The 51972-nt window shown below is 69.9% G+C and carries 53 protein-coding genes and 1 tRNA gene (1 of these 54 running past the window's edge); 32 read left to right on the forward strand and 22 right to left on the reverse strand.

The annotated features are described in order from the left end of the window. The 3 genes from ACWF62_RS03835 to ACWF62_RS03845 all read right to left on the reverse strand — a co-directional run. On the reverse strand, positions 1–550 hold the beginning of the coding sequence (locus ACWF62_RS03835; protein ID WP_452629449.1) for a MurT ligase domain-containing protein. It extends 707 nt beyond the left edge of the window; 550 of the gene's 1257 nt are visible here — the first part of the coding sequence; its start codon is at positions 548–550; its stop codon lies off the left edge, out of view. A gap of 110 nt (positions 551–660) precedes the next feature. Then, on the reverse strand, positions 661–1134 hold the full coding sequence (locus ACWF62_RS03840; RefSeq protein WP_378569845.1) for a hypothetical protein: 474 nt from the start codon (positions 1132–1134) through the stop codon (positions 661–663). A 144-nt stretch (positions 1135–1278) separates the two neighbouring features. After that, positions 1279–1668: an SHOCT domain-containing protein gene (locus ACWF62_RS03845; RefSeq protein WP_378507688.1), complete on the reverse strand. Its 390-nt coding sequence runs from the start codon at positions 1666–1668 to the stop codon at positions 1279–1281. Between the two features lie 146 nt (positions 1669–1814). Between ACWF62_RS03845 and ACWF62_RS03850 the strand changes: the two genes are divergently transcribed. Together ACWF62_RS03850 and ACWF62_RS03855 are read left to right on the forward strand one after the other, a co-directional pair. Further along, positions 1815–2240, forward strand: coding sequence for a DUF6325 family protein (locus tag ACWF62_RS03850; RefSeq protein ID WP_378507689.1), 426 nt, complete (start codon positions 1815–1817; stop codon positions 2238–2240). A gap of 14 nt (positions 2241–2254) precedes the next feature. Beyond that, positions 2255–2611, forward strand: a complete 357-nt coding sequence (locus ACWF62_RS03855; protein WP_378507690.1) for an SHOCT domain-containing protein — start codon at positions 2255–2257, stop codon at positions 2609–2611. A gap of 80 nt (positions 2612–2691) precedes the next feature. Here the strand turns inward: ACWF62_RS03855 and leuA are convergent, their stop codons facing one another. After that, on the reverse strand, positions 2692–4500 hold the full coding sequence (gene leuA, locus ACWF62_RS03860) for a 2-isopropylmalate synthase (protein WP_378507691.1): 1809 nt from the start codon (positions 4498–4500) through the stop codon (positions 2692–2694). Positions 4501–4825: 325 nt separating this feature from the next. Between leuA and ACWF62_RS03865 the strand changes: the two genes are divergently transcribed. Continuing rightward, positions 4826–5443 (forward strand): pentapeptide repeat-containing protein, encoded by a 618-nt coding sequence (locus ACWF62_RS03865; protein WP_452629450.1) that lies wholly within the window; start codon positions 4826–4828, stop codon positions 5441–5443. A 66-nt stretch (positions 5444–5509) separates the two neighbouring features. Here ACWF62_RS03865 and ACWF62_RS03870 read toward each other — a convergent pair whose 3' ends face one another. Next, positions 5510–5734: a hypothetical protein gene (locus tag ACWF62_RS03870; RefSeq protein ID WP_378507693.1), complete on the reverse strand. Its 225-nt coding sequence runs from the start codon at positions 5732–5734 to the stop codon at positions 5510–5512. Between the two features lie 106 nt (positions 5735–5840). Continuing rightward, on the reverse strand, positions 5841–8462 hold the full coding sequence (locus ACWF62_RS03875) for a LuxR C-terminal-related transcriptional regulator (protein ID WP_378507694.1): 2622 nt from the start codon (positions 8460–8462) through the stop codon (positions 5841–5843). A 428-nt stretch (positions 8463–8890) separates the two neighbouring features. Here ACWF62_RS03875 and ACWF62_RS03880 point away from each other — a divergent pair, with 428 nt between their 5' ends. From ACWF62_RS03880 to ACWF62_RS03905, 6 genes are all read left to right on the forward strand, one after another. After that, positions 8891–9865 (forward strand): pirin family protein, encoded by a 975-nt coding sequence (locus tag ACWF62_RS03880; RefSeq protein ID WP_452629451.1) that lies wholly within the window; start codon positions 8891–8893, stop codon positions 9863–9865. A 162-nt stretch (positions 9866–10027) separates the two neighbouring features. Continuing rightward, entirely contained in the window at positions 10028–11767 is a 1740-nt protein-coding gene (locus tag ACWF62_RS03885; RefSeq protein WP_378507696.1) for a SulP family inorganic anion transporter, read from the forward strand. Further along, on the forward strand, positions 11764–12177 hold the full coding sequence (locus ACWF62_RS03890) for a DUF7144 family membrane protein (RefSeq protein WP_452629452.1): 414 nt from the start codon (positions 11764–11766) through the stop codon (positions 12175–12177). The genes ACWF62_RS03885 and ACWF62_RS03890 overlap by 4 nt, the downstream gene beginning before the upstream one ends. Positions 12178–12413: 236 nt before the next feature. Then, positions 12414–14153: a SulP family inorganic anion transporter gene (locus ACWF62_RS03895; RefSeq protein WP_378569852.1), complete on the forward strand. Its 1740-nt coding sequence runs from the start codon at positions 12414–12416 to the stop codon at positions 14151–14153. 1 nt (position 14154) lies between these two features. Continuing rightward, positions 14155–14811: a GAP family protein gene (locus tag ACWF62_RS03900; RefSeq protein ID WP_378569853.1), complete on the forward strand. Its 657-nt coding sequence runs from the start codon at positions 14155–14157 to the stop codon at positions 14809–14811. 41 nt (positions 14812–14852) lie between these two features. Further along, entirely contained in the window at positions 14853–15857 is a 1005-nt protein-coding gene (locus ACWF62_RS03905; RefSeq protein ID WP_452629453.1) for a patatin-like phospholipase family protein, read from the forward strand. Positions 15858–15880: 23 nt separating this feature from the next. On the opposite strand, the gene ACWF62_RS03910 is transcribed toward ACWF62_RS03905, so the two are convergent. Further along, positions 15881–17416 carry a bifunctional 3'-5' exonuclease/DNA polymerase gene (locus ACWF62_RS03910; RefSeq protein ID WP_452629454.1) on the reverse strand — a complete coding sequence of 512 codons (1536 nt, stop codon included), beginning with the start codon at positions 17414–17416 and terminating at the stop codon, positions 15881–15883. A gap of 93 nt (positions 17417–17509) precedes the next feature. On the opposite strand from ACWF62_RS03910, the gene ACWF62_RS03915 reads away from it, so the two are divergent. From ACWF62_RS03915 to ACWF62_RS03940, 6 genes are all read left to right on the forward strand, one after another. Further along, positions 17510–17854: an ArsR/SmtB family transcription factor gene (locus ACWF62_RS03915; protein ID WP_378569856.1), complete on the forward strand. Its 345-nt coding sequence runs from the start codon at positions 17510–17512 to the stop codon at positions 17852–17854. Between the two features lie 25 nt (positions 17855–17879). Continuing rightward, complete coding sequence (locus tag ACWF62_RS03920) at positions 17880–18221, forward strand: DUF3703 domain-containing protein (protein WP_378507703.1); 342 nt, start codon at positions 17880–17882, stop codon at positions 18219–18221. Between the two features lie 294 nt (positions 18222–18515). Then, positions 18516–19781, forward strand: a complete 1266-nt coding sequence (locus ACWF62_RS03925) for an aspartate kinase (RefSeq protein WP_378507704.1) — start codon at positions 18516–18518, stop codon at positions 19779–19781. A 4-nt stretch (positions 19782–19785) separates the two neighbouring features. Continuing rightward, the gene (locus ACWF62_RS03930; protein ID WP_378507705.1) at positions 19786–20823 is read left to right on the forward strand and encodes an aspartate-semialdehyde dehydrogenase; all 1038 of its coding nucleotides are present in this window, start codon (positions 19786–19788) and stop codon (positions 20821–20823) included. A gap of 336 nt (positions 20824–21159) precedes the next feature. After that, entirely contained in the window at positions 21160–22998 is a 1839-nt protein-coding gene (locus tag ACWF62_RS03935; protein ID WP_378507706.1) for a hypothetical protein, read from the forward strand. Continuing rightward, complete coding sequence (locus ACWF62_RS03940; RefSeq protein ID WP_452629455.1) at positions 22979–23575, forward strand: class F sortase; 597 nt, start codon at positions 22979–22981, stop codon at positions 23573–23575. Before ACWF62_RS03935 ends, ACWF62_RS03940 begins: the two co-directional genes overlap by 20 nt. A gap of 7 nt (positions 23576–23582) precedes the next feature. On the opposite strand, the gene ACWF62_RS03945 is transcribed toward ACWF62_RS03940, so the two are convergent. Beyond that, the gene (locus ACWF62_RS03945) at positions 23583–23966 is read right to left on the reverse strand and encodes a DUF309 domain-containing protein (protein WP_378507708.1); all 384 of its coding nucleotides are present in this window, start codon (positions 23964–23966) and stop codon (positions 23583–23585) included. A 9-nt stretch (positions 23967–23975) separates the two neighbouring features. After that, on the reverse strand, positions 23976–24911 hold the full coding sequence (locus tag ACWF62_RS03950) for a hypothetical protein (protein ID WP_378507752.1): 936 nt from the start codon (positions 24909–24911) through the stop codon (positions 23976–23978). 466 nt (positions 24912–25377) lie between these two features. Here ACWF62_RS03950 and ACWF62_RS03955 point away from each other — a divergent pair, with 466 nt between their 5' ends. The 3 genes from ACWF62_RS03955 (at position 25378) to ACWF62_RS03965 (ending at position 28115) form a co-directional block, all read left to right on the forward strand. Then, positions 25378–26841 carry a catalase gene (locus ACWF62_RS03955; RefSeq protein WP_378507709.1) on the forward strand — a complete coding sequence of 488 codons (1464 nt, stop codon included), beginning with the start codon at positions 25378–25380 and terminating at the stop codon, positions 26839–26841. Positions 26842–26940: 99 nt separating this feature from the next. Then, positions 26941–27369 carry a Fur family transcriptional regulator gene (locus tag ACWF62_RS03960; protein ID WP_378507710.1) on the forward strand — a complete coding sequence of 143 codons (429 nt, stop codon included), beginning with the start codon at positions 26941–26943 and terminating at the stop codon, positions 27367–27369. A gap of 224 nt (positions 27370–27593) precedes the next feature. Beyond that, positions 27594–28115: a GyrI-like domain-containing protein gene (locus ACWF62_RS03965; RefSeq protein WP_452629457.1), complete on the forward strand. Its 522-nt coding sequence runs from the start codon at positions 27594–27596 to the stop codon at positions 28113–28115. A gap of 75 nt (positions 28116–28190) precedes the next feature. Here the strand turns inward: ACWF62_RS03965 and ACWF62_RS03970 are convergent, their stop codons facing one another. Beyond that, positions 28191–29918, reverse strand: coding sequence for an Ig-like domain repeat protein (locus ACWF62_RS03970; protein ID WP_452629458.1), 1728 nt, complete (start codon positions 29916–29918; stop codon positions 28191–28193). Between the two features lie 121 nt (positions 29919–30039). Then, positions 30040–30789 carry an HNH endonuclease family protein gene (locus tag ACWF62_RS03975; protein WP_452629459.1) on the reverse strand — a complete coding sequence of 250 codons (750 nt, stop codon included), beginning with the start codon at positions 30787–30789 and terminating at the stop codon, positions 30040–30042. A 99-nt stretch (positions 30790–30888) separates the two neighbouring features. On the opposite strand from ACWF62_RS03975, the gene ACWF62_RS03980 reads away from it, so the two are divergent. Continuing rightward, positions 30889–31266, forward strand: coding sequence for a VOC family protein (locus ACWF62_RS03980; protein ID WP_378507714.1), 378 nt, complete (start codon positions 30889–30891; stop codon positions 31264–31266). An 86-nt stretch (positions 31267–31352) separates the two neighbouring features. Continuing rightward, on the forward strand, positions 31353–32153 hold the full coding sequence (locus ACWF62_RS03985; RefSeq protein WP_378507753.1) for an ABC transporter ATP-binding protein: 801 nt from the start codon (positions 31353–31355) through the stop codon (positions 32151–32153). A 62-nt stretch (positions 32154–32215) separates the two neighbouring features. On the opposite strand, the gene ACWF62_RS03990 is transcribed toward ACWF62_RS03985, so the two are convergent. After that, positions 32216–32289: transfer RNA gene (locus tag ACWF62_RS03990), tRNA-Pro, on the reverse strand. A gap of 38 nt (positions 32290–32327) precedes the next feature. Beyond that, a complete protein-coding gene (locus ACWF62_RS03995) occupies positions 32328–33290 on the reverse strand; it encodes a metallophosphoesterase (RefSeq protein WP_452629460.1) in 963 nt (320 codons plus the stop codon). Positions 33291–33359: 69 nt separating this feature from the next. Here ACWF62_RS03995 and ACWF62_RS04000 point away from each other — a divergent pair, with 69 nt between their 5' ends. Then, the gene (locus tag ACWF62_RS04000; protein ID WP_378569863.1) at positions 33360–33836 is read left to right on the forward strand and encodes a GatB/YqeY domain-containing protein; all 477 of its coding nucleotides are present in this window, start codon (positions 33360–33362) and stop codon (positions 33834–33836) included. A 119-nt stretch (positions 33837–33955) separates the two neighbouring features. Here the strand turns inward: ACWF62_RS04000 and ACWF62_RS04005 are convergent, their stop codons facing one another. Then, a complete protein-coding gene (locus ACWF62_RS04005) occupies positions 33956–36346 on the reverse strand; it encodes a penicillin-binding protein (RefSeq protein ID WP_378507717.1) in 2391 nt (796 codons plus the stop codon). 251 nt (positions 36347–36597) lie between these two features. On the opposite strand from ACWF62_RS04005, the gene ACWF62_RS04010 reads away from it, so the two are divergent. The 3 genes from ACWF62_RS04010 (at position 36598) to ACWF62_RS04020 (ending at position 38762) form a co-directional block, all read left to right on the forward strand. Continuing rightward, positions 36598–36921 carry a WhiB family transcriptional regulator gene (locus tag ACWF62_RS04010; protein ID WP_378507718.1) on the forward strand — a complete coding sequence of 108 codons (324 nt, stop codon included), beginning with the start codon at positions 36598–36600 and terminating at the stop codon, positions 36919–36921. Positions 36922–37059: 138 nt separating this feature from the next. Continuing rightward, positions 37060–37506, forward strand: a complete 447-nt coding sequence (locus tag ACWF62_RS04015; protein ID WP_452629461.1) for a MarR family winged helix-turn-helix transcriptional regulator — start codon at positions 37060–37062, stop codon at positions 37504–37506. Beyond that, on the forward strand, positions 37503–38762 hold the full coding sequence (locus ACWF62_RS04020) for an MFS transporter (protein WP_452629462.1): 1260 nt from the start codon (positions 37503–37505) through the stop codon (positions 38760–38762). The genes ACWF62_RS04015 and ACWF62_RS04020 overlap by 4 nt, the downstream gene beginning before the upstream one ends. On the opposite strand, the gene ACWF62_RS04025 is transcribed toward ACWF62_RS04020, so the two are convergent. Continuing rightward, a complete protein-coding gene (locus ACWF62_RS04025) occupies positions 38746–39858 on the reverse strand; it encodes an ArsA family ATPase (RefSeq protein ID WP_452629463.1) in 1113 nt (370 codons plus the stop codon). The genes ACWF62_RS04020 and ACWF62_RS04025 overlap by 17 nt on opposite strands. Next, on the reverse strand, positions 39855–40871 hold the full coding sequence (locus ACWF62_RS04030) for an ArsA-related P-loop ATPase (RefSeq protein ID WP_378507722.1): 1017 nt from the start codon (positions 40869–40871) through the stop codon (positions 39855–39857). Before ACWF62_RS04030 ends, ACWF62_RS04025 begins: the two co-directional genes overlap by 4 nt. A 55-nt stretch (positions 40872–40926) precedes the next feature. Between ACWF62_RS04030 and ACWF62_RS04035 the strand changes: the two genes are divergently transcribed. The 4 genes from ACWF62_RS04035 (at position 40927) to ACWF62_RS04050 (ending at position 42836) form a co-directional block, all read left to right on the forward strand. Further along, the gene (locus ACWF62_RS04035; protein ID WP_085999530.1) at positions 40927–41091 is read left to right on the forward strand and encodes a DUF4177 domain-containing protein; all 165 of its coding nucleotides are present in this window, start codon (positions 40927–40929) and stop codon (positions 41089–41091) included. Positions 41092–41096: 5 nt separating this feature from the next. Continuing rightward, positions 41097–41561, forward strand: coding sequence for a RidA family protein (locus ACWF62_RS04040; protein ID WP_378507723.1), 465 nt, complete (start codon positions 41097–41099; stop codon positions 41559–41561). A gap of 146 nt (positions 41562–41707) precedes the next feature. Then, complete coding sequence (locus ACWF62_RS04045; RefSeq protein ID WP_378507724.1) at positions 41708–42493, forward strand: MBL fold metallo-hydrolase; 786 nt, start codon at positions 41708–41710, stop codon at positions 42491–42493. 211 nt (positions 42494–42704) lie between these two features. After that, the gene (locus ACWF62_RS04050) at positions 42705–42836 is read left to right on the forward strand and encodes a hypothetical protein (RefSeq protein WP_378507725.1); all 132 of its coding nucleotides are present in this window, start codon (positions 42705–42707) and stop codon (positions 42834–42836) included. A 402-nt stretch (positions 42837–43238) separates the two neighbouring features. Here the strand turns inward: ACWF62_RS04050 and ACWF62_RS04055 are convergent, their stop codons facing one another. Both ACWF62_RS04055 and ACWF62_RS04060 read right to left on the reverse strand, forming a co-directional pair. Next, a complete protein-coding gene (locus ACWF62_RS04055) occupies positions 43239–43913 on the reverse strand; it encodes a Crp/Fnr family transcriptional regulator (protein ID WP_378487218.1) in 675 nt (224 codons plus the stop codon). Positions 43914–44097: 184 nt separating this feature from the next. Then, on the reverse strand, positions 44098–44355 hold the full coding sequence (locus ACWF62_RS04060) for a hypothetical protein (RefSeq protein ID WP_378507726.1): 258 nt from the start codon (positions 44353–44355) through the stop codon (positions 44098–44100). A 21-nt stretch (positions 44356–44376) separates the two neighbouring features. Between ACWF62_RS04060 and nth the strand changes: the two genes are divergently transcribed. The 4 genes from nth to marP are packed head-to-tail and all read left to right on the forward strand — an operon-like array spanning position 44377 to position 47817. Continuing rightward, a complete protein-coding gene (nth, locus tag ACWF62_RS04065) occupies positions 44377–45225 on the forward strand; it encodes an endonuclease III (RefSeq protein WP_378507727.1) in 849 nt (282 codons plus the stop codon). A gap of 8 nt (positions 45226–45233) precedes the next feature. Next, positions 45234–45908, forward strand: a complete 675-nt coding sequence (locus ACWF62_RS04070; protein WP_378507728.1) for a TlpA family protein disulfide reductase — start codon at positions 45234–45236, stop codon at positions 45906–45908. Next, positions 45905–46630, forward strand: coding sequence for an NUDIX hydrolase (locus ACWF62_RS04075; protein WP_378507729.1), 726 nt, complete (start codon positions 45905–45907; stop codon positions 46628–46630). The genes ACWF62_RS04070 and ACWF62_RS04075 overlap by 4 nt, the downstream gene beginning before the upstream one ends. Then, positions 46627–47817 carry an acid resistance serine protease MarP gene (marP, locus tag ACWF62_RS04080; protein ID WP_452629464.1) on the forward strand — a complete coding sequence of 397 codons (1191 nt, stop codon included), beginning with the start codon at positions 46627–46629 and terminating at the stop codon, positions 47815–47817. Before ACWF62_RS04075 ends, marP begins: the two co-directional genes overlap by 4 nt. A 48-nt stretch (positions 47818–47865) precedes the next feature. Here the strand turns inward: marP and ACWF62_RS04085 are convergent, their stop codons facing one another. From ACWF62_RS04085 to ACWF62_RS04100, 4 genes are all read right to left on the reverse strand, one after another. Then, a complete protein-coding gene (locus ACWF62_RS04085) occupies positions 47866–48804 on the reverse strand; it encodes an alpha/beta fold hydrolase (protein WP_378507731.1) in 939 nt (312 codons plus the stop codon). An 11-nt stretch (positions 48805–48815) separates the two neighbouring features. After that, entirely contained in the window at positions 48816–49340 is a 525-nt protein-coding gene (locus ACWF62_RS04090) for a phage holin family protein (RefSeq protein ID WP_378507732.1), read from the reverse strand. After that, complete coding sequence (nhaA, locus tag ACWF62_RS04095; protein ID WP_452629465.1) at positions 49337–50557, reverse strand: Na+/H+ antiporter NhaA; 1221 nt, start codon at positions 50555–50557, stop codon at positions 49337–49339. The genes ACWF62_RS04090 and nhaA overlap by 4 nt, the downstream gene beginning before the upstream one ends. A gap of 76 nt (positions 50558–50633) precedes the next feature. Further along, positions 50634–51515, reverse strand: a complete 882-nt coding sequence (locus ACWF62_RS04100; RefSeq protein WP_378507734.1) for an MBL fold metallo-hydrolase — start codon at positions 51513–51515, stop codon at positions 50634–50636. Between the last annotated feature and the right edge of the window lie 457 nt (positions 51516–51972).

Here is a 51972-nt window from a genome sequence, read left to right on the forward strand (position 1 = left end):
TCGGGTTGTCGTAGGCGGCGGAGGTGACCAGCACGTCGTCACAGTTCGCGACCACCACCGCGTCCGGGTGGGCGGCCAGCCCGGCTCGCAGCCTGCGCTCGATCATGTTGATCTCGCCGACCCGGTCCAGCTGGTCGCGGCTCAGGTTGAGCAGCACGATCGCCTGCGGATCAAGCGCGTCCGCGACGTGCGGGGTGTGCAGCTCGTCCACCTCGATCGCGGCCAGCTCCGCGCCCTGGCCAACGCTCAGCGCGGCGACGATGCCCGCGTCCATGTTCGCGCCGTCCGCCTGGGTGGCGACGGTGCCGACGGTCGCGAGCGCCGCCGCCGTCATCCGGGTGGTGGTCGATTTGCCGTTGGTGCCGGTGACCAGCACCGTCCGCTTGCCGCGACCGAGCTGCGTCATCAGCGTCGGGTCGATCTTGAGGGCGATCAGCCCGCCGATCATCGAGCCCTTGCCCCGGCCTGCCTTCTGCGACGCCCAGGACGCCAGCGCCGCGGCGCGCAGGGCCAACCGCCCGCGCGCGGAGAATCGAGTGCTACTTGCCACGCGCGCAGTGTTCCACATCGGCCCGGAAGGCCCGGAGTCGTGCCGGTGCCGCGGTGGCAGGTGCCACAGTTCGCGGGCCGGGGCCGACCGGGCCGAGTGGGAACCTGGCGTCAGTTCAGGGTGACGGACCCGGTGCAGGACGTGGTGGGCATGCCCCACAGCGCGTGCTTGTTGTAGGCGCTCATCGTCAGGTCGTACTTTCCGGGGCCGGCGTCGAGGAAGAATTTCGCGGAGTCGCCGCCCGGGGTGCCGACGGTCGCGGTGTCGGTGAGGGTTCCGGTCTTCCCGTTGTCGACGTTGCGCCAGTCCAGTCGGACGTCGGACTGGTACCCGCCCGCGAAGAACCACAGGCTCGCGACGTCGTGCAGCCGCAGGGTGCCCTTCCCCGACCCCTCGTTGGGGAGGCTCTGGGTGAGGAACAGGCGGGCCGGTGCGTACGGCTGGTCGACGATGTACGGGCTGAGGCCGAGGCAGCGGGTCATCGGCACCTCGGTTTCCGCGGATGCCGTTCCGGCTCCGGCGACGGCGAGGCCGGCGGCGGCGAGAGTGGCGGCGGCGATGCCGGTGACGCGACGCAGGGACATGAGGAATCCTCTCCTAGACGGGTCGTACTCTTCGGTCTTGTTTTGTGTCGCCCGTGGCCGCCGATGTGTTAGCAAGGGGTGGACAGACGACCGCGCCGGCCCGGGGGGAGCCCGGACCGGCGCGGTGGTGTCGACGGACGACGATCAGCCGAGGGCCTTCGCCTTCAGCGTCGCGAACTCCGCGTCGGTGATGGTGCCCGCGTCGTGCAGCGCCTTGGCGTCCGCGATCTGCTCGGCGGGTGACTTGCCAGCCACGTCCCGGATGTAGGCGTCCTGCTCGGACTTCATCTGCTGCGCCGCGGCAAGCGACCGCTTCGTCATCCCGTCACCGCGGGCGATCAGGTAGATCAGGGCGGTGATGAATGGCAGGAAGATCAGGAAGAACACCCACACCGCCTTCCACCAGCCGGACAGCTTGTGGTCGCGGAACAGGTCCCCGATGATCGAGAACAGCAGCATCAGGTACGCCACGAAGGCGAACGTGATGAGGATCAGCCACAGAAAATCCCAGAACGAGTCGACGGCAGAGTTCATCGGACTCCTCCATTCACATGAGTGTTTCGAGTGTTGCTACGAGAATCCGTGATCGGGGGGAATCCTGCCTCACCCGTGGCAGGTGAGATCGGTATTCATCCGCGGAGGGTGAGGCGTGTCGCCGGTCACCCCTGGAGGCTGAGCGCATGGACGAGACGCTGAACATCGGTCCGGTGGAACTGGTCGTGTTGGCATTTCCCGGATCCCAGGTGGACGCCGCGACCATCGCCGCGCTCCAGGACGTCGTCGAACGGGGGTACGTGACACTGCTCGACCTCGTCTACCTGCACAAGGACGAGGCGGGCAAGGTGACGCAGGTCGACGTCGACGAGGACCTCGGCGACGTGGGGCTCCAGGTCCTGTCGATCGAGGCGAAGGCCCTGATCAGCGACGAGGACCTCGATATCGTGCGGGACTCGCTGGATCCGGGCAGCTCCGCCGCGATCATCGTCTACGAGGAGTCGTGGGCGCGGCAGATCGCGTCGAGCGCGCGGGCGGCGGGCGGCGAGGTCGCATTGCACGTGCAGATCCCGCGCGACGTCATCGTCGCCGCGGTTGAGGCAGCACTCTAGGAGAGGGAGAGATCATGGTGTTCAGGGCTGGACGTGTCGGACGTCCCGGACTGCTCGGCACCGTCGCGCGGACGGCGGTGGTCGCGGGCACCGCGCGGGCCACCACCAACGCGATGGATCGCCGGGCGCAGCGCAAGTACTCCGAGCAGCAGGCGTACGCGCAGCAGCAACAGCAGGAGCAGGCCTACCAGCAGCAGCAGTACGCCCAGCAGGCCGCGGCCGAGCAGGCCTACCAGCAGCCCCCGGCCCCGGCCGCGGCGCCGGCGGAGGACGACATCATCGCCAAGCTCGAGCAGCTCGGCAAGCTGCACGCTTCGGGCGTGCTCACCGACGACGAGTTCGCCGCGGCGAAGGCGAAGCTGCTCGGCTGACACCACCGAAAACGGGTGAAGGGCACTGGTCACCGGCCCGGCCGGTCACCAGTGCCCTTCACCCGTTGGGGTGGGGAGCCTCAGTGGGCGCGGTTGACGGCGGAGACGAGCGCGCGCAGCGATGCGGTGGTGATCGAGGTGGCGATGCCGACACCCCACACGACCTTCGTCGACCCGTCGGGCAGCGTCACCGCGGCCTCGACGTAGGCGGCGGCCTGCGCGTCGTCGCCCGCGGACATCGCGTGCTCGCTGTAGTCGAGCACCCGCACGTCGAAGCCGATGGTGCCGAGCGCGTCCACGAAGGCGGCCAGCGGGCCGTTGCCGGAGCCGGCGATCTCCTGCTCCTTGCCGTCCACCTTCACCACAACGGAGATGGCGTCGACGCCGCCGTCCACCTCGGACGCCGTCACCTTCTGCCGCATCCGCTCCAGCGGGTTGATCGGGGCCAGGTACTCCTCGTTGAAGACGTCCCACATCTCCTTCGGGGACACCTCACCGCCCTCACCGTCGGTGATGCGCTGCACGGACTGGGAGAACTCGATCTGCAGCCGCCGCGGCAGTACCAGGCCGTGGTCGGCCTTCATGATGTAGGCGACGCCGCCCTTGCCGGACTGCGAGTTCACCCGGATCACGGCCTCATAGGTGCGGCCGACGTCCTTCGGGTCGATCGGCAGGTACGGCACCGCCCAGACAATGTCGTCGACGTCGGCGTCCTGCGCGTCCGCCGAGAACTTCATGTCGTCGAGACCCTTGTTGATCGCGTCCTGGTGGCTGCCGGAGAACGCGGTGTACACCAGGTCGCCGCCGTACGGGTGCCGCTCGGCGACGGGCAGCTGGTTGCAGTACTCGACGGTGCGGCGGATCTCGTCGATGTTGGAGAAGTCGATCTGCGGGTCGACGCCGCGGGTGAACATGTTCAGGCCCAGCGTCACCAGGCAGACGTTGCCGGTGCGTTCACCGTTGCCGAACAGGCAGCCCTCGATCCGGTCCGCGCCAGCCTGGTAGCCCAGCTCGGCCGCCGCGACCCCGGTGCCGCGGTCGTTGTGCGGATGCAGCGACAGGATCACCGAGTCGCGGCGCGCCAGGTTGCGGTGCATCCACTCGATCGAGTCGGCGTACACGTTCGGGGTCGCCATCTCGACGGTGGCGGGCAGGTTCAGGATCACCGGATTCTGCGGGGTCGCGCCGAGCACCTCGGTGACCGCGTCACACACCTCCTTGGCGTACGACAGTTCGGTTCCGGTGTAGGACTCGGGGGAGTACTCCCAGCGCCAGTGGGTGTCGGGGTACTTCTTGGCCTCCTCGAGCACCAGCGCGGCCGCGTCGGTGGCGATCTTCTTGATCGCGTCCTTGTCGGCGCGGAACACGACCCGGCGCTGCAGGATCGAGGTGGAGTTGTAGAAGTGCACGATCACGTTCTTCGCGCCCTGGCAGGCCTCGAAGGTGCGGGTGATCAGTTCCGGCCGCGACTGGGTCAGCACCTGGATGGTGACGTCGTCGGGGATGGCGTTGTCCTCGATGATCTCGCGGACGAAGTCGAAGTCGGTCTGGCTCGCGGACGGGAAGCCGACCTCGATCTCCTTGTAGCCCATCCGGACCAGCAGGTCGAACATGCGGCGCTTGCGGGCCGGGCTCATCGGGTCGATCAGCGCCTGGTTGCCGTCCCGCAGGTCGACGGCGCACCACTGCGGCGCCCGGTCGATGACCCGGTCGGGCCAGGTGCGGTCGGCGAGGGTGACCTCCTCGACCTCCTCCGCGAACGGCCGGTACCGGTAGGTCGGCATCGAGGAGTTCTTCTGGGTGTTCCACGCGGGCTGATCGGCGGGCGCGGGCTTGGACGGCGGCGTGATGGTGCGCGAACCGGAAGTAAAGGCGTCGGCGGGTGACATTGACGAATCTCCGAAATGAGGGGACGGGTAGTCCAAAAGGTGAATCGACCGGCGCGACTGAACCCCGCGACGGGAGCCGGTCTGGATCAGACCCCGTCGCGGCAGTTAAGGAGGAGCGCCCGCTGCATGAACGGCAGTCTACCCGCACGCCGGTTCGGTGCGCCGGGTGACCGGCAGCGTGTCGACCCGCCCCGGCGGCAGCTCGCGCCGTTGCTGGACGCTTGTTTTACGAATTCTCCACGCGGCCGTGACCGTTTCGTTAGTGTGTCCCGGTCAGGGCGGATTCGGCCCCCTGTCAGGGATTTCTCTTGGAAGCGAGAGCGTCATGGCGGTACTGAACAGAGGACGACACCGGATCGCTGCCCGCCTCGGCGCGGTGGCCGCGGGAGCGGGTCTGATCGCGGCCGGACTGGCCGTGGCGGCGCCGGTGGCCTCCGCGGACACCATCGTCGGCGGGTGCACGATCGTGTCGACCCCGACGGCGGCCACGTTCACCAATTGCCCCGGCGCGACCCTGCAGGGTGCCGACCTCGAGGGCGTCGACCTGTCCTACGCGAACCTGTCCGGCGCGAACCTGCTCGGCGCGAATCTCGAGGGCGCGAAGCTCGAGAACGCGAACCTGTCCCAGGCGAACCTCTACCTCGCCCACGCCTCCGGCGCGAACCTGGAGGGCGCGAATCTCGAGCAGGCCACCCTGGTCAGCGCGGATCTCACCGACGCGACGCTGGTGAACGCCAAGCTGACCGGCGCCAAGTTCCACGAGGCCAAGATCCTCGGCGCGAACTTCGCTGGCGCGACCGGCGCCGACCTGGCCGGTGCGATCACCACCGGGGGCGGCAGCGCCGGCGGCTCGCTCGATCTGGGCGGCGGACCGCTGATCGACCTCGGGAACCTCACCGATCTCAGCTTCACCGGGTCGACCAACCACTCGCAGGTCGGCTGACCGCCAGACACCGACGAACGGACCTCCGCGACCGCGGGGGTCCGTTCCGCATTTCCGGTGGCGATATCAGTCGGGGAGCTGCCGCATCTCGACGACCGTCAGGCCGAGCGTGTCGAAGCGCGCGAGCATCGCGCGCAGCGCCCCGTCGTCCTCGATCGGGCCATAGAGCCGGGTGTAGTCCCCGGTGCCGTGCGAGCGCGCCAGTTCCGGGAACGCGGCAAGCGCGCGTTCGGACAGCTCGCCCCGCAGCAGGAATTCGTAGCGGGTCCGCCTGTGCCGGGGCTGTGTCACGGTCGCGGCCTCCTAGGGGCGGAGCGGGGGAGTGGGTGAATCCTCTTCTCCCACTGTCCCCAGTGGCCGCGCGCTGCGCCTCACCCGCGGGTGATGAGATGCCGGGTCACAGCAGCCCGAGCCCGCGTGCCGTGGTGATCGCGTCCCGTCGGGAACCGACCTCCAGCTTGCGGTAGATGCCGCGCAGGTGCGTCTTGACCGTGTTCACCGAGACGAACAGGTCGGCCGCGATCTGTTCCGCGGTCCGCCACGAGGGCAGTTCCAGGAGCAGTTCCATCTCCCGCGCGGTGAGCGGGTTCGGGGCGGCGGCCTCCGCCGGTATCCGGGACAGGATGTGGCCGACGAAGTCCTCATGGCTGCCGAAACGGCCACGGTGACGGCCGAGCAGGTCGCGGATCCCGGGGCCCGCCTCGGCGAACGGAAGCACCAACGACTCCGGCTCGGCGAGGATCACGGCCTCAAGCAGCGCGTCCCGAACCGCGATCGACTGGTTCTTGCCGTCCGCGATCGCGGCCTCGGCGAGCCAGGCGCGGATCATCGTGGTCACCGCGGTGCAGGGGGTCGCGCCGGTGAGGACGGGGGCGAGCTGGGAGCGGGCGGAGTCCGGACGTCGGCGGTGCAGATCGTGCAGGGCGGCGATCACCGCGGCGTCGCCGGCGGACGGCCACCGGCCCGCGGTGAGCTGACCGACCACGTCGGGGAGCCCGTTCGACTGACCGGAGTCCAGCAGCGCGCGATGCACGGCCGGGGCCATCAGTGCGGTCACGCCGGGGGGCAGCGGGCGGCGGTGCGCGAGCAGGAACTGGTCGCGGGCGTCGGTGCCCCGGGTCGGGTGGCCGTCGGTTCCGCCGGGGGCGAGGACCGCGGCCAGGCAGGACACCGCCGACGCCACCGTCGGGTTCGGGGCACCGGTCAGCTCGGGAACGCAGCGGGCGGCCAGGTCGGCGGGATCGGCGTCCAGGCGCAGCGTTCGGCCCCACACCGCGAGCAGGTCGAGCAGCCGGAAGTCGACGCTGTCGGTGAGGCCGTGGGTGCGGGCGAGCGCGGCGCCGTCACGGTGCAGTCGGACGATCTCGGAGGGGCGGCACCGGCACGCCGCGACCGCGGCCAGGGCCATCGTCGCCTCGAGTTCGAGGGCGGGTGCGCGGGACGAACGCGCGGTGTCGAGCCCGTCGTGCAGGTGCTGCTCGGCGTCGTCGAGACGGCCGAGGCACAGTTCGGCGCTGCCCTCCGCGATGGTGGCGTAGGCGTCGACGTCGGGTTCACCGCACGGGGTGCCCGCTTCCCGTTGCAGGGTGTCCAGCGTCCGCTCGATCCCACCCCTGCGCAGGGCGAGTCGAAGCCGCAGCGCCCGTTCGAGACGCCTCTCGGCGCCTCGGAGTGCCGGGGTGGCCGCGCGGGCGGCGAGCGTCGACGCCGCGGCGGCCTCGTTGCCCCGGTCGAGTTCGGCGGCGGCCCTGACCAGTTGGGCGATCGGGGCCGACCGTACCCGGCGGGTGGCCCGATCGAGCACCCCGGTCACGGTGTCAGCGTGACCCCGGAGCACCGCACCGAACCCGAGCCCCGACAGCAACCTCAGCAGGGCCTCGTCGTCGCCCGCATGCAGGGCATGCTCCAGCGACCGGGCATCCGCGCCGGACGCGGCAAACCATTGGGACGCAACGCGTTCGAGGTCGGCGACGGCGCGGCGACCGCGCCGGGACGCCTCCGCCCGCAGGTACTCCCGGAGCAGCGGGTGGTAGCGGTACCAGCCGGGGGCACCCGCGACCGGTTCGACGAGCAGGTTCTCCCGCCCAAGCATGTCGATCACCCGGTGGGCGTTCGGGTTTCGGGACAGTGATTCGGCGAGTTCGGCGTTGAATGCGTCCGGAATCGAGGTTTCGACGAGGAAGTCGCGGGTGTCGGGATCGAGTCGGTCCAGCACCTCGTCGACGAGATAGTCGGCCACGACGCGGTTGTCGCCGCTGAAGTCGGCGATCATCGTCGTGTGGTCATCGTGGTGGGCGAGCGAGATCGCGGCAAGACGCAGGGCGGCGGCCCAGCCGTGGGTGCGGTCCTGGACGACAGCGAGATCCTCCGGGGCCAGTCGCACGTCGTGCTCGGCGAGCAGTGCCGCCGCCTCGTCGTCGGTGAACGCGAGATCGTGGGGCCCGATGTCGAGGACCCGCCCGTCGAGCCGCAGGCGGTGCAGGGCAACCGGGGGTTCGAACCGTCCGGACAGCACCGTGCGCAGGGTCGGTGGCGCCCAGCGCAGGAACGACGCGAGGTCCTCGAGGGTGTCCGGGTCGTGCAGCAGGTGCACATCGTCGAGAACCATCACGATCGGCACGCCCAGTTCGCCGAGGACGGCGGCTGCCGCGGCGGAGAAGCCGGGGTCGTCGGGACCAGGGAGGGCAGGTAGCGCGGCGGTGATCTCGGCGTCGCCGATGGCGTGCAGTGCGGCCAGCGCGGCGGAGCCGAACGCGGCGCGACCGTTGTCGCAGGCCTCGACGGTGAGCCACGCGAGTCGGGGCGGGTTCGTCCGGTGTGAGACCGCGTCGGCCCAGTTCGCGAGCAGGGTCGACTTGCCTGATCCGACGGGCCCGCTGACCATCGCGACGGTGACCGGCGCCGAGTCCGGGGTGGTCATCGCGTGGCTGAGCGACTCGATCAGCCGCGGCCTGCGCTGCGGCGGTCGCGCGTGCAGCGGCGGTCGGGTGCGGTGGTGGTTCCACGGTGCGTCGGTCATCCCTTTGGTCTCCCCTCCAGGTCCTCGCGGGGCGACCGCGGTGCGCACGCAGGTGGGCACCGCGATATCGACCTTCGTCGCTGTCGCCTCACGAAGACTAGGTCGGATGGTCCGGTTCCGCGCGGCGGAACGACGCGCGACACCACCGGCTGTTGCCGAAATGAGATTCGAATTGCAGCGGATCGTTATTATCGATGGGTAGTGGGATCAGTGAACTCGTGGTGAACGAAGGGTTCGCTCGGGTGCGTCGAAAGCGTCGGTGATCCACTGGTATTCGGCGTTCGCTGCGGCCAACTCCGCAGGTCTGGGCGGGCGCGCAACCAGTCGGCGAACCCGCTGTCGGGCGCGCTTGCCGGGGCGTTTGACGTCGGTGTGGCGCGCGCGCCGCTACGCTCGGCTCAGCGCCGTCGATCGAGAGGACCGGTCCCATGAGCAATCTCGAGGCCCGCCCGGACGAGGTCGTCTGCGCGAGTCGTGACGGCACCGCGCCGCGGCTGCTCGACTACCGGGAGGTGCCGCTCGGCGGCGCGCGTGCGATGACCGTGCGCCGATCGCTGCCGCAGCGCGGCCAGACCCTGATCGGGGCGTGGTGCTTCCTGGACCACTACGGCCCCGACGATGTCCGCCGCAGTGGCGGCATGCGGGTCGCCGGGCATCCGCACACCGGGTTGCAGACGGTGTCCTGGGTATTCAGCGGCGAGATTGAGCATCGGGACACCACCGGCGCGCACGCGATCGTCCGGCCAAGGGAGGTCAACCTGATGACCGCGGGATCCGGGATCGCGCACTCCGAGTACTCCACCCCCGACACCGCCATCCTGCATGGCGTCCAGTTGTGGGTCGCGCTGCCGGACGAACATCGTTTCACCGCACCGGCTTTCGAGCACTACGCGCCGCCGGTGCTCGACGTCGAGGGCGCGCAGGCGGTGGTGTTCCTCGGCAGCCTATTCGGCACCACGTCGCCGGTGCGGACCTTCACGCCGCTGCTGGGCGCCGAGTTGACGCTCCGGCCCGGGCAGACACTGCGGGTGCCGCTCGACGGATCGTTCGAGCACGGCGTCCTGGTCGACAGCGGGTCGGTCGAGGTGGCGGGCGTCGCCGCGACCATCGGGCAGTTGGTGCACCTGCCCGCGGGCGCCTCGGAGGTGGACCTCGTTGCCGCCGGTGACGGTCCGGTGCGGCTGCTGCTGCTCGGCGGCGAACCGCTCGGCGAGCAGATCGTGATGTGGTGGAACTTCGTCGGCCGCAGCCACGACGAGGTCGCCGGGTTCCGGGCGGACTGGCAGAGCGAACGCGCCAACCGGCCCGCGGCGGACGGCAGGTTCGGTCCGTTCCCCGGTGAGTGGGACGAGACGATCCCGGCGCCGATGCTGCCGAACGCCCGGCTCCGGCCGCGCGACTGAGCGGCTCGCATTGAATGGGGGTTCATGGTCGAGTCCGCGGCGGCGGATGACACATGAACCCCCATTCAACGCATCGCCTCATCCTTCGGAGGTGAAGCGACGGCCAGGAGTTCCGGCCACTATCGGACGCGCCGCAAGTTTCGGACTGCTGAGGTGATGTCGATGGATCGTGGTGCCGCGAAGACTGCCGCCCACCGGGGGTGGTGGCTGTTCGCCTCGTTGGACGGCTACAACCGGAAGTGGCTGCGACCGGACATCGCTGCCGGCCTGACGGTCTGGGCGGTGCTGATCCCGGAGAGCCTCGCCTACGCCACGATTGCTGGTGTCACCCCGGTCGTCGGCCTGTACGCGGCGATTCCAGCGCTGATCCTGTATGCGGCACTGGGCAGCTCCCGGCACCTCGTGGTTGGACCGATGTCGGCGACTGCCGCGTTGTCCGCCGCGATCATCGCCCCGGTCGCCGGTGGCGACGGCGGGCACTACCTGGCGCTGTCGGCGGTGTTGGCGATCTTGACCGGGATCGCCGGTCTGCTGGCCGGACTGTGCCGTCTCGGGTTCGCGGCGTCGTACATCTCCGAGCCGGTGCTGAAGGGCTTCATCGTCGGTTTGGCGTTGACCATCATCGTCGGCCAGGTGCCCAAGCTGTTCGGTATCGACAAGGCCGACGGCGACTTCTTCGAACAGTCGTGGGGTGTGCTGACCCACCTCGGCGACACCCAGTGGCCGACGCTCGCGGTCGGTGTCGTCAGCCTGGTGCTGGTGCTGGTGCTCAAGCGGTGGCTTCCCCTCGTGCCCGGCTCGCTGGTGGTGGTATTGCTCAGCATCCTGGCCGTCGCAGTGTTCTCGCTCGACGAGCACGGCGTCGACATCGTCGGTCACATCGAGTCCGGGCTGCCATCGCTCGGACTGCCGGAGGGAGCCGCGTGGCATGACTACTACGACCTCGCGGGCCCCGCATTCGGTGTGCTGCTGATCGGTTTCGCGGAGGGCCTCGGCGCCGCGAAGACGTACGCGGCGAGGGCCGGATACGAGATCGACGCGAACCGTGAACTGCTCGGTCTCGGCGCCGCGAACCTCGGCTCCGGGCTCAGCTCGGGCATGGTCGTCAATGGCAGCCTGTCCAAGACCGCGGTTAACGGCGCTGCCGGGGCAAAAACTCAGGTCAGCGGGCTGGTGGTGGCGGTGCTCACCGTGCTCACCCTGCTCTTTCTGACCGGACTGTTCGAGCAGCTGCCCGAGGCCACGTTGGCCGCGGTCGTCATCGCCGCGGTGATCGAACTGGTCGACATCGCGGCGCTGCGGCGCCTGTATCGGGTGTGGTCCCGCCAGCTCGGCACCATCTACGGGCTCGCCGCGCGGGCCGACTTCCTCGGCGCGCTCGCCGCACTGCTCGGTGTGCTGCTGTTCGACACGCTGCCCGGACTGGTCATCGGGATCGCGGTGTCGATGTTGCTGCTGCTGTACCGCAACTCGCGCCCGCACGTTGCCGACCTCGGGCAGGAGGGCTCGGTGTGGGTGGACGTCGAGCGTCACCCCAACGCAACGAGCCCCGCGGGCGCCGTCGTCGTGCGGGTCGAGGGCGGCCTGTTCTTCGCGAATGCCGACTTCGTGAAGGACACCGTCTCGCGGCGCTGCACCGAGGCAACGCGGGTCGTGGTGATCGACGCGGAAACCTCGCCATACATCGACGTCAGCGCAGCGGAGATGCTGGTGCAGCTACAGGCCGCACTGCGGCGTGACGGGATCGAACTGCGCATCGCACACGACATCGGGCAGGTTCGGGACGTCCTCGCCGACGTCACGCGTGCGGGTGAACGGCTCGCGGTGTTCGGCACGGTGGACGAGGCGCTGTCCGCCCCCTCGGGGAACGTGCCGCCCGGAGGCTGGAGGGAGAACCGATGACCACTACCCGCGCGACCGTGGAACGTCCGGACCACCAGGGATTCGCGGCGGGCACCTCGCTCGGAGCAGCGGTACTGCTACTGACCGTGGGCGTCCTGTCGATGTGCCAGGGAATTTCGGCGATTGCTGGCGACCGGCACCTCGTCGTCGGGGTCGACTACACCTATGCGCTCGACGTCGTGGCCTGGGGCTGGATTCACCTGACACTGGGAGTGGTCCAGGCGATCTCGGCATTGGGACTGATGAAGGGCAGCATGTGGGGGCGGGTCGCGGCGGTCACCTTCGTTGCGGTGTCGTTGTTCACGAACTTCCTCTGGCTGCCCTACTACCCGGCCTGGGCCTTCGCGATTATCGCCCTCGACGTCGTGGTCATCTGGGCAGTCACGATATGGAATCCCGACGGGCGGTGAGCCAATGGACGGTGAGATGAGATCGACACAGTGGTCGTCGGCGCGCAACGGCGCGATCCGGGAGGCCATACACGCGTTCGTGGTCGCATGCGAGAGCCGAGTAGACGACGAAATACCCTGGACCGCAGCCGATTCGGAGGCCGGGCCACCGTGCCCATGATCGAGTTGCTGTCGGAGTCGAGACGGTGAGCGCGTGCCGATCGGGCAACCGGATGCGCGAGCGGAGGCTGAAGTCCATGAGGTCGAATCGTCGAGCCGTTCGCGGCTGGATCCGCGATCGGATGCCGGAACGCAGGCACCTCAAGAATGACCTGATCGCCGGGCTGCCCGGCGCGATCGCCAGCGTTCCGGACGGGATGGCGTCCGGGGTGCTGGCCGGCGTCAGCCCGGTGCACGGCCTGTACGCCAGCTTCGCGGGGCCGCTGTTCGGCGGGATGCAGACCAGCACCAAACTGATGGTCGTCACCACGACCGGCGCCTCCGCGCTTGCTGCCGGTTCGGCGATCGCCGATGTGCCCGAGTCGGATCGCGCCGACGCCTTGGTCCTGCTCACCCTGATCGCTGGCGCGGTGATGGTCGCCGCCGCGTTGCTGCGGCTCGGCCGGTACACCCGGTTCGTATCGCATTCGGTGATGACCGGGTTCCTCACCGGCATCGCCGTCAACATCGTGCTCGGCCAGCTGTCGGATCTGACCGGGGCGTCGGTGTCCGGATCCGTCGCGCTGGCCAAGGCTGCCGACCTGATCACCAACCCGACGCGGATCGACTGGCCGTCCCTGGCTACCGGTGTGCTCGCGCTGCTGCTGCTGGTCGTGCTCGCCAGGACCCGCGTCGCGCTGTTCGGTTCACTTGTTGCCCTTGTGATCCCGTGTGTGCTGGTGGTCGTGCTCGGGTGGGACGGCGTCGCGCGGGTCGCTGACGGCGGCGCGATCCCCACCGGGTTCCCGATGCCGCAGATCCCGGATCTGGGCCTGCTGTCGGCGCCACTGGTCGGCGGCGGGTTCGCGGTCGCGGCCATCATTCTGGTGCAGGGCGCCGGTGTCGCGGAGGCCGCCCCGAACCGCGACGGCTCCCGGTCGCTGCCCGACCAGGACTTCTCCGCGCAGGGCGTCGGGAACCTCGCGTCCAGCCTGTTCGGGGGGATGCCGGTCGGCGGGTCGGTCGGGCAGACCGCGGTCAACGACGCCGCCGGGGCGAAGGGGCGGTGGGGGGCGGTGTTCTCCGGGATCTGGATGCTGGTGATTCTGGTGCTCTTCTCCGGCCTGGTCGGGAAGGTCCCGATGCCGACGCTGGCCGCGGTGCTGATTGTCGCGGGAATCGGCTCGATCCGGCCCGCCCAGATCCGGTCGATCATCTCGAGCGGCCCGACGTCGATCATCGCGCTCGTCACCACCTTCGTTGCGACGCTGCTGCTTCCGGTGACCGCGGCGGTCGGGATCGGCGTCGCGCTGTCGCTGTTGCTGCAGCTCAACCAGGAAGCTGTGGACCTGCGGGTGGTGCGACTCGAACTGGATGCGGACGGGCGGTTGGCGGAGGCGCCGGTGCCGACGGAGTTGGGGGACCGTGAGGTGATGATCCTCGACGTGTACGGCAGCCTCTTCTACGCGGGTGCGCGGACGCTCCAGGTGCAGCTGCCCGACCCGGGCGCCGCGGATTCGCCGGAGGTGATTCTGCGGTTGCGGGGTCGAACGACATTGGGCGCCACCTTCTTCAAGGTGATCGCCGAGTACGCGGGTCGCCTCGACGCGGTCGGTGGCAGGTTGTACCTGAGCGGTCTGGCGCCCGAGGTGCTCGAGATGTGGGACGCCGAACGCCTGGACAGTCAGGGTGTCGCGCTGGAGGTGTTCAGCGCGACACCGGTTCTCGGTGAATCCACCATGCGCGCGCTCGCGGACGCCGAGAGTCGCCTGGTCCGCCGCGCCCGCCGGTCCGATGCCGACGGGCCGGGGGGCCCGTCCGGTTCTCAGGAGGAGTGAGATGGGCGATCTGATCGCACTGTTGGTGCCGGAGATGATCGGGCTGATCATCACCCCCGCCGCGATCGCGGGGTGCATCCTGCTACTGCAGTCGGACAACGCGATCCGCAATGCGCTGAGCTTCGCGGCCGCCTTCCTGTTCGTGTACACGGCGATCGGGGGCGCCGCCCTCCTCGGCGGCGCGGGTGATCCGTCGGCCACCTCGCGGACGGTGTCACACTGGATCGGCCTTGTCGTCGGTCTGCTGTTCCTCGCCGTCGGGCTGGTGCAACTGTCGCAGCGGAAGAAGCTGGGTGCGGAGAAGCCGAAGTGGATGGTCGAACTCGAATCGGCGACACCGCGGCGGTCCTTCCTGCTCGGTCTGGTGCTGGCCAACCTCAACCCGAACCTGTTCATCATGCTGTCGGGCATGAGCATCATCGCCAGCTACGGCTCCACCTGGCCGCAGGCATTGATCGGCACCGCGCTGCTGCTCCTGGCCGCAATGCTCGACTTCCTGATCCCGGTCGGCGCGTACCTGCTGCTCGGTGACCGGGCCAGGCGGGTCCTCGACGCGGCGAAGGGCTGGATGGTCGGCCGTAACAAGGAACTCGGGGTTGCGGTGTTCCTCGGATTCGGCCTGCTCTTCACGATCCGGGGCCTGACCGCGTTGCTGTGATCGCCGTTGCCGGTTCCCCCGGCGGCCCCTAACTTGGAGTCATGACGGCGGAGCTGCGAGCCGACCTGGTGTGCGAGGGCGGCGGGGTACGCGGCATCGGGCTGGTCGGTGCCGTGGACGCGCTCGCCGAGGCGGGGTACAGCTTCCCTCGGATCGCCGGATCCAGCGCAGGCGCGATCGTCGCGGCACTCGCGGCGGCGTTGCAGCGGGCCGGGGAGCCGCTGACCGCGCTGCGCGAGATCATCGCGGGAATCGACTACCGCAAGTTCGAGGACACCACCCTGCTCGGCAAGATCCCGCTGGTCGGCGGCGTGCTCTCGCTGGTCACCACAGACGGCGTGTACCAGGGCGACTACCTCGAAAAGTTCCTCGGCGGCATCCTCGATGATCTCAGGGTGCGCACGTTCGGCGATCTCCGCACCGGCGATGTGTCGGAGCGACACGGGTGGGCGCTGGTGGTCGCGGCTACCGATCTGTCCCGCCGCCGCCTGGTTCGGATCCCGTGGGATCTGCCCGGGTACGGGGTCGACGCCGACGAGTTCCCGGTGGCGCGGGCGGTCCGGGCGTCGTCGGCGATCCCGTTCCTGTTCGCTCCGGTGCGGGTCCGCGGCGCGACGTGGGTGGACGGCGGGCTGCTTGCTAACTTCCCGATCGACCTGTTCGACAGGGAACGGGGCGCGGCCCGCTGGCCCACCTTCGGGATCCGGTTGTCGGCACCGCCGGGTGTCCCGCCGACCCACCCGGTGCGGGGGCCGCTCTCGCTCGGTCTCGCGTTGGGGATCGCCGCGGTCGGCATCCTGTTCGGGAATCAGGACGCCGCCTACGTCGACGATCCGTGCACGGTGCGGCGGACCGTGTTTGTTCCGTCCGGCAGCGTCAGTCCGATCGACTTCCGGATCGACGCCGCAAAGTCGGCCGCCCTGTACGAGAGCGGCGTGACCGCGGGCCGGGAGTTCGTCGAGGCGTGGGACTGGGCCGCGTTTCGGGCGGACTGCGTGCGGGCGGGTTCCGGCGCACGACCCGCCCGTCGGACGCACCGACCGTGAACCGGGGCGACATCCCGGGTCGCTCAGCCCGCCGGTGCGGGGTCCGCGTAGCAGTCGCGCACGGCGACATCCATCGGGAAGCGGACGGCTGTGTCGCCGAACAGGAGTCGGGTCGCGGCCGCCGTCGCGTCGAGGACATACCCGGTCGCCGCCGCCGCGTCACGGCAGTGCACCACCACCTCGTCGTGCTGGAAGAACACCAGTTCCGCGTCGGGTACCTCGGCCAGCCGGCGGCGGAGTTCGGCGAGCAGGCACAGTGCCCACTCCGCGGCGGTGCCCTGGACAACGAAGTTCCGGGTGAACCGGCCACGCGCGTGCGCATCGCCGTGCGACCACCAACTGTCGTCGGGCGGGGGGCAGGCCCGGCCCAGCCACGAGTGCACCACCTCGCCGCGTTCACCGGCCCGAGCCGCCTCCTCGACGTAGCGCACCGCCGCGGGAAATCTCCTGCGCAGCAAGGTGAGAAGGTATTTCGCCTCACCTGCGGTGGCACCGTACAGCACCCCGAGGATGGCGACCTTCGCCTTCGCGCGGTCGCCGTCGAACACCTCCGCGGCGACCGGGGCATACAGGTCGTCGGCCCCGGCTGCGGCGACCATCCGCGGGTCGCCGGACATCGCGGCCAGGATGCGCGGTTCGAGCTGCCCGGCGTCGGCGATGACCAGCGTGTGCCCGGGGTCGGCGATCACACTGGCGCGCACCGGTTTCGGAATCTGCAGGGCGCCGCCACCGCGGCTGGCCCAGCGTCCAGTCACCACCCCGCCCGGCACGTACACCGGGCGGAACCGGTCGCCGCGCACCCAGGCGTCGAGCCACCCCCAGCCGTTTGCGGAGTGCAGCTTCGCCAGGTCCCGGTACCGCAGCAACGGCGCCGTCGCCGGGTGGTCCACCTCACGCAGCACCCACGCCCGGGTGGACGAGAGATCGACACCGTCGCGGGCGAAGGCCCCCACCACCTCCTGCTGCGATGCCGGGTTCACCCGCCTGCCGAACGCGGCGCTGACCTCGTCGGCCGCCTCCCGCAGGCGTACGGGGAGGACCTCCCCGGGGACGCGGGGCCCGAGCGCGGCCTCCAGCAGTCGCAGATGGGCGGCGGTGGAGAACGGCAACCCGGCATGGCCCATTTCCGCTCCGGCCAGCGCGCCCGCCGATTCCGCCGCAACCAGCAGGCGCAGGCGGGCATCCGTGCCGATCCGCGCGAGCTGATCGGCGTGCTCGGCCAGTGCCGCCGCCGGGTCCACCGGCGGGGCGGCGTCGAACAGGGCGGGGCGGGTATCCGCCGGAGGCGCACTCGGGTGTACCGGTCGCCCGTCGCGGGTTCCCAGGATTGCGCCGGTCAGGGCGAGGTCGTGGCAGCGGTCGACCCGCAGACCCGCCCGCAGCACCTCCGGATACACCCTCGCCGTGTCGGGCCACACCCAGCGCGGGCGCTCCGGCTCGAGCGCCCGGACCGCCGCGGCGGCGTCCGGGAACTCCGCCGGGGTGCCGGTCGCGGTGCCGTCGTCGCCGGTGCGGATCGCGACCACCCGGTCGCGTCCCGGCGTCAGCACCACCCTCATGGCGCCCAGTCTCGCCGATCCCTCCGACACCCGCTCCACGGCTGAGTCCGGGGACCAACCAATTAGTACATCGATTGCTGAATTCAGAAACAGATGTACTATTGCTGCGTGGTGATCCCGACGCAGCATGACGCCCTCGCCCGATTCGGGCACGCCCTCTCGGATGCGACGCGGGCCCGAATCCTGTTGGGTCTGCGCTCCGGGCCCGGGTACCCGTCCCAGCTGGCCGACGAGCTCGGGGTGTCGCGGCAGATCCTGTCCAACCACCTCGCCTGCCTGCGCGGCTGCGGACTGGTGACGACCGTTCCTGAGGGTCGGCGCAGTCGGTACGAACTGGCCGACCCCCGGATCGGTCACGCCCTCGATGACCTGCTCGGGCTGGTGCTCGCCGTCGACCCGAGCTGCTGCCCGGACGCCGACACCGGCGAATGCTGCTGACCCGACCACCGAGGGGATCGATTCGATGACGCGAATGACCGAGACCGCGCGCGCCGTGTACCGCGGGGAGATGGCCGCGGCGAGGGGGGCAACGACCGCCCAGACGCGGTGGCGGCACCTGGAGCGGGCCCACATCGCCTCCCAGCCGGATCCGTGGCTGCACACCTGCAACCACGTCGCCATGTTCGTCCTCGCCGTGCGCCAACGCGACCGACGCGAAGCGCTGGGGCAGGTGCTGCGGATCGCCGTCGCCGCACCCGGATCGCTGGCTGGCCGCTTTCCGGACGGCAACACCGGCCGTGTCGCCGCCGGCCTCCGGACCCCGATGCCGATTCCGGCGGACCTGGCGGAGTTGCTGTCGCGGTGACGCAGGCCGGTCCAGCTCACCGACCCGGTCGGGTACGCCTTGGCGAGAGCAGCGGCAGCGGGTACTGCGCGGCACCGCCGAGCAGTGCCGCCAGCGGCCACCCCGATGCGCTCCTGCACCGCACGCACGCGCATCCGTCGGGCAATGTTCAGCGGGTTAATCGTGGCGGGGAAACGGCCCCCGCGCAGCGGCGTGACGTCGGCGGCACGGCTGGGTGCGGGCGGCGCCGACCCCGTCGGTAAGCTTGACCATCGGACTTCCTACAACGGACCCCAAACCCGGAGGTTGATTGGCGTGGCGCTCGTCGTCCAGAAGTACGGCGGATCCTCGGTGGCATCCGCCGAACGCATCCGACGTGTCGCCGAACGGATCGTGGAGACCAAACGCGCGGGCAACGACGTCGTCGTCGTCGTGTCCGCGATGGGTGACACCACGGACGAACTGCTGGATCTTGCGCAGCAGGTGTGCGGCACCCCCCCGGCCCGCGAGATGGACATGCTCCTGACGTCGGGTGAGCGGATTTCCAACGCCCTCGTCGCGATGGCTATTCACGGCCTCGGCGAGGAGGCCCGGTCGTTCACCGGCTCGCAGGCTGGCGTCATCACCACCGGCGCGCACGGCAACGCGAAGATCATCGACGTCACCCCGGGACGCGTTCGCGACGCGCTCGACCGCGGGTCGATCGTGCTGGTCGCCGGCTTCCAGGGCGTCAGCCAGGACAGCAAGGACGTCACCACCCTCGGGCGCGGCGGCTCCGACACCACCGCGGTCGCCCTCGCCGCGGCGCTCAAGGCGGATGTCTGCGAGATCTACACCGACGTCGACGGCATCTACACCGCCGACCCGCGGATCGTGTCCGACGCGCAGCGGCTCGACACCGTCTCCTTCGAGGAGATGCTGGAGATGGCGGCATGCGGGGCGAAGGTCCTGATGCTGCGCTGCGTCGAGTACGCCCGCCGCTACAACGTGCCCGTGCACGTCCGCTCCTCGTACACCACCAAGCCCGGCACTATGGTGTCCGGATCGATGGAGGACATTCCCGTGGAAGAAGCCATCCTCACCGGCGTCGCACACGACCGCTCGGAGGCCAAGGTCACCGTCGTCGGCCTGCCCGACGTTCCGGGGTACGCGGCCAAGGTGTTCCGCGCCGTCGCGGAGACCGAGATCAACATCGACATGGTGTTGCAGAACATCTCGAAGGTGGACACGGGCAAGACCGACATCACCTTCACGCTGCCGCAGACCGACCTGCCCGCCGCCGTCGCGAAGCTGACGGAGCTGCAGGGCGAGATCGGGTTCTCCGAGATCCTGTCCAACGAGGCGATCGGCAAGGTGTCCCTCGTCGGTGCCGGCATGAAGAGCCACCCCGGCGTCACCGCCACCTTCTGCGAGGCGCTCGCGGAGGCGGGCATCAACATCGATCTGATCTCGACCTCGGAGATCCGGATCTCGGTGCTCGTCGACGAGGGCGACCTCGACGACGCGGTGCGCGCGATCCACAAGGCATTCGATCTGGGCGGCGACGAAGAGGCCGTCGTCCACGCAGGAACGGGACGGTAACCCCATGGCACTGACCATCGCTGTCGTCGGCGCCACCGGACAGGTCGGCGCGGTCATGCGCACCCTCCTGGAGGAGCGCAACTTCCCCGCCGACACGGTGCGGTTCTTCGCGTCCGCCCGGTCCGCGGGAACCACGCTGCCGTTCCGCGGCAAGGACATCGTCGTCGAGGACGCCGCCGCGGTTTCCGACGAGGACCTCAAGGGCATCGACATCGCGCTGTTCTCGGCCGGTGCGACGCTGTCGCGTGCGCAGGCCCCCCGGTTCGCCGCCGCTGGCGCCACCGTCATCGACAACTCGTCCGCGTGGCGCAAGGACCCCGAGGTCCCGCTCGTGGTCAGCGAGGTGAACCCGGAGGAGGCGAAGAACCCGCCAAAGGGCATCATCGCCAACCCGAACTGCACCACGATGGCCGCGATGCCGGTGCTCAAGGTGCTGCACGACGAGGCGGGCCTGCAGCGGATGATCGTGTCCAGCTACCAGGCGGTGTCCGGCAGCGGTCTTGCCGGTGTCGAGGAGCTCGTCGGCCAGGTCCGCGCGGTCGTCGACAACGCGGAGAAGCTCGTCCACGACGGTTCCTCCGTCGATTTCCCTGCACCGAACAAGTACGTCGCGCCGATCGCCTTCGACGTCATCCCGCTCGCAGGCGCGCTCGTCGAGGACGGCAGCGGCGAGACCGACGAGGACCAGAAGCTGCGCAACGAGTCCCGCAAGATCCTCGGCGTTCCGGATCTGCTGGTCAGCGGCACCTGCGTCCGCGTCCCGGTGGTGACCGGGCACTCGCTGTCGATCAACGCCGAGTTCGGCAACCCGCTGTCGGTGGAGCGGGCGAAGGAACTGCTCGCCGACGCGCCCGGCGTCGAGCTGGTGGAGGTGCCGACCCCGCTGGCCGCCGCGGGCAAGGACCCGTCGCTGGTCGGTCGCATCCGTCAGGATCCGGGTGTCCCCGGAGGCCGCGGCCTCGCGCTGTTCGTGTGCGGCGACAATCTCCGTAAGGGTGCCGCGCTGAACACCATTCAGATCGCGGAGCTGCTCGTCGGCTAGTCCGACACGCCAGCCTCTACTCCGTTCCCCGATGCCGCGTCGGCTCACCTCAGGTGACCCGACGCGGCATCGGGGAACGTGCGTTTCCGGGTGTCCGTCGAACGATCGAATCCCAGCTCCATGACGTGGTCCTTCGGCTGTGACAGGTGTTGCCTGAGTAACACCTGTGCGACCACTGCCGACGTAATGCTCGTCCAATGCGAAATGCATGGCGGGGGCAATGCCGCCCCGGAGTCGTTCGGCTGCCGGGGTTTTCGCATGAGGGCGATGACCGGCCCGGCGCACACGCCGTCGGGGGGACCGCAGCCTTCAGCAGGAAGGCCGGAAGGTGGGGACATGACACGTCGTTCGACGGCAGGGGCACACCGGATTCGGACCGTGGCGGCGGCCGCGACGGTGGCGCTCGGCGTGGCGGTGAGCGCGCCAGCCATGGGGTGGGCGCAGGAGCCGGTGGAGGGCAGCGGCCCAGAACAGACCACACAGACCAGCAACACCGATGGTGCCTCCGCGGGGGACGCCGGGACCACGAACGAGTCTGGATCCGGCGACCAGCCGCAGCCAGCCGATCAGTCGCAGCCGGGCGATCAGTCGCAGCCGGGCGACCAGCCGCAGTCCGGTGATCAGCAGTCCGGCGGGCAGCAGTCGGGCGGGGACCTGCAACAGGGCGGCGCGGGGACCGCGGGCTCGGCAGGAACGGGCAGCGTAGGTAGCGGCGGGGGGACCGGCAGCACCGGCGGGGCGACCGGGAGCGCTGGGACGGCCGTCGACGACGCCGCCATCGCCGAGGCAGAGGCCAAGGCGAAGGCCGCCGCCGAGGCAGCGAAGAAGGCCGCCGCCGAGGCCGCGACGTCGGGGGACGCCTCGGCCGTCGCCGCGAAGGAGGCCGCCGCGGCCACCGAGGCGATGACCAAGGCCAGTGTCGAGGCGACGAAGGCCGCCGTCGAGGCGAACCGGGCGCAGGAGCAGGCGACGGCCGCGGAGGAGGAAGCGGTCACGGCCGAGCGGGCGGCGACCGACGCGAACGCCGCGCTGGCGACGGCCGAGCAGGCGGCCGCGGACGCCCAGGCCGCCGCCGACGAGGCGAAGAAGACCGCCGACGAGCTGGCGAAGGCCGCGGAGGGCACCCCCGACGGCTCCGCGGAGCGGGCCGCTGCCGACGCCGCGCGGGCGGACGCGGACCAGAAGAAGTCCGCCGCCGCCGCTGCCCAGGCGGACGTGGACACGAAGAAGAAGCTGGCCGACGCGAAGTGGCAGGAAGCCGAGACCGCGGTGAAGAAGGGGAAGATCGGCAAGGCCATGGCCGCTGCCTGGGAAGCGGCCAAGGCGGAGCACGAGGCCGAGTTGCTTCGAACGAAGGCCGTCGCCGCCGAGAAGACCGCCGCCGCAGCGGAAGAGGCGGCCAAGGCCGCGGAGCAGACCGCCGCCGACGCCACCACCACCGCCGACGCCGCGACGAAGGCCGCGCAGGATGCCGCCGCCGAGGCAAAGGCCGCGCAGGACGCCGCCGACGAGGCGAGGGCTGCCGCGGACCTAGCCGGTCAGGAGGCGGCCGCCGCGGGCGAGACCGCCACCGACAAGCGGGCCGCCGCCGACGCCGCCAGCAAGGCCGCCGCGGAGAAGGCCACCACGGCCGACGCCGCCGCCGCGAAGGCGCAGGAGCTGTACGTGGCTGCCGAGCAGGCACAGGCCGCGGCCGATGAGGCGAAGGCGAAGGCCGACGAGGCCGCCACGGCGGCCGAGGCGGCGCAGGCGGAGTCGGACAGCGCGACGAAGGCAGTCGAGGACCTGAAGAAGCAGGCCGCCGAGGACATCGCCGCGGGGACCGACCTCGGCGACACCGATGTCGTCATCGGTGACACCACCACGCCCGGTACCGGGGTCACCCAGGTCGGCGACAACATCGCCGTCGTCGAGAAGACCGGCGTCAAGCTCGTCGGGTTCCGCAACACCGCGGGCGCGTTCGAGGTCGTCGACTACCTCACCACCGATGCCTCCGGGGCGACGGCCCTCGGCGGTGGACTTCCTCCGGTCGATCTCGCGCTCGGCGACTCCGCGGACGGGTCCGGCTCCGCCCTGCCGATCGTGCTCGGTCTCGGCCTCGCGGGTGCGGCGGGGGCCGCCGGTGCGATCGCCTGGCGTCGACGGCAGGGCGGCGGTGCCGACACCGCCGCGTAGGTTCGGCGTCCTGCTCGCGGTGGGGCTGTCGTGCCTGCTCCTCGCGTGCGGGGGGCAGGGCATCGACCCGCCCGAACGCGCGCCGGTACGGCCGCAGATCGACGCGGCCGCACCGGCGCCGTTCGTCGCGCCCGCCGAACCGAACCACATCGAGCTGCGCAGCGGGGCCGGGATGACCTATCTGAGCAGCGCGCTGCACCCCGACCCGCTGTGGCGGGACGGGCAGCGACTCGATCCGGTCGACGAGCGTCCGGTGTGGTGGGCCGAGAGCGGGATGCCGGGGAGTGCGTCGACGCAGACCGCGGTCGTGGTGGGGCACAACTACTCTCGCCGCGAGGCGCCGTTTCGCGCACTGCGCGTGGTCGAACCGGGGGACCGCGTGCTGCTGCGCACGCCGTCGGGTGTGCTCGAGTACGCCGTCGAGACGGTCGGGCCGCTGCCGAAGGGGTCGCTGCTCGGTGAGCACGAGCTGCGCGCCCCGGTGGCTGGCCGGTTAATCCTGGCCAACTGCGACGTCCGGGACGGGGAGCCGACCGACGACAACTTCGTCGTGGTCGCGCAACTGGTCGGACGCTGACCGCGGGTCAGGGGAGCCGGAGGCGGGGGACCGGGGGCCGGTCCGGCCGGGCGGATGCCGCGGGCTCGTCGAGCTCGGTCACCAGGTGCTCCGCCCACGCGATCAGGCCGGGGACGTCGAGGGCGTGCGGCGGGTTCGCGGTGTGCGCACCGAGCAGATCGGCGCCGCGGCGCAAGGACCTCGCCGCGGCGTCGTTGTCGCGACGCGTCACCTGCGTGAGTCCCTCGGTCAGCAGCGCCAGACCCTGCCACAGTTCGAGTTCGTCGTCGGGCGCCGACGCCGCGGCCCCGGCGAGCAGCGTCGCCGCCTCCTCGGGGGCGCCGTGGTCGAGCAGGCGCTGCGCCTCGGTGACGGTGGCAGCCGGAGCGAACCTCGGAGGCAGGTCGGTCATGCCTGCACGCTAGCCGGTGCGCTCGGGGTCGGGAAGGAACCGGCGCGCGGCGTCGTCGGCGGCTGGGGGCTCCGGGCCGCGCAGCAACCTGCCGACGACCCCCTCGTCGAGGGCGAGGGCCTTCACGACCACGGTCGCCGCGACAACGACCCCGGACTGGATGAACAGCCAGGTGATCGCCGTGAACACCAGGCCGAGTTCGCCGAACTTCTGGGACGCCGAGGAGGAGGCGAGCGGCAGGTAGACCGCGCCCGCGATTCCCAACACGGTCAGCCCCGCCGACGAGGCGCCCGCCGTCGCCCACAGCACCCGACCGGCCAGCCTCCCCTCGGTGAGCAGGTACGGGACCGCGGACCAGAGCAGGAACCAGACGGTCGCGGACCCGGCCACCGCCAGCGGCGGCCCGATCCAGTCGACCGAGTCGATGTTGCGCACCCACCCGAGCAGGCCGATGGCGCTGGCGACCGCGATCAGCACGGCAACCCAGCGCCACCACCCGCGGATCGTCAGCGGCGGCACCCCCCAGACCCTCCCGTACACCCGGCCGAGTGCCCGCGCGAAGGAGGTGCCGCTGAGCAGCACCATGAGCACGCCGATCAGGCCGAACGCGGCGAAGGTCGGGGGACTCGACTCGACGGTGTCGGCCGTGATTCGGGTGACCGTGGTCAGGGCGCCCGGGTCGATGCCGAGCTGGTCGGACAGGGATTCCGAGACGGCGCCGAGGTTGCCGATCGTGCCGATCGCGATGATCACCGGCAGCACCGAGGTGAACTCCTGCGCGGCGAGCGTCATGGATCGATCACCCAGTTCGATGTCGATCAGCCCCCTGATCACCCGGCTGACGGTTCGGCCCGGTGCGGTGCGCCGCATCCATCCCTGTGCCGACTGCTTCTGGACTTCGAGGGCTTCCCGTGCCAACGCGACGGAGAGCTTCGTGGATTTCATCATCGCGGCCGCCGCCCTTGCGCGTTCCCCGGAGATTCGATGGCCGGGCCGATTCAGAACAGGATGGCGACGAGGATCGGGGCCGCGGTCAGGACCAGGGCGACGACGACGATGGCGGTGACAACCTTGATTCGCTCGGTGGACATGGCGTCGATCCTAGGAAGCCAGCGGGTCGCGGGCGTCACCCTCGCCGGATGAGGTCGGCCCCGTCCGGGTGGGGGCGTCCGCCCGCAACACGCCGCTCGCCTCCCCGGCGCCCGGGGCCGCGAGGGGGAAGCTGTCGGTGGACCCGCCGCCGCCTTTTCTTGACTAATTCCAGAAAAGGTGTTGCAGTGGGGGAGGTGATCGGGTTCCCAACCCCGCCGCGGCCTCAGCCCCCGCGGCAGGTCACCGCCGGGTTCAACCGAGGTCCAGAGCAGAACGACCACCGCGCCGAGAGTGCGGAGAACAGCGAAGGGATCACTTCATGAGCACAGACCCGAAGTCCACCGACACCACCCTGACTACCGCGGTCGGCGCGCCGGTACCGGACAACCAGAACGTCGCCACCGCCGGACCCCGCGGTCCGCAGCTGCTGCAGGACGTCTGGTTCCTCGAGAAGCTCGCCCACTTCGACCGGGAGGTCATCCCGGAGCGGCGCATGCACGCGAAGGGCTCCGGCGCGTTCGGCACCTTCACCGTCACGAACGACATCACGCAGTACACCTCGGCGAAGATCTTCTCCGAGGTCGGCAAGAAGACCGAGCTGTTCGCGCGGTTCTCGACCGTCGCGGGAGAGCGCGGCGCCGCCGACGCCGAACGGGACATCCGCGGCTTCGCGGTCAAGTTCTACACCGAGGAGGGCAACTGGGACCTCGTCGGCAACAACACCCCGGTGTTCTTCTTCCGCGACCCGCTCAAGTTCCCGGACCTCAACCACGCGGTCAAGCGGGACCCGCGCACCAACATGCGCAGCGCCAACAACAACTGGGACTTCTGGACCAATCTTCCCGAGGCGCTGCACCAGGTCACCATCGTGATGAGCGACCGCGGTATCCCCGCCTCCTACCGCACGATGCACGGATTCGGTTCGCACACCTTCAGTTTCATCAATGCCGCGGGCGAGCGGTACTGGGTCAAGTTCCATCACCGCTGCCAGCAGGGCATCGAGAATTTGACCGATGCCCAGGCGACCGAGCTCGTCGGCCAGGACCGGGAGAGTCACCAGCGCGACCTGTACGAGGCGATCGAGCGCGGCGAGTTCCCGAAGTGGAAGCTGATGGTGCAGATCATGCCGGAGGCCGACGCGGAGAAGGTGCCGTACCACCCGTTCGACCTGACCAAGGTATGGCCGAAGGGCGACTACCCCCTGATCGAGGTCGGCGAGTGGGAGCTCAACCGCAACCCCGACAACTACTTCGCGGAGGTCGAGCAGGCCGCCTTCAACCCCGCACACGTGGTGCCCGGAATCAGTTTCTCGCCGGACCGGATGCTGCAGGGTCGCCTGTTCTCCTACGGTGACGCACAGCGATACCGGCTGGGCGTCAACAACTTCCAGATCCCGGTCAACGCGCCCCGCTGCCCGGTGGCGAACTTCCACCGGGACGGCGCCATGCGGGTGGACGGCAACCACGGCAGCTCGCTGCACTACGAGCCGAACTCGTACGGCAAGTGGCAGGAGCAGTCGCAGTACCGCGAGCCCGCGCAGGCGGTCGGCGCGGTCGCCGACCGGTTCGACTACCGAGCGGACGACGACGACTACTACTCGCAGCCCCGGGCGCTGTTCAACCTGATGAACGCCGAGCAGAAGCAGGCGTTGTTCGACAACACCGCCCGCAACATCCACGGCGTCGACCCGCAGATCATCAAGCGGCACATCGACAACTGCACCAAGTGCGATCCGGCGTACGGGGAGGGTGTCACGAAGGCCCTCGCCGCCCTCGACGCCTGATGTACCCCCGGTAGCGGGGACCGTTCGCCGCGGTCCCCGCTACCCGCGGCGGGGAGGGTTTTCTTGACTTATTCCAGAAATGCACCCGATACTGGGGCCATGCGCGACGCCGACCCCCATGCAGACCCGCGCGCCCTGCTGCGCTCGGCGGGTCTCCGGGTGACCGCGCCACGGGTCGCCGTTCTCAACGCGGTCGCCGCCCGGCCGCACACCGATGCGGATGGTGTCGCCGCCGAGGTCCGCGCGGATCTCGGATCGGTGTCCACCCAGGCCGTCTACGACGTCCTCAAGGCCTGCGTGAAGGCCGGACTCGTTCGTCGCATCGAGCCGGCGGGCTCACCCGCACTGTTCGAGACGCGCACCGGCGACAACCACCATCACCTGGTGTGCCGGGCGTGCGGAACCGTCGTCGACGTGGACTGCGCAGTGGGACACGCGCCCTGCCTGGAGCCCTCGAACGCGCACGGTTTTGCGATCGACGAGGCCGAAGTCGTGTTCTGGGGCGTGTGCCCGTCCTGCCGGGCCTGAGCGACACGGTCTCGATCATCGAGGCGGCGTCACCAGTTCGACCACCAATATGCGACGCACGCGAACAGGAAAAACAACACGGTCTCCACGGCCGCCTCCCCTCGTAGTGCTCAACACCATCATGCCCCCGCGGATCGGGCGGCGCCGCCGTGTCGGCTCCCCGATCTACCCTGGACCGGCACCGGCATTCACCGTCCTGCCCGGCCCACCCAGGAGGTCCCGAGATGTCCCCCCTCGTTCCCGCTCGGCCGCACACCGACGTCACCTGGCTCGATCTCGACGAGACGCAGGTCGCCGTACTCCGCCACGACGCCGTCTCCGTGACCGATCTTCCGACGCTGTTCGACGCCGGATTCCGGGCACTCGGCGCGCTGATCGCCAGCGGGGCGGTGACCCCGACCGGTCCCGCGGTTGCGATCTACCACGGCGACCCGTCGCAGGTCTTCGACATCGAGATCGGGTTCCCGATCGCCCGGCCGCTCGCCGACCCACTCAGCACGCCCGCGGGCGACGTCACGGGCAGGGTCGTCCCCGCAGGCCCGGCGGCCGCGTTCTCGCATCTTGGCCCCTACGACACGTTGGCGACCGCCTGGGAGAGGCTCATGACCGCGGTGCACGCCGCCGAGGTGCCGCTGCGGGCGGGCGGGTTGGTCGAGGTGTACGTCACGGAGCCGACCCCCGACGTCGACCCCGCGACGATGCGGACCGACGTGATCGCGCTGACCGATCGGGTTGCCGCGTCCTGAACCGGGTTCCGTGCCCGTACCCGCCGACGACGAACGCCCCCACCGCGCGGTGGGGGCGTTCGTCATCGGGAGGGCCTACGAGCTGAAGAGGTTCTCCAGCGAGCCGAACCCGCCGCCCGGGGTGCCCGGTTCCCCGGATCCGGAGACGCGCACCGTCTCGGCGGCCGCGGTCGACGGGTTGTGGGTGCTGTCACCGGAGTAGACGGCGGTGATGGTGTGGTCGCCGTCGGTGGTGAAGGTGTGGCTCAGGGTCGCAACGCCGTCGACGACCGGTGCGGAGCCGATCACCTCGGCGCCGTCCCGGAACTCGACCGTGCCGGTGGCGGCGTTCGGGCTCACGATCGCCTTGAGGTCGACGGCGGCACCCACCGCGGCGGTCGCGGGCACGGCCACGGTGGTGGTGGAGTCCACGACGACGATGTCGGTCGAGACCTCGACGGTGCCCGGGGCCGAGGTCGACGGGGTGTGGGTGGCGTCGCCGGAGTAGACGGCGGTGATGGTGTGATCGCCGTCGGTGGTGAAGGTGTGGGTCAGCGTCGCAACGCCGGCCGCGACCGGGGCGGTACCGAGAGGCGTTGCACCGTCCTTGAATTCGACGGTCCCGGTCGCCGTGTTCGGGGTCAGGGACGCGGTCAGGGTCACCGCGGCGCCGGTCTTGGCGGTGGCGGGGACGTTCACCGCGGTGGTGGTGTCGACGATCACCGGGTCGGTGGACACCTCGATGGTGCGTGCGGCCGAGGTGGACCCGTTGTGCCCGGCGTCGCCGGAGTAGACGGCGGTGATGCTCCGGGTGCCATCGGCGGTGAAGGTGTGGCGCAGGGTTGCGCTGCCAGCGTCGACGGGGGCGGTGCCGAGGGACGTTGCACCGTCCTTGAATTCGACGGTTCCGCCGGCCCCGGCGGGGGTAACCGTTGCGGTGAGGTCCACCGCGGCCCCGGTCTTGGCGGTCCCGGGGACGGTCAGCGTGGTGGTCGAGTCGACGATCACCGGGCCGGGGTCGTTGACGGTGATGGTGGCCAGCGCCCCTGCACCCGCATTGAGCCCCGCCGACTGTCCGTCACGCGGCGTGCACCGCGTCGGAGCCCACTGTGTGCTCCCCCAGAACGTCGCGCGCGGCAGGAACGAGTAGTAGTTCTCGTTGTTGTTGTACGCCGCGGCGCTACCGGCCGTGCGGACCTTCGGGGTGATGGTGCCCGCCCCGCTCGCGGTGACTGTGACGTCGACGGCGGGGAGCCGGAACCAGCTGTCGCCGCCGGTGCCGTTGCCGTTGAGATCCTTCTTCAGCTTCGGCGCGCGGATCCCGCCCTCGCTGTTGGTGCTGTTGTTCGCGCCGTTGGCGATGACCTGGTTGTCGCCCGACAGGCGCAGGATGCTGCCCGCGGCGTCCGCGACGCCGGAGGTGTTGACTCGCAACACGCTCGGGGCGACCCCGTCGATGTTCACGCCGGTGCCCGGGACCACGGCGGCGCTGACGAAGGTGGCGTTCGCGGGGATCTCGTAGTCGACCTTAAGTCGCGAGATGTTCGTGGTGGTCGCGCCGGACTCGCTGTCCGGATACGACGAGCCGCCGGGCTGGATCCGATAGGTGAACGTCTGCCCGACGTCCACCGAGGCGGGCGCATCGACGGTCATCGAGGTCGCTGCCGTCTTGTGCACCGTGAGGGTTGCGCTGGCCTGGCAGGCGTTGGTGAACGGTGTCGTGGTGGGTGCGGCACCTGCCGGTGCCGCGGTAAACACCATGCCCGCGACGACCGCGGCGGAGGTGATCGGCACGGCGATGCGCCGTGCACTCGGTGTGGACATCGAGACTCCTTGTGCCCCGTCGGTGCGATCCGATGGGCCTGGGCTGGGCGAAATTCACAGCAGCATGCCAGCGGGGCCGCGAGTCCGTTGCGGTTTCGAGATAATCGTCGGGCCGAAGGCGCTATCCCGGTGCGCAGCCGACCAGCTCCCGGCGCATGGCCTCGTGCTCGGCAGGCGTCACCCACAGTGCGTACCGCGCCTTCACCGCCACCTGACGGGCAAGGTACATGCAGCGGTAGGCCTTTCGGGGTGGGAGCCAGCTGGCCGCATCGCCGTTCCCCTTCTCTCGATTCACCTCGGCGCCGACCGCCTGCAGGTTCAGCGGGTCGTTCGCGAAGGCGGCCCTCCTCGCCTCGTCGAGCTGTCGCGCACCCGTCTGCCAGGCGTTCGACAGCGACACCACATGGTCGATCTGCACCAGGGGTGAGGTATCCCAGCCGGATGTGAATTCTTGTGTCTCGCCGGTGTATTCGTCGAACAGCACCCCGGATGTGACCTTGCAGCCGCGGCTCCGCCCGCGGGTGACGACCCCCGTCAGATCGCGGCGCAGCACATCGTTGCGGGTATCGCAGCCGTTGTGTCCGCCCTCGACCGTCACGTCGTCGCTCCACGCCTGACCGAATGCCTCCCGGTCGTAGCCGGTGGCGGGTGCGCGACCCTGCACCGGCAACCTCGACAGCAGAGTCAGCGCGTGCGCCGGAGAGGCGGCAGGCGCGGAGATCGCGGCACCGCCCGGCGGCCGATCGGCAGGCGCGGAGCAGGCACCGGGCAGCAGCGTCAGGCACGCCGACAGCGACACCAGGACGGTGCGGCGGCGTCGGGACGAGACGGCGGTGATCGGCTGCTCCTCGGGTCGGTCCGGAGGCCCCACTATGCTCGCGCGCACCGACACGGCCCCGGCGATCCCGCTGGCGCCGAGGGGCGTCCGGGAGTCCTGCGGGTCGGGTCGGGCACCGATAGCCTCGGCATCATGCGAATCAAGATGTGCGGCATTCACGTCATCGACCCGGCGTCGGCCTTCGACTTCTACACGACGACTCTCGGGTTCGAGGAACTGCTCGCGATGCCCGACCACAATCTGTTCATCGTGAAGTCGCCGCAGGATCCGGACGGTGTTGGGCTGCTCCTCGAGCCGAGCGACAATCCGGTCGCCACCGCCTACCGGGAGGGCGTGTACGGGCTGGGGTTGCCGTCCATCGTGTTCGGTGTGCCCGATGTGCGGGCCGAGTACGAGCGGTTGATCGGGCTCGGCGTCCGCTTCACCGGAGAGCCGACCGTCGATCCGTCCGGGGCGTCCGCGGTCTTCGACGACACGTGCGGCAATCTCGTCCAGATCCATCAGGACTGACCTCCGCGGGGGCTTCGTGAACGCCGCGGAGCCCGGCGACTACCGTCTTGTCAGACAACCGGAGGAGTTGGAAGGTGGACGTGGTGATGGATGCCGAGGGCGTGGTGTTGTCCGTGCGAGGTGCGAGCGTGGTCCGGCAGGGGCGGGCCCTGATCGGCGCAGTCGACGTCGAGGTGCGGGAGGGGGAGCAGTGGGCGCTGCTCGGCCCCAACGGTGCAGGCAAGTCCACCCTGCTCGCGCTGTGCGGTGCCCGGCTACATCCGACTCGCGGGACGGTGCACGTCCTCGGGCACCGGCTTGGCCGGGTCGACATGCGGTCGCTGCGCACCCACATCGGGCACGTCGATCCGCGGTCGCGGATCGAGCCGCACCTCACGGTCCGGGACGTCGTCCTCACCGGCCTGCATGCATCGGCCGACCTGCCGAGGCGGTGGGCGCCGTCCACCCCCGAATCCGACCGGACCGACGACCTGATCGGCGCGCTCGGCCTGCGGGCCCGCGCAGCCAGTCCCTGGGCCGTCCTGTCTCAGGGCGAGCGCGGTCGTGCCCTCATCGCCCGCGCCCTCGTCACCGAACCGGACCTGCTGCTGCTCGACGAGCCGACCACCGGACTCGACGTCGCGGCGCGGGAGATCCTGCTCGACGTCCTCGCGCACCTGCGAGTGCTACGCCCGGCCCTGGCGTCGGTGCTCGTGACGCACCACCTCGAGGAACTGCCCACGTCCACCACGCACGCACTCGTCCTCGCCGAGGGCCGGGTCGTCGCGTCGGGTCCGGCGGGGCGGGTCCTCGACTCCGACGTCGTCTCGCGGGCGTTCGGGCACCCGATCCGGGTCGAGCGGACCAACGGCCGCTGGTCCGCGACGAGCGCCGCCCGCGTTCCCTGACCGGCCCGCCAACGACGAAAGCCTCCATCCGAATGAATCGGATGGAGGCTTTCGAATGACCGTCGGGGTGGCGGGATTTGAACCCACGACCTCTTCGTCCCGAACGAAGCGCGCTACCAAGCTGCGCCACACCCCGGTCTTACCGACCGCCCGTTCCCGGGCAGCCAGCAAAGCTTAGCGCACGACTGCCGAAGAACGCGAAACGCCTGGTTGGACCCCCTGTTTGGGGTCCTTGTCCGCGGTCGGTACCAGCGTCAGCAGCGTCGCCTCGGGGCGGCAGCAGAACCGCGCAGGCGCGTACGGAGAGGTGCCGATTCCGGCCGACACGTGCAGCTGCATGTGCGCACCCCACCGGGACGGGCCCTTCACCCGCGACCGGTCGATCTGGCAGTTCGTCACCAGCGCGCCGTAGAACGGCAAGCACAGCTGTCCGCCGTGCGTGTGGCCGGCGAGGACCAGGTCGTATCCATCGTCGGCGAACCGATCCAGCACCCGCGGTTCGGGGGAATGCGTGATCCCCAACGTCAGATTCGCCGCCGGGTTCGGGGCCCCCGCGATCGTGTCGTAGCGGTCCCGCTTCAGGTGCGGATCGTCGACGCCCGCCGTCGCGATCCGCACGCCAGCGACCTCAAGCTCCCGGCGGGTGTGCGTCACGTCCAGCCAGCCGCGCTCGGTGAACGCGGCACGCAGGTCCTGCCACGGCAGCGGCTCGCCGAAGGTCCGCTTGTGCTCCTTCTTGAAGTACTTGAACGGATTCTTCGGCTTCGGCGCGAAGTAGTCGTTGCTGCCGAAGACGAACAGCCCGGGCCGGGCAAGCAGGCTGCCCAGCGACTGCACCACCGCGGGCACCGCGCGCTGATGCGACAGGTTGTCGCCGGTGTTGACGACCAGGTCCGGTTCGAGTCGGTCCAGCTCCCGCAGCCAGTTCTGCTTGAGCTTCTGCCCCGGCATCATGTGCAGATCGCTCAGATGCAGCACCCGCAGCGACGACGACCCCGGTTCGAGCACCGGCATCGTCACCTCGCGCAGGGTGAAGGCGTTCCGCTCGATCAGGGACGCGTAGCCGACGCCGAGGGCCGCGGCACCCGCGAGTCCGGCAGCAGTGCCACGGAGGACGGTGCGTGGGTTGTCAAACACCACTTCAGGATACGCAGCGCCCGCAATCGACATGCGCGTCGCCGGGCGGGGCGCGTAGCGTTCGAAACCATGTCCGACTCCACAGTCACCCTCAAAGCCACCCTCCGCGCCGACATGACGGCCGCGATGAAGGCCAAGGACACCCTGCGTCTGCAGACGCTGCGGATGGTCCTCGCCGCGATCCAAACCGAGGAGGTCGCGGGCAAGGAAGCCCGCGAACTCAGCGACGACGATGTCCTTAAGGTGCTCGCCAAGGAGTCGAAGAAGCGCGGGGAGGCCGCCGAGATCTACACCGAGAACGGGCGCGGGGAACTCGCCGCGAATGAGCGCGCCGAGGCGCAGATCATCGACGGATATCTCCCGACCCCACTCACCGACGCCGAGCTGGCGGACGTCGCCGACACCGCCATTGCCCAGATCGCCGAGGAGATCGGTGCCCGTCCGGGGATGAAGCAGATGGGTCAGGTCATGAAGGCCGCGACCGCCCTCGCCGCTGGCAAGGCCGACGGCTCCCGGGTCTCGAAGGCGGTCCGGGACCGGCTGTGAGCGCTCCGCGCCTGTGCGTGATTCGTACCCCCATCGGGGTACGAACCCACCCCAAGCTTTTTGGCTGTGCTCACCCCCCTTTTGGGTTGACACGCCCCCCGGGGCCCCGAAGCGGCTGGTCAGCGGGGGAGGGGGAGCGGCAACAGCTCCGGCAGGCTGGGCAGCTGGATCGGAAGCTGACCGAGACCCGGTGCCGGTCCGGGACCCGGCGCGGGGGATGCCGGGGCCGGGGCGGCGGCCCGCAGCGTGCCGTCGCTGACGTACAGCGTGACCGAGGAACCGGGGACGGCGGACCCGGCGGGTGAGGAACTCAGGACGGTGCCCTTCGATCCGTCACCCGCGGTGGACACCGCGTTCACGCCAAACCCGGCGGCCTTGAGCGCCGAGGTCGCCCGCGCCTCGCTCATGCCCGCGACGTTCGGGACCTGCGCGTTCTGCGACCCGCGCTGGTACTTCGGGTCGATCGGCGGCAGTGCGGTCGGACCGAACCGGTCGACGATCGGTCCCATCGCCTTGAACCAGGCGTGCGCCGGTTCGTTGCCGCCGAAGACGTTGCCGTCGCCGCACTGGCGCAGCGGCGAGGTGCAGATCTCCCGCGGTGTCGGCGAGTCCGCGTAGACGTACACGGCCGCGGCCAGGTTGTTCGTGAAGCCGAGGAACGCCGACGACATGTGCGACTCGGTGGTGCCGGTCTTGCCGGACATCGGCAGCGTCCAGCCGTTTGCATTCGCGGCCGCGAACGACGTGCCACCGGGCTTGTCGTCCTTGCTCATCGCGTTCGCGAGGGTGTCGGCCAGGCCCGGCTCGACCACCTGCTCGCAGGCCTGCTGGGTGATGGACACCGGCTTACCGTGCCGGTCGAAGATCGAGTCGATCGGCGTCGGCGGGCACCACTTGCCGTGCGAGGCGAGCGTCGCGGCGACGTTCGACAGTTCCAGCGGATTGATCCAGGTGGGGCCGAGGGTGAACGAGCCGAGGTTCTGCTCCTTCTGCATGTCGGCGACCGACTGGCCGTCGCCGTACCCGGACGTGCCGGGCTGCGTGTACGAGCGCATGCCGAGCCGCACCGCCATGTCCACGGTCGGGGTCACCCCCACCGACTCGATCAGCTTGACGAACGCGGTGTTCGGCGACTGGGCGAGCGCATCGGTCACCGACAGCGAGGCCGGGTACTTGCCCGCGTTCTCGACGCAGTACGTGGCTGCCGGGCAGCCCCGCGCGCCGCCGTTGCCCATCCCCTTCACCTCGACCCGCGACGGAACCTGCAGGACCGCGTTGGTGCCGAGGCCCTTCTCCATCGCGGCCGCGGTGGTGAAGACCTTGAAGATCGAGCCTGCGCCGTTGCCGACGAGCGAGTACGGCTGCGGCTGCACCGTTTCGTTGACGGCCCCGTTGAGGCCGTAGGCGCGGCTGCTGCTCATTGCCAGCACCCGATGCTGGTCCTGGCCGGGCTGCACGACGTTCATCACCTCGGCGACGCCGTCGACGTCGGGGCGGGCGGTCGCCGTCAGGGCGGCGTGCACCGAGTCCTGCACCGCGGGGTCGAGGGTGGTCTTGATCAGCAGACCGCCCTTCTCCACCTGTTCGCGGCTGATGCCCGCGTTGGCCAGGTACTGCAGGGCGTAGTCGCAGAAGAAGCCGCGGTCGCCGGCGGCGATGCAGCCGCGGGGCAGCGACTTCGGCTCCGGCAGCACCCCGAGCGGCTCCTGCTTGGCCGCGCGGATCTCGTCGGCCCGGTCCGGGATGTTGACGATCATCGTGTCCAGCACGGTGTTCCGGCGCTCGAGGACGCCCTCGGGGTTGGTGTACGGGTTCAGCGCCGAGCTGGACTGGACCATGCCGGCCAGCATCGCGGACTGAGTCAGACCCAGGTCCTTCGCGTCGATGCCGAAGTACGTCTGCGCCGCGTCCTGGATGCCGAAGGACGCGTTGCCGAACGGAACGAGGTTCAGGTAGCGGGTAAGGATCTCGTCCTTCGTGAGCTTCTTGTCCAGCGTCAGCGCCATCCGGATCTCGCGGATCTTGCGGGCGGGAGTGGTCTCGATCGCGGCCCGTCGCTCGGCATCGGTCTTCGCGACCACCAGCAGCTGGTAGTTCTTCACGTACTGCTGATCGATCGTCGACGCGCCCTGCTGCACCTGACCGCTGGTGGTGTTGGTGAGGAAGGCGCGCACGGTGCCCTGCCAGTCGACGCCCTGGTGGTCGGCGAAGCGGCGGTCCTCGACCGAGACGATCGCGAGCTTCATGTCGTTGGAGATCTTGTCGCTCGGCACCTCGAATCGGCGCTGCTCGTACAGCCATGCGATCGGGTTGCCATTCACGTCGACCATGGTCGACACCGCGGGGACATCCCCCTCGACGAGCTCGGCGGAGACGTTGTCGACGGTGTCGGCGGCGCGATTCGACACGATGCCGAAGCCGCCGGCAAGGGGGAACATCACCCCCGCCAGGAGTGCGCCGGCCAGAGCCGTGCAACCGGCGAGTTTCGCGACTGTTTTTGCGATGGGCACTCCGACAGGGTACGTGCCCGTCCCGGTCCGGCTCCCGTGCGCAACCAGCCGATTCGATCTGGATGCACGTCCGTACCAAAAAAGTGCGCTCAGGTCTTGCGCAGACCGTTATACATTGCCTAAATTGTGACCCAGTGTGATTCAGATAACACTAGATCGGGAATGTGGTGCGCCTCGCCATGATAGGGCTGGGCACGCGCACTTCCGGAGCGTCAGCGAGGGCGACGCTTGTACTGCAGGAGGGGCAGAAGATGACCGTGACCACCCCGGGTCGCCGGTTGGACGTTGAAGAGGCCGAGGCCCGCATTGCGTGGGTTACGCAGGCACGATGCCGCACGGTCGATCCTGATCAGTTGTTCGTTCGCGGAGCCGCGCAGCGCAAGGCGGCCACCATCTGCCGGCACTGTCCGGTGCTGATGCAGTGCGGAGCGGACGCGCTGGACAACAGGGTCGAGTTCGGAGTGTGGGGAGGCATGACCGAGCGTCAGCGCCGCGCCCTCCTCAAGCAGCATCCCGAGGTGGAGTCGTGGGCGGACTTCTTCTCGGCGCAGCGAAGCCAGGCATCCGTCGTCTGAACCCCCGTCATCCGAACGGGTGAACCTTCGGCCACCGGCCGGGATCCTCAGTGGATCCCGGCCGGTGCGCTGCGTGGGTGCCGGCCCGCCGCCCAGGAGTATGCTTGCTGATAGGCAACTAATGTCAGCGAGGCGCACATGACCCCTGTCCCCACCGAGGACGACGTCACCCGGCTCAAGGTCGCGCTCGCCCGGATCTCCCGCATCGTCGACCGGCGGGTATCCGGTGGCGGGCTCACCCGCACCCAACTGGCGGTGCTCGGCACCGTCTCGCGGATCGGGCCGCTCGGTCTCGGGGCGCTCGCCGAGGTCGAGGGGCTCAATCCGACGATGCTCTCGCGTGTGGTCGGCAAACTGGAGGCGGACGGGCTGTTGCGTCGCAGCGCCGACCCGACGGATCGGCGCGCCGCCCGGGTCGAGGCGACCGACGCGGGCGCGGACCTGTCCCGCCAGCTGCGCCGTGAGCGCACCCGACTGTTCGCCGACGCGCTCGGCAGGCTGCCCGACGGCGACGCCGACGCGGTCATCGCCGCGCTGCCCGCCATCGAGGCCCTGGCCAGGGAGATCGCGGCGCCGACGCCGTGACCGCGCTCGCCGACTTCCGTCGCGATACGTTCTCCTCGCTGGCCATCCCCAACTATCGCCGCTACTACACCGGCCAGGCCGTGTCGATGATCGGCACCTGGATGCAGTCGGTCGCGCAGGCCTGGCTGGTGCTGCAGCTGACCGGGTCCGGGACGGCGCTCGGGTCGGTCGTCGCCCTGCAGACCCTGCCGGTCCTCCTGTTCGGCCCGTACGGCGGCGTCGTCGCGGACCGCCTCGACAAGCGCAGGCTGATGATCGGGCTGCAGTCGATGATGGGGCTGCTCGCGTTGGTCCTCGGCGTGCTCACCGTCACCGACACCGTCGAACTCTGGCACGTGTACCTCCTCGCGTTCCTGCTCGGCCTGAACAACAGCTTCGAGAACCCGGCGCGGCAGTCATTCGTGCTCGAAATGGTCGGGCCCGAGGACCTCCGCAACGCGGTCAGCCTCAACTCGGTGCTGGTCAACGCGGCGCGGGCGGTCGGCCCCGCGGTCGCAGGCCTGGTCATCGCGGCGGGCGGGCTTGGGGTCTGCTTCCTCGTCAACGCGCTCAGCTTCGTCGCCGTCGTGGTGTCCCTGGCCAGGCTGGACGTCGCCGCCCTACGCCCGTCGCCACCCGCACCGCGGGAGGCGGGACAGCTGCGGGAGGGTCTGCGCTACGTCGCCCGCACCCCGGAACTGCTCGTGCCGCTGCTGATGATGGCGCTGGTCGGCTGCCTCGCCTACGAGTTCCAGGTGGTGCTGCCGGTCCTCGCCCGCGACACCTTCGGCGGCGAGGCCAGCGTCTACGGGTTCATGACCGCGGCGATGGGGGTCGGTGCGGTGCTGGGCGGACTGGCCGTCGCGGCGCGCGGACGAACCGGAATCCCGGCGCTGATCGCCTCCTCGGCGGTGTTCGGCGTCGCCATCGCCGCGGCGGCCCTCGCCCCGACGCTGTGGATCGAGCTGGTCCTCCTGGTCGCCGTCGGCGCCGCCAGCGTCGGGTTCCTGTCGGTCGGCAACAGCACCCTGCAGCTCGAGGCCGCACCCCACATGCGCGGGCGGGTGATGGCGTTGTGGTCGGTGGCGTTCCTCGGATCGACCCCGATCGGCGGGCCGATCGCCGGTGCGGTCGCCGAGCATTTCGGTGGTCGGGCCGGCCTGCTGATGGGTGCCGTCGCCTGCCTGATCGCCGCCGGCCTCGGGGCGCTCGTGGTGCGGCGGCACCGGCGGGCGCAGACGGAACCCAACCCGGATCCGGTCAGCCCCGACCGGTGAGCTGATCGGCGACCGCGCGCAGCGCCGCCAGGTCGGACACCTCGAACGGCAGTGACGGCACCCCCACCACCGGAACCCGCGGGTGCGCGCCGGTGAACCGGCCGAGCAGGTGCAGTTCGCGTTGCGCCGTCCGTGCCCGTTCGGCGTGGATCCGCAGGACTGCGGCCGCCAACGGGTGCTCGCCGCGTTCCTTGAGCAGATCCGCCGCGGCGACAGCGTGGTCGGCGGGCAGCGCGCTCAATGTCGGGTGGGTTCGGTTGAGGACGAGGCCCGCGAGCGGCATGCCCTCCGCGGACAGGCGCTCGACGAAGAACGACGCCTCCCGCAGCGCGTCCGGTTCGGCGGCCGCGACCACGAAGAAATGGGTGCCCGGCGCGCGGAGTAGTTCGTACGTGTGCGCCGCCCGCTCCCGGAACCCGCCGAACATCGACTCGAAGGACTGCACGAACGCGGACGCGTCCGAGAGCATCTGGCTGCCGACGATCGTCGACACCGCCCGCAGCGCCAGCCCCATCGCCCCGGTCACCAGGCGACCGATTCCGCGACCCGGCGCCGACAGCATCCGGATCATCCGACCGTCGAGGAAGGTGCCCAGCCGCTGCGGAGCGTCCAGGAAGTCCAGGGCATTCCGCGACGGCGGCGTGTCCACGACCACCAGGTCCCACTCGTCGCTCGCCGCGAGCTGACCGAGCTTCTCCATCGCCATGTACTCCTGCGTGCCGGAGAACGAGGTGGCGACGGTCTGATAGAAGGGGTTCGCGAGGATCTGCTGCGCCTTCTCCGGCGACGAGTGCTCGAGCACCATGTCGTCGAACGTGCGGCGCATGTTCAGCATCATCGCGTGCAGTTCGCCGGTCGCGCCGGGGCCGAGCGCTACCGGCTGCGGGGTGTTGCCGAGGTCCTGAACCCCGAGGGCCTGCGCCAGCCTGCGCGCCGGGTCGATCGTCAGCACCACGACCCGCCTGCCCTCCTCGGCGGCCCGCAGCGCCATCGACGCGGCGGTCGTCGTCTTCCCGACACCGCCGGACCCGCAGCACACCACGATCCGCGATGCCGGGTCGGTGAGGATGGCGTCGACGTCGAGCGCGGCGGTCATCGGACCCCCTGCTCGGCGAGTTGATCGGCCAGCTCGTACAGGCCGCCGAGGTCGACGCCGTCGGTCAACGCGGTCAGGTGTAGCCGCGCGACCTCCAGCTTGTCGAGGTCGACCGCGCTGGCATCCTGCGCGGCCAGCGTGGAGGCATTCTCGATCGTCTCGGTGAGCAACCCGGCGAAGTCGCTGTCGGACAGCGTGATCCCGGCCGCGTCCAGACCAGCGCGGACCGCGGCGGCGTCGATGGTCCCGGTCGCGGCGGCGGCCATCGCGTCCGGCGGCAGGTACGCGGTCGCGGACCGGTTCACGATCACGGTGCCGATCCGCAGGTCCGCGGCCTCGAGTTCCTCCACCGCATCCGAGGTTTCCTGCACCGGCAGCGCCTCGAGCAGCGTCACCAGGTGCACCATCGTGTCGTCGGAATGCAGCAACCGCACGACGCCCTCGGACTGGGAGTGCACCGGGCCGCCCTTCGCCAGGTCGGACATCGCCTTCGTGACGTCGAGGAAGCTGCCGATCCGGCCGGTCGGCGGCGAGTCGACCACGATCTCGTCGTACACCGGCACCCCGTTCCGGTCGGTGCGGATCACGCACTCCTTGATCTTGCCGGTCACCAGCACGTCCCGCAGTCCCGGCGCCAGGGTGGTGGCGAACTCGATCGCCCCCATCCGCTTCATCGCGCGGCCCGCAAAGCCCAGGTTGTAAAACATGTCCAGGTACTCGAGGAAGGCCGTTTCGATGTCGAGCGCGAGCGCGAAGACCTCGCCGCCGCCGTCCGCGGTGGCGATCTTGGTTTCGGCGGGCGGCAGCGGGGGGACGTCGAAGAGTTGCGCGATCCCCTGTCGTCCCTCAACCTCGATGAGCAGAACGCGGCGTCCGCCCGCGGCCAATGCCAACGCCAATGCCGATGCGACAGTGGACTTTCCAGTTCCGCCCTTGCCGGACACGAAATGCAGCCGGGCCTTATCGGCCTTCGCCGGCCACTCGTAGGCGGGTGCGTTCGCAGGTGCTACCACCCCCCGAGCCTATAAGTCGTGGCTGCGAATCGGTGCGCGACTAGGCTCTCCAACCATGAGTGAATTGACAACCTGGGAGTACGCGACCGTCCCGCTGCTCACCCACGCGACCAAGCAGATCCTCGACCAGTGGGGCGGAGACGGCTGGGAACTGGTCACCGTGCTGCCCGGCCCCACCGGTGAACAGCACGTCGCCTACCTCAAGCGTCCGAAGGGCTGAGGGTCGTGGCCGAGTGGAACGCGCGGCTCGGCGAGCTCGGGATCGCGCTGCCGCCGGTGGCCGCTCCCGTCGCCGCGTACGTGCCGGCGGTCCGGACCGGTGACCTCGTCTACACGTCCGGGCAGCTGCCGTTCGTCGACGGCGCGCTGCCGGTGTCGGGCAAGGTCGGCGGGGCGGTGGACGCGGACACCGCGAAGGACGCCGCCCGTACCTGCGCGCTGAACGCGCTGGCCGCGATCGACTCCCTGGTCGGGATCGACTCGGTGGTGCGGGTGGTCAAGGTCGTCGGGTTCGTTGCGTCCGCGGACGGGTTCACCGGGCAGCCTGCCGTGATCAACGGTGCGTCCGAGTTCCTCGGCGAGGTGTTCGGAGACGCGGGTGTGCACGCACGGTCGGCCGTCGGGGTCGCGGAGCTGCCGCTCGACGCACCCGTCGAGGTGGAGCTGATCGTCGAGGTCTCCGACCGATAGTCGACACCGTGGTCTCCGACCGATAGTCGACACCGAGGTCTCCGACCGATAGTCGACACCGAGGTCCGCTGACCGACACTGTTTCTCGTCGGCCCGCCCTCCGCACTGCGGTGGGCGGGCCGACGTCGTCTCCGTACAGTGTGCCCATGGACCTCGCACATCCGTCGTACGCGCAGCTGCGCCAGGTCACCCCGATCGCGGCGGTGATGCTCGAGCGCAATCCCGGGATGATGACGCTCGACGGCACCAATACCTGGATCCTGCGCGCACCGGGCCGCGAGGAGTGCGTGGTCGTCGATCCGGGCGAGGCGGACGAGGATCACCTGCGCAGGGTTGCGGAGGTCGGGCCGGTCGCGCTGACCCTCATCACCCACCGGCATCACGACCACACCGATGGCATCGACCGATTCGTGGAGATGACCGGAAGCCCGGTGCGCGCCGTGGACGAGGCGCTGCGCAGGCACACCGATGCGGGGCTGCCCGATGGCGAGCTGATCGAGGAGGTCGGCCTCGCGATTCGGGTGCTTCGCACGCCGGGGCACACCAAGGACTCGACGTCGTTCGTGATCGAGGGGGAGGGGTCGGTGCTCACCGGCGACACGATTCTGGGTCGCGGGACCACCGTCCTCGACGCGACCGACGGCGACCTCGGCGACTACCTGGCGTCGTTGCGCTCGCTGATCGATCTCGGGGCCGGGCGCACGGTGCTGCCCGGTCACGGCCCGGATCTGCCCGATCTGCAGGCGGTAGCGGAGCAGTACCTGGCGCATCGGGAGGATCGCCTCGATCAGGTGCGGTCCGCGCTCGGGGTGCTCGGGGCCGGGGCGAGCGTGCGCGCGGTCGTCGAGCACGTGTACTCCGATGTGGATCCGAAGCTGTGGCCGGTCGCCGAGCAGTCGGTGCGGGTGCAGCTGGACTACCTGCGCCGATAGCGTCGTGATGTCCCTCACAGTCCGGCGTCGGGTGGTGTGAAAGTCGCAGCTGGCGACGGGTGTCCCCGGTCGAGGGGCTGGCACGCGACGGGTGCTTAGGCGAAGGAAATGCCCGATTCACCCCCCGAAGTATTTAGTTATGGGTATAAAACTACCCAACGCCACCATCGGTGTGCGCCCTATCACAGTGATTGAGCAAGGAGCAGTACACATGGGATCCGCAGAGAATCTTCTCGAGGCCAACGGTGCGGGCTTCGGCCTGCTCGACATGCTCGCGCTGCTGCCGCTGATGAAGGCCATCCAGGGTCTCGATTCCGTCAGCGCGGACGGCTCGGCGTCCTAACCCCAACACGAGTAGACACGGGAGACCAGCACATGACCTCAGTCGAGAACCTCACCGGACTGATCGATTCGCTCACCAAGTTCTTCGGCGGCCTTGCCTCGGGTTCGGCCGCCACCACCCCGCCGTCGACCGACGCCTGAGCGCGTCGGCGACCGACACTTTTCAAGGAGAGAACCATGGGATCCGTTACCGACCTGTTCGGCGTCGTCAAGGCGCTCGTTCCCGTCCTCGGGGACTTCCTGAACAACGCGGCGGGCGGCTCGCTGAGCCCCGTCGAACCGATGGAGTAGGCTCCGACGCCTGGACAACGTAAATGGCGGTCACCCGGAGAAATCCGGGTGACCGCCATTCGTCGTTGTCGGCCGGGGCCAGCTCACCCCACGGCGCGGGGAGCGGATTCGCTCAACGCGCGCGGCGGGCCAGCCGCTCCGAGTCGGAGATGAGGACGCTCTTGCCCTCAAGCCGAATCCAGCCGCGGTGGGCGAAATCGGCGAGCGCCTTGTTCACGGTCTCGCGCGAGGCGCCGACCAGCTGGGCGATCTCCTCCTGGGTGAGATCGTGGGTGACGCGCAGCGAGCCGCCCTCCTGGGTGCCGAACCGCTGCGCGAGCTGCAGCAGCGCCTTCGCGACACGACCGGGAACGTCGGTGAAGATCAGGTCGGCCAGGTTGTTGTTGGTCCGGCGGAGGCGACGGGCAAGGACCCGCAGCAGCTGCTCGGCGATCTCGGGGCGCTGCTCGATCCACGACTTCAGCGCGTCGCGATCCATGCTCACCGCGCGCACGTCGGTCACGGTCGTCGCCGACGAGGTTCGCGGTCCGGGGTCGAAGATCGACAGCTCGCCGAACATGTCGGACGGGCCCATGATCGTCAGCAGGTTTTCGCGGCCGTCGGGGGAGCGGCGCCCGAGCTTGATCTTGCCGGACACGATGATGTACAGGCGATCGCCCGGCTCGCCCTCGTTGAAGATGACGTGTCCACGGGGGAAATCGACGGGCTGCAGCTGCTTGACCAGCGCCGCGACCGCCGAGGGCTCGACTCCCTGGAAGATACCGGCTCTGGCCAGGACCTCGTCCACGTGCGCTCCTTCATCGGAAGATCGGGTGGCGTCCGGCGCCCGGTAGGAGGCCGTATGCCGATGTCGACACGGTCAACGTGTCGACTGTTTGGTGACTATCGCTCGAAAGTCTATCGTCCCGAGCTGCAGGAGTGACGGGCGCCACGCCTGCGCGTCGCGGCCGGTGGTGGTGGTGCTCCGCCGTTCAGCTCGCGCGGCGTTCGGTGAGGTCGTCGGTGTCGTCGGCCAGCCCGCGCCGACGACGAAGGTGGAAACGGGCCAGCGCTCGCGGCAGACCCTCCTGTGCCAGGGTGGCGACCTCGGCGTGGCTCGCCTTGTCGAGGAACTCCTCAACCTCCTGCTCACGGACCGTGAGCCGGCTCAACCGGAATTCCACCCGCTCCATCGCCAGCGCGAACAGCATGAGCAGCACTGGGAAGAGCACCACAGCGAGACCTTGCATACCGGGCAGTAAACACGGCCAATGTCTCAGAAGCGAAACGAAGCGCAATCGGTTGTCGGTGCCATCCGTAGAGTCGAGGGCGTGTCGACCACTGTTTCGAAGAGCCCCGTTCCGCGCGGGGCGGCGGCGTCGCTAGGGGGGCCGGAGCGGGAGGAGACCCGTCTTGCTCTCGTGCGCCGCGCCCGCCGCATGAACCGGCGCCTCGGGGAGGCCTTCCCGCACGTCTATTGCGAGCTCGACTTCAGCACGCCGCTGGAGTTGTCGGTGGCGACGATCCTGTCCGCGCAGTGCACTGACGTGCGGGTTAACCAGGTGACGCCTGCGCTGTTCGCGCGCTACCCGACGGCAGCGGACTACGCGGGCGCCGATCGGACCGAGCTTGAGGAATACATTCGAAGCACCGGCTTCTATCGGAACAAGGCGACCTCGATCATCGGGCTCGGGCAGGCATTGGTGGAGCGATTCGACGGGGAGGTGCCGGGGACGATGGCGGACCTGGTGAGCCTGCCCGGCTTCGGGCGCAAGACCGCGAACGTCGTTCTCGGGAACGCCTTCGATGTGCCGGGAATCACCGTCGACACCCACTTCGGTCGGCTCGTGCGGCGGTGGCAGTGGACCGCGGAGGAGGACCCCGTCAAGGTCGAGCGGGCGGTCGGCGAGCTCATCCCCCGGAAGGAGTGGACGCTGCTCTCGCACCGGGTGATCTTCCACGGCCGCCGGGTGTGCCATGCGAAGAAGCCGGCATGCGGGGTGTGTGTCCTCGCGAAGGACTGCCCGTCGTACGGCGCGGGCCCGACCGACCCGGTCGCGGCCGCCACCCTCGTCAAGGGTCCGGAGACCGAGCATCTCCTCGACCTGGCCGGTCGGTGAGGTCGGACGTGCGGATCACCACAACCGGGCGATGGAGCCTGGCCGCCCTCGTCGTTGTCGCTGCCCTGGTGGTCGCGATCTGGCCGCGGGGCGGCGACGAGCCGGACACCCGCAGTCACTCCGACTTCATGAGCTCGGGGGCGACGCCGTCCGCGGTCGAGCGGATCGCGGGTGACACCGACGCGGCACTCGCCGGACCGCGGGCGGCTGCCGCATTGCCGCCGTGTCCGGCCCCGGCCCCCGGTACGGTCGCCTCCGGCCCACTCGCAGGCATCGAGCTGGGTTGCCTCGCCGACGGTGGCCGGGTCGACGTCGGCGCTGCGCTGGCCGGGAAGCCCGCGCTGGTCAACCTGTGGGCCTACTGGTGTGGACCGTGCGCGAAGGAGCTTCCTGCGCTCGACGAATACGCGCGTCGCGCCGGTGACACGGTGACGGTGCTGACGGTCCATCAGGATCCTAAGGAGGGAAATGCGTTGTCGGCGCTGACGGAGTACGGAGTCCACCTGCCCGGCGTGCAGGACGGCGCGGCGCGGGTCGCTGCCGCCGTCGGCGCGCCGAAGGTGCTGCCCGTCACCGCCCTGATCCGTGCCGACGGGACGGTCGCCGCGGTGCTGCCGCAGCCGTTCGACGATGCCGATCAGATCGCGGCCGCCGTCCGGGAGCACCTGGGCGTGGTGTCGTGACCAGGACCCAGCATCCCGCTCCGGAGTGGTTGCGGCGGGTCGCCACGTTGCCGCCCAGCGGCGACGACCCGACCAACCCCGTGCTGCGCAGGCGGGCCCCCGGCGGCACCACCGTGCGGGACGCGTCGGTCCTGGTGCTGTTCGGCGGCTCGGAGGATGCCGACCCGGTCAGCCTGGGCGGACTCCCGGAGAACGCCGACGTGCTGCTGACCCAGCGGGCGGCGACCCTGCGGCAGCACAGCGGCCAGGTCGCCTTCCCCGGCGGTGCGGCCGACCCGGAGGACGACGGCCCGATCGCGACCGCCCTGCGGGAGGCTGAGGAAGAGACCGGCCTCGACCCGTCCGGGGTGCGGACGCTGGCCGTCCTGCCGGGGATCTTCGTTCCGCCGTCGGGATTCGACGTCACCCCGGTGGTCGCGTACTGGGATCGGCCGACCCCGGTCCGCCCGGTCGACCACGCCGAGACCGCTCGGGTGGCGCGAGTGCCGATCCGGTCACTGCTCGACCCCGACAACCGGTTCGTCGTCGAGCATCGGCTCGGTTACCGCGGCCCCGCCTTCCAGATCGACGGGTTCCTGGTGTGGGGCTTCACGGCGGGCGTGCTCGCAGGCCTGATCGCCGTCTCCGGGTGGGAGATCGAATGGGACCGCAACGACGTGCGTGACCTCGAGGTCACACTGGCCGAACTGGACGCGGGCGTCGCCGAGGTGCACGAGCGGTGAGCGGCTCGTCCTGGATCGATCTCGCCGTGCTCGCGATCGCGGTCCTCGCCGCGACCTCCGGGTGGCGGCACGGCGCCGTCGCGTCCGCGCTGGCCTTCCTCGGGGTGGTCCTCGGCGCCGTCGCGGGCATCCTCATCGCACCGCACGTGCTGGTGCACGTCGACGGTGGCCGCGCCCGGGTGCTGATCGGGATCCTGCTGATCATCGGGTTGGTGATCATCGGTGAGGTCGCGGGCATGGTGCTCGGGCGCGCGGCCAGGGGCAGCATGCACAGCCCGGCCGCCCGGTCCGTCGACAGTGCCGTCGGAGCAGGCCTGCAGGGCGCAGCGGTGCTCGTCGCGGCCTGGCTGCTCGCGATCCCGCTGACCGCCTCCTCGCAACCCGAGGTCGCGGCTGCCGTCCGTGGGTCGAAGGTGCTCACTCAGGTGGACGACGTGGCCCCGAACTGGATGCGGCGCCTGCCGAGCGAGTTCTCCGCGCTCCTCGACACGTCCGGCCTGCCGGACGTGATCGGACCGTTCGGGCGCACCCCGATCGCGGTCGTCGATCCGCCGGACGCCGCGATCGCGCAGGGGCCGCTGGCGCAGCGGCTACAGCCCAGCGTGCTGCGGATCCGCGGCGTCGCGCCGAGCTGCCAGCGCGCGCTCGAGGGATCCGGGTTCGTGGTCGCGCCGCAGCGGGTGATGACGAACGCCCACGTCGTCGCGGGTACCGACCAGGTGGTGGTGGACAGCCTCGACGGCCCGCTCCCCGCGACCGTGGTCCTGTTCGACCCGCAGGTCGACGTTGCGGTCCTCGACGTGCCGGGACTGACCGCGGACGTGCTGCCGTTCGCCCCCGACCCCGCCGACACCGGTGCCGACGCCCTGGTGCTCGGCTACCCCGGTGGGGGTCCGTTCACGGCGAGCGCCGCGCGGATCCGGGAAACGCTGGACCTCAACGGCCCGGACATCTACCGGGCCGCCGACGTCACCCGCGAGGTGTACACGGTGCGCGGGTCGATCCGGCAGGGCAACTCGGGAGGCCCGCTCGTCGACGACGAGGGCCGGGTGCTCGGCGTCGTCTTCGGTGCGGCGGTCGACAACAGCGACACCGGCTTCGCGCTCACCGCGGCGGAGGTGTCGCGGCAGCTCGAGGAGGCCGGTTACGCCAGCGCCGCCGTCGATACCGGGAACTGCATCCTCTGACGCGCCTCCGCCGCCCGTGCGTGATTCTTACCCTCCCCGGGGTAAAAATCACGCACGGTTGCGGAGCGCGCCGAGCAGCGCGGCGGTGACGTCCTGGTGTCGTTCCCACTGCGGGTAGTGCCCGGCTCCGGGGACGGTGTGCAGGTGTCGGTGCGGAGCCCACCGGGTGTCGGCCTGCAACGTCGACCGCAGCACGTACGGGTCCGCGTCGCCGTGGATCTGCAGCACCGGGATCTGCAGCACCCGATCCATCGCGGACATGAACCGGCGACCGTCCGGACGCCATTGGCTGCGGAACGCCCACCGCTGGTACTCGAGCCCGCAGTGCGCCGCGCCGGGAATCTGGATCGCGGATCGGTTCCGCGCCACGACCTCGTCGAACTCGCCGTCGGCCATTAACCCCGTCGACGCCGTGCGGTCGCGGAGCAGCTGCTCGACCGCGGCGCCGCCATCCCGGATCAGTCGACGCTCGGGTCGCCACGGCAACTGGCAGGCCAGGAACGAGGGCAGCAGCGCCGACCGCTGGGGACGAGACCGGATGACCGCGCGCTTGAGCGCGATCGGGTGCGGCGACGCGAGCAGCGCGATGGATCGAACCAGACGCGGATGCAGGACCGCCGTCGCCCAGCAGACCAGGCCGCCCTCGGCGTGACCGACCAGGGCCGCGTCGGTGTGCCCGAGGGCGCGGATCAGGCCCGCGACGTCGCCAGCGAGTGTCCAGCCGTCGTACCCGCGGGGCGGCTTGTCGGTGTCGCCGTATCCGCGCAGGTCCAGCGCGACCGTGCGGTATCCGGCGTCGGCGAGCGCGGTCAGTTGGTGACGCCAGGTCCACCAGAAGTCCGCGAACCCGTGCAGCAGAACCACCAGCGGGGCGTCCGTGTCGCTCGGGCCTGCCTCGACGGCGTGGAATCGGATGCCGTTGGCGCGCACGTCGCAGTGCCGCCACGGACCGTCGATGCGGACGGTTGACGGGTCGGGGAAGGTCACGGCCGGTCGAGTCAGGGCGCGGTGCGACGCGCGTACTCGCCCGGGGTATAGCCGCCGGATCCGTGACCGGCCTCGGCCGCGGTCGGCAGCACGGTTGCGGCCTGCCGCAGCGAGTCGATGGTCTTTTCCGGCGCCCGCAGCTTGCGCACCCGGAGGTAGCCGAGCAACGCGAGCACGCCGGTGACCAGCACCATCAGCAGGAACACGATCAGGAAGGCCAGCCAGCGGGCGACCCACAGGTCGAGCAGTTCGGCGAGGAAGAAAAAGAAGAAGAACGCGCTGAACACCAGGACGGCCAACGCGAGGATGAAGAACAGCGAGCCCTGCAGCCCCTTCTTCACCTCTCCGGTGACCTCGGCCTTGGCCAGTTCGACTTCCGCCCGGACCAGGGTGGAGACCTGCGCGGTCGCGTCCTTGACCAGGTTCCCGATGCTGGCGGCGCCCGGAGCGTGCGCGTCGACGTCGGTCAGCGGGATCGACGAGATGGTGTTCGGCACCCCGTCCCCGGTCCTACCGCTGCGGTCGCTGATGCTCACGTCGAAGCCTCTCCGTTGTCGTCGTCCGGGTCGGTGGCGGCACGTGCCTGGTGGACGCGTCCCCGGCGCAACAGTAGCGCCGACCCGATCAGGGACGCAGCCAAGGATGTCAGCAGGACCGCGACCTTGGCCTTGTCCTGCTCGGTGCCCTCGAGTGCGAGTTCGGTCACGAGGAGGCTAACCGTGAAGCCGATCGCGCCGAGTACCGACAGCGCGAACATGTCCCGGAAACCGAGTCCGGCCGGTTTGACGGCGATGCCGAGGCGGACCGCCAGCCACGACAGCCCGCCGATTCCGACGATCTTGCCGAGAAGCATGCCCAGGATGATGGCCAGGGTCAGGCGGTCGGTCAGCAGCGTGCCGAGGACATCGCCGTTGACCGGCACTCCCGCGGCGAAGAAGGCGAAGATCGGTACACACACCCCCGCGGACCAGGGCTGGAGTCGATGCTCGAGGCGAACGGCAGGCGCATCCTCTTCGCCGGGATCGGGACGGACCCGGGTCAGGAGCCCGAGCGCGACGCCGGCGAGTGTGGCGTGGATACCTGCCTCGTGCATGCAGTACCAGGTGAGCAGGGCAAGCGGGACGTACAGCCACGGACTGGTCAGCCGACGATGCTGGGCGAACCAGTACCCGGCCGCACAGGCAACGGCAACGAGTAGCCACACGAACGCGATCGTCGTGGTGAAGACGGCCGCGATGATGAGGATGGCGAGCAGATCGTCGACGACCGCGAGGCTGAGTAGGAACACCCTGGCGCCTGCCGGGATCCGGGAGCCGGTCAGCGAGAGGACGCCGAGGGCGAAGGCAATGTCGGTGGCGACGGGGATGGCCCATGCCTGTTCGATGCCGGGCTGCCCCCACCCGACCGCGAGGGTGATCAGCGCGGGTGTGACGACGCCGCCGAACGCCGCGATGATCGGCAGGAGCGCCTTTCGCCGGTCGGCGAGCTCGCCGACCACGAGTTCACGCTTGAGCTCCAGGCCAGCGACGAAGAAGAAGACGGCGAGCAGGCCGTCCTGCGCCCACGCCCCGATCGTGAGGTTCAGGTGCAGCGCGCTCGGGCCGACCTGGAGGTCACGGAGTCCGGTGTAGGCGTCCGCCCACGGGGAGTTGGCCAGGATCAGCGCGAGTGCCGCGGCAGCCAGCAGGATGGAGCCGCCCACCGTTTCGGTGCGGAGGTATCGCGACAGTTCGGAGCGCAATTTTTGAATCAAGGTCTCTCCCGGTCGAGGGCATGCGTCAGCTGTGCCGACCAGACTTCCCGGCGCTCCACGGTCAATTTTAACGTGATCATTGCGGCGTCACGTCGGGTGGCACGTAGATCGAGAAATGATCGAACGGCACCTCGTCGACCGGAGATCCCTCGACGTCGAGGGTGCGGCGGGCCCGAACTCGGCTCGCAGCGAGTCGGTCGAAGGCGTCCGCGACGGACTGCAGGAGATGCGGGGGCGCGATCACCCGACCGAAGTGGTTCATCGCGACGAGGGAGACCTCGTCCTTCATCGCGGCGAGCCGTGCGGTGCTCGCTGCGAAGTCGACGAGGCTCGAGTCCTGCTCGTGGGCATAGATCGGGCCGGAGCTGACGGTGTCGCCCGCGAAGAGGACTCCGGTCGCCGAATCGTGCAGGCAGATGCTGTCGGGGGTGTGACCAGGAGTGTGGAGAACCCGGACCACCCGGTCGCCGAGATCGAACGTGTCGCCGTCCGCGACGGTCGCATCCGGGTGCCGCGGACGAATACTCCAGGTCGTGAGGTCGACGCTGCTCGGCAACGGCGCGGGGTCGCTGTCCACGTCCATCAGATGCAGGTAGTCACGGTCGACCGCTCTTACCGCCGCCGCGGCGCGCAGCATGCGGTCGGTGTGCGCGAGATACCCGGCCAGATCGTGAGAGGAGACCGCCGATGTCCAGTGTGCGGCGCCGAGCGAGTGCGCAACCACCCGGTCGAACTCGTGGTTCCCACCGATGTGATCGAAGTGGTGGTGTGACGCGACAACCAGGATCGGGACTGGGGTGATCCGCTCGATCAACGGCCGAAGGGGCATGAATCCCATCCCGGTGTCGAACAGCAACGCACGTTCCGATCCGACTATCAGCCACATCGTGACGTGCCCGGGCTCGGTGATGCTCCAGATCCCGTTCGCTACCGGGCTGACGCGGTGCCACTCGGACATGGTTCTCCTCTCGACGGGACGGCGCACGACCCACGTTCATGGTGACGCCCACCACTGAATACCGGCGAATCTCGTCCCGCGGCCGACCCGACCAGCGGCAATCGCGCTCTGCATGGCTGTGACCAGGCGATTTGCGGACTGCCGATCAGTCACGTAACTTTTGTCGAGTCAGAGCGACACGGACACCGACCCGGACCGAGAGGTGCGGGACACGAGGTTGGACGAAGGCGCCTGGCCAATCCAGAGGTTGTCGACAGGTGATACTGTCGGTCCTCGATCGCCTTTCCGATGGCGGGTTGCCCGATTTTGGTCGGGTCGCCGCGATGGGTTAGGTTGGAACAGTTGCCCCGGAGAGACCCAATTGGTGGGTGTTGATGGTGTGTGCGTGTTCTTTGAGAACTCAACAGTGTGCCGATGAATGTCAGTGCCAATTTTTTGGTACTCCGCCCCATCATTT

The sequence above is a fragment of the Rhodococcus sp. NPDC054953 genome (assembly GCF_053609225.1).

Bases quoted from the DNA above. Each gene is read 5' to 3' on its own strand.
- ACWF62_RS03840 (WP_378569845.1), bottom strand. From the start codon at position 1,134: ATGTCCCTGCGTCGCGTCACCGGCATCGCCGCCGCCACTCTCGCCGCC.
- ACWF62_RS03845 (WP_378507688.1), bottom strand. From the start codon at position 1,668: ATGAACTCTGCCGTCGACTCGTTCTGGGATTTTCTGTGGCTGATCCTC.
- ACWF62_RS03850 (WP_378507689.1), top strand. From the start codon at position 1,815: ATGGACGAGACGCTGAACATCGGTCCGGTGGAACTGGTCGTGTTGGCA.
- ACWF62_RS03855 (WP_378507690.1), top strand. From the start codon at position 2,255: ATGGTGTTCAGGGCTGGACGTGTCGGACGTCCCGGACTGCTCGGCACC.
- leuA (WP_378507691.1), bottom strand. From the start codon at position 4,500: ATGTCACCCGCCGACGCCTTTACTTCCGGTTCGCGCACCATCACGCCG.
- ACWF62_RS03865 (WP_452629450.1), top strand. From the start codon at position 4,826: ATGGCGGTACTGAACAGAGGACGACACCGGATCGCTGCCCGCCTCGGC.
- ACWF62_RS03875 (WP_378507694.1), bottom strand. From the start codon at position 8,462: ATGACCGACGCACCGTGGAACCACCACCGCACCCGACCGCCGCTGCAC.
- ACWF62_RS03880 (WP_452629451.1), top strand. From the start codon at position 8,891: ATGAGCAATCTCGAGGCCCGCCCGGACGAGGTCGTCTGCGCGAGTCGT.
- ACWF62_RS03885 (WP_378507696.1), top strand. From the start codon at position 10,028: ATGGATCGTGGTGCCGCGAAGACTGCCGCCCACCGGGGGTGGTGGCTG.
- ACWF62_RS03890 (WP_452629452.1), top strand. From the start codon at position 11,764: ATGACCACTACCCGCGCGACCGTGGAACGTCCGGACCACCAGGGATTC.
- ACWF62_RS03895 (WP_378569852.1), top strand. From the start codon at position 12,414: ATGAGGTCGAATCGTCGAGCCGTTCGCGGCTGGATCCGCGATCGGATG.
- ACWF62_RS03900 (WP_378569853.1), top strand. From the start codon at position 14,155: ATGGGCGATCTGATCGCACTGTTGGTGCCGGAGATGATCGGGCTGATC.
- ACWF62_RS03905 (WP_452629453.1), top strand. From the start codon at position 14,853: ATGACGGCGGAGCTGCGAGCCGACCTGGTGTGCGAGGGCGGCGGGGTA.
- ACWF62_RS03910 (WP_452629454.1), bottom strand. From the start codon at position 17,416: ATGAGGGTGGTGCTGACGCCGGGACGCGACCGGGTGGTCGCGATCCGC.
- ACWF62_RS03915 (WP_378569856.1), top strand. From the start codon at position 17,510: ATGTACTATTGCTGCGTGGTGATCCCGACGCAGCATGACGCCCTCGCC.
- ACWF62_RS03920 (WP_378507703.1), top strand. From the start codon at position 17,880: ATGACGCGAATGACCGAGACCGCGCGCGCCGTGTACCGCGGGGAGATG.
- ACWF62_RS03930 (WP_378507705.1), top strand. From the start codon at position 19,786: ATGGCACTGACCATCGCTGTCGTCGGCGCCACCGGACAGGTCGGCGCG.
- ACWF62_RS03935 (WP_378507706.1), top strand. From the start codon at position 21,160: ATGACACGTCGTTCGACGGCAGGGGCACACCGGATTCGGACCGTGGCG.
- ACWF62_RS03945 (WP_378507708.1), bottom strand. From the start codon at position 23,966: ATGACCGACCTGCCTCCGAGGTTCGCTCCGGCTGCCACCGTCACCGAG.
- ACWF62_RS03950 (WP_378507752.1), bottom strand. From the start codon at position 24,911: ATGAAATCCACGAAGCTCTCCGTCGCGTTGGCACGGGAAGCCCTCGAA.
- ACWF62_RS03955 (WP_378507709.1), top strand. From the start codon at position 25,378: ATGAGCACAGACCCGAAGTCCACCGACACCACCCTGACTACCGCGGTC.
- ACWF62_RS03960 (WP_378507710.1), top strand. From the start codon at position 26,941: ATGCGCGACGCCGACCCCCATGCAGACCCGCGCGCCCTGCTGCGCTCG.
- ACWF62_RS03965 (WP_452629457.1), top strand. From the start codon at position 27,594: ATGTCCCCCCTCGTTCCCGCTCGGCCGCACACCGACGTCACCTGGCTC.
- ACWF62_RS03970 (WP_452629458.1), bottom strand. From the start codon at position 29,918: ATGTCCACACCGAGTGCACGGCGCATCGCCGTGCCGATCACCTCCGCC.
- ACWF62_RS03980 (WP_378507714.1), top strand. From the start codon at position 30,889: ATGCGAATCAAGATGTGCGGCATTCACGTCATCGACCCGGCGTCGGCC.
- ACWF62_RS03985 (WP_378507753.1), top strand. From the start codon at position 31,353: ATGGATGCCGAGGGCGTGGTGTTGTCCGTGCGAGGTGCGAGCGTGGTC.
- ACWF62_RS04000 (WP_378569863.1), top strand. From the start codon at position 33,360: ATGTCCGACTCCACAGTCACCCTCAAAGCCACCCTCCGCGCCGACATG.
- ACWF62_RS04010 (WP_378507718.1), top strand. From the start codon at position 36,598: ATGACCGTGACCACCCCGGGTCGCCGGTTGGACGTTGAAGAGGCCGAG.
- ACWF62_RS04015 (WP_452629461.1), top strand. From the start codon at position 37,060: ATGACCCCTGTCCCCACCGAGGACGACGTCACCCGGCTCAAGGTCGCG.
- ACWF62_RS04025 (WP_452629463.1), bottom strand. From the start codon at position 39,858: ATGACCGCCGCGCTCGACGTCGACGCCATCCTCACCGACCCGGCATCG.
- ACWF62_RS04035 (WP_085999530.1), top strand. From the start codon at position 40,927: ATGAGTGAATTGACAACCTGGGAGTACGCGACCGTCCCGCTGCTCACC.
- ACWF62_RS04045 (WP_378507724.1), top strand. From the start codon at position 41,708: ATGGACCTCGCACATCCGTCGTACGCGCAGCTGCGCCAGGTCACCCCG.
- ACWF62_RS04050 (WP_378507725.1), top strand. From the start codon at position 42,705: ATGGGATCCGCAGAGAATCTTCTCGAGGCCAACGGTGCGGGCTTCGGC.
- ACWF62_RS04060 (WP_378507726.1), bottom strand. From the start codon at position 44,355: ATGCAAGGTCTCGCTGTGGTGCTCTTCCCAGTGCTGCTCATGCTGTTC.
- nth (WP_378507727.1), top strand. From the start codon at position 44,377: ATGTCTCAGAAGCGAAACGAAGCGCAATCGGTTGTCGGTGCCATCCGT.
- ACWF62_RS04100 (WP_378507734.1), bottom strand. From the start codon at position 51,515: ATGTCCGAGTGGCACCGCGTCAGCCCGGTAGCGAACGGGATCTGGAGC.